The sequence below is a fragment of the Mesorhizobium sp. M0618 genome (assembly GCF_040320765.1).
Classification (GTDB): domain Bacteria; phylum Pseudomonadota; class Alphaproteobacteria; order Rhizobiales; family Rhizobiaceae; genus Mesorhizobium.
The window spans coordinates 111,426-167,405 of the sequence record NZ_JAMYQH010000010.1; the positions used below are offsets into that span (position 1 = coordinate 111,426).

The 55,980-nt window shown below is 63.0% G+C and carries 53 protein-coding genes and 1 tRNA gene (2 of these 54 running past the window's edge); 22 read left to right on the forward strand and 32 right to left on the reverse strand.

The window, feature by feature from the left end:
- On the forward strand, positions 1-102 hold the 3' end of the coding sequence (gene hpt / locus NKJ04_RS13365; RefSeq protein ID WP_292455534.1) for a hypoxanthine phosphoribosyltransferase. Its footprint begins 441 nt before the window's first position; the window shows 102 of its 543 coding nt (coding positions 442-543); the start codon falls outside the window, past its left edge; its stop codon occupies positions 100-102.
- 74 nt (positions 103-176) lie between these two features.
- Positions 177-548 (forward strand): response regulator, encoded by a 372-nt coding sequence (locus NKJ04_RS13370; protein ID WP_352675515.1) that lies wholly within the window; start codon positions 177-179, stop codon positions 546-548.
- On the opposite strand, the gene NKJ04_RS13375 is transcribed toward NKJ04_RS13370, so the two are convergent.
- Positions 549-1,496 carry a DMT family transporter gene (locus NKJ04_RS13375; RefSeq protein WP_352675632.1) on the reverse strand — a complete coding sequence of 316 codons (948 nt, stop codon included), beginning with the start codon at positions 1,494-1,496 and terminating at the stop codon, positions 549-551. It lies immediately after the preceding gene.
- 221 nt (positions 1,497-1,717) lie between these two features.
- Here NKJ04_RS13375 and NKJ04_RS13380 point away from each other — a divergent pair, with 221 nt between their 5' ends.
- On the forward strand, positions 1,718-2,599 hold the full coding sequence (locus tag NKJ04_RS13380; RefSeq protein ID WP_023811107.1) for a LysR family transcriptional regulator: 882 nt from the start codon (positions 1,718-1,720) through the stop codon (positions 2,597-2,599).
- On the opposite strand, the gene NKJ04_RS13385 is transcribed toward NKJ04_RS13380, so the two are convergent.
- The 6 genes from NKJ04_RS13385 to argH form a co-directional block, all read right to left on the reverse strand.
- On the reverse strand, positions 2,578-2,949 hold the full coding sequence (locus NKJ04_RS13385) for a glyoxalase superfamily protein (protein ID WP_023811108.1): 372 nt from the start codon (positions 2,947-2,949) through the stop codon (positions 2,578-2,580). The two genes, NKJ04_RS13380 and NKJ04_RS13385, sit on opposite strands and share 22 nt — an antisense overlap.
- 112 nt (positions 2,950-3,061) lie before the next feature.
- A complete protein-coding gene (locus NKJ04_RS13390; RefSeq protein WP_352675518.1) occupies positions 3,062-5,650 on the reverse strand; it encodes a TIGR02302 family protein in 2,589 nt (862 codons plus the stop codon).
- Between the two features lie 235 nt (positions 5,651-5,885).
- Positions 5,886-6,827 carry a threonine/serine dehydratase gene (locus NKJ04_RS13395; protein WP_128304651.1) on the reverse strand — a complete coding sequence of 314 codons (942 nt, stop codon included), beginning with the start codon at positions 6,825-6,827 and terminating at the stop codon, positions 5,886-5,888.
- A 39-nt stretch (positions 6,828-6,866) separates the two neighbouring features.
- On the reverse strand, positions 6,867-8,135 hold the full coding sequence (gene lysA, locus NKJ04_RS13400; RefSeq protein ID WP_128304650.1) for a diaminopimelate decarboxylase: 1,269 nt from the start codon (positions 8,133-8,135) through the stop codon (positions 6,867-6,869).
- A 64-nt stretch (positions 8,136-8,199) separates the two neighbouring features.
- Entirely contained in the window at positions 8,200-8,406 is a 207-nt protein-coding gene (gene lptM / locus NKJ04_RS13405) for an LPS translocon maturation chaperone LptM (RefSeq protein WP_023811112.1), read from the reverse strand.
- A gap of 118 nt (positions 8,407-8,524) precedes the next feature.
- Entirely contained in the window at positions 8,525-9,925 is a 1,401-nt protein-coding gene (gene argH / locus NKJ04_RS13410; RefSeq protein ID WP_352675522.1) for an argininosuccinate lyase, read from the reverse strand.
- A gap of 35 nt (positions 9,926-9,960) precedes the next feature.
- Here argH and tlpA point away from each other — a divergent pair, with 35 nt between their 5' ends.
- Positions 9,961-10,650, forward strand: a complete 690-nt coding sequence (tlpA, locus tag NKJ04_RS13415) for a thiol:disulfide interchange protein TlpA (protein WP_352675524.1) — start codon at positions 9,961-9,963, stop codon at positions 10,648-10,650.
- Here the strand turns inward: tlpA and NKJ04_RS13420 are convergent.
- Positions 10,647-13,079, reverse strand: a complete 2,433-nt coding sequence (locus NKJ04_RS13420; protein ID WP_352675527.1) for an EAL domain-containing protein — start codon at positions 13,077-13,079, stop codon at positions 10,647-10,649. The two genes, tlpA and NKJ04_RS13420, sit on opposite strands and share 4 nt — an antisense overlap.
- A 359-nt stretch (positions 13,080-13,438) precedes the next feature.
- Here NKJ04_RS13420 and ugpB point away from each other — a divergent pair, with 359 nt between their 5' ends.
- From ugpB to NKJ04_RS13440, 4 genes are all read left to right on the forward strand, one after another.
- On the forward strand, positions 13,439-14,749 hold the full coding sequence (ugpB, locus tag NKJ04_RS13425) for a sn-glycerol-3-phosphate ABC transporter substrate-binding protein UgpB (RefSeq protein ID WP_023811116.1): 1,311 nt from the start codon (positions 13,439-13,441) through the stop codon (positions 14,747-14,749).
- Between the two features lie 195 nt (positions 14,750-14,944).
- Complete coding sequence (ugpA, locus tag NKJ04_RS13430) at positions 14,945-15,829, forward strand: sn-glycerol-3-phosphate ABC transporter permease UgpA (RefSeq protein WP_023811118.1); 885 nt, start codon at positions 14,945-14,947, stop codon at positions 15,827-15,829.
- Between the two features lie 9 nt (positions 15,830-15,838).
- Positions 15,839-16,687, forward strand: a complete 849-nt coding sequence (gene ugpE, locus NKJ04_RS13435; protein WP_352675530.1) for a sn-glycerol-3-phosphate ABC transporter permease UgpE — start codon at positions 15,839-15,841, stop codon at positions 16,685-16,687.
- Positions 16,688-16,694: 7 nt separating this feature from the next.
- Positions 16,695-17,762: a sn-glycerol-3-phosphate import ATP-binding protein UgpC gene (locus NKJ04_RS13440; RefSeq protein ID WP_023811120.1), complete on the forward strand. Its 1,068-nt coding sequence runs from the start codon at positions 16,695-16,697 to the stop codon at positions 17,760-17,762.
- Positions 17,763-17,775: 13 nt separating this feature from the next.
- Here the strand turns inward: NKJ04_RS13440 and NKJ04_RS13445 are convergent, their stop codons facing one another.
- The 5 genes from NKJ04_RS13445 to NKJ04_RS13465 form a co-directional block, all read right to left on the reverse strand.
- A complete protein-coding gene (locus NKJ04_RS13445; RefSeq protein ID WP_023811121.1) occupies positions 17,776-18,858 on the reverse strand; it encodes an ABC transporter ATP-binding protein in 1,083 nt (360 codons plus the stop codon).
- Positions 18,855-20,435 carry an ABC transporter permease gene (locus NKJ04_RS13450; RefSeq protein ID WP_352675635.1) on the reverse strand — a complete coding sequence of 527 codons (1,581 nt, stop codon included), beginning with the start codon at positions 20,433-20,435 and terminating at the stop codon, positions 18,855-18,857. The genes NKJ04_RS13445 and NKJ04_RS13450 overlap by 4 nt, the downstream gene beginning before the upstream one ends.
- A 174-nt stretch (positions 20,436-20,609) precedes the next feature.
- Positions 20,610-21,617 carry an iron ABC transporter substrate-binding protein gene (locus tag NKJ04_RS13455; protein WP_352675533.1) on the reverse strand — a complete coding sequence of 336 codons (1,008 nt, stop codon included), beginning with the start codon at positions 21,615-21,617 and terminating at the stop codon, positions 20,610-20,612.
- A gap of 158 nt (positions 21,618-21,775) precedes the next feature.
- Positions 21,776-23,002: a cytochrome P450 gene (locus NKJ04_RS13460; RefSeq protein WP_128304641.1), complete on the reverse strand. Its 1,227-nt coding sequence runs from the start codon at positions 23,000-23,002 to the stop codon at positions 21,776-21,778.
- Positions 23,003-23,229: 227 nt separating this feature from the next.
- On the reverse strand, positions 23,230-23,772 hold the full coding sequence (locus NKJ04_RS13465; RefSeq protein WP_352675536.1) for a GNAT family N-acetyltransferase: 543 nt from the start codon (positions 23,770-23,772) through the stop codon (positions 23,230-23,232).
- Between NKJ04_RS13465 and NKJ04_RS13470 the strand changes: the two genes are divergently transcribed.
- The 4 genes from NKJ04_RS13470 to NKJ04_RS13485 all read left to right on the forward strand — a co-directional run bounded on the left by NKJ04_RS13470 (position 23,743) and on the right by NKJ04_RS13485 (position 28,282).
- Positions 23,743-24,762: a hypothetical protein gene (locus tag NKJ04_RS13470; RefSeq protein WP_352675539.1), complete on the forward strand. Its 1,020-nt coding sequence runs from the start codon at positions 23,743-23,745 to the stop codon at positions 24,760-24,762. The two genes, NKJ04_RS13465 and NKJ04_RS13470, sit on opposite strands and share 30 nt — an antisense overlap.
- A gap of 156 nt (positions 24,763-24,918) precedes the next feature.
- Complete coding sequence (locus NKJ04_RS13475) at positions 24,919-25,470, forward strand: sigma-70 family RNA polymerase sigma factor (RefSeq protein WP_127379999.1); 552 nt, start codon at positions 24,919-24,921, stop codon at positions 25,468-25,470.
- Position 25,471: 1 nt separating this feature from the next.
- Positions 25,472-26,110 carry an NrsF family protein gene (locus NKJ04_RS13480; protein WP_352554418.1) on the forward strand — a complete coding sequence of 213 codons (639 nt, stop codon included), beginning with the start codon at positions 25,472-25,474 and terminating at the stop codon, positions 26,108-26,110.
- A gap of 210 nt (positions 26,111-26,320) precedes the next feature.
- The gene (locus NKJ04_RS13485; RefSeq protein ID WP_352675542.1) at positions 26,321-28,282 is read left to right on the forward strand and encodes a PAS domain S-box protein; all 1,962 of its coding nucleotides are present in this window, start codon (positions 26,321-26,323) and stop codon (positions 28,280-28,282) included.
- 52 nt (positions 28,283-28,334) lie between these two features.
- On the opposite strand, the gene NKJ04_RS13490 is transcribed toward NKJ04_RS13485, so the two are convergent.
- From NKJ04_RS13490 to NKJ04_RS13520, 7 genes are all read right to left on the reverse strand, one after another.
- Positions 28,335-29,213 carry a 3-hydroxybutyryl-CoA dehydrogenase gene (locus NKJ04_RS13490; RefSeq protein WP_013529423.1) on the reverse strand — a complete coding sequence of 293 codons (879 nt, stop codon included), beginning with the start codon at positions 29,211-29,213 and terminating at the stop codon, positions 28,335-28,337.
- Positions 29,214-29,445: 232 nt separating this feature from the next.
- Positions 29,446-30,375 (reverse strand): electron transfer flavoprotein subunit alpha/FixB family protein, encoded by a 930-nt coding sequence (locus NKJ04_RS13495; RefSeq protein WP_127271197.1) that lies wholly within the window; start codon positions 30,373-30,375, stop codon positions 29,446-29,448.
- 155 nt (positions 30,376-30,530) lie between these two features.
- The gene (locus NKJ04_RS13500) at positions 30,531-31,280 is read right to left on the reverse strand and encodes an electron transfer flavoprotein subunit beta/FixA family protein (RefSeq protein WP_013529425.1); all 750 of its coding nucleotides are present in this window, start codon (positions 31,278-31,280) and stop codon (positions 30,531-30,533) included.
- A gap of 211 nt (positions 31,281-31,491) precedes the next feature.
- Positions 31,492-32,292, reverse strand: a complete 801-nt coding sequence (locus NKJ04_RS13505) for a rhomboid family intramembrane serine protease (protein WP_352675545.1) — start codon at positions 32,290-32,292, stop codon at positions 31,492-31,494.
- Between the two features lie 29 nt (positions 32,293-32,321).
- Positions 32,322-32,903 (reverse strand): cob(I)yrinic acid a,c-diamide adenosyltransferase, encoded by a 582-nt coding sequence (locus tag NKJ04_RS13510; protein ID WP_128304573.1) that lies wholly within the window; start codon positions 32,901-32,903, stop codon positions 32,322-32,324.
- A gap of 25 nt (positions 32,904-32,928) precedes the next feature.
- On the reverse strand, positions 32,929-33,120 hold the full coding sequence (locus tag NKJ04_RS13515) for a twin transmembrane helix small protein (RefSeq protein WP_013529428.1): 192 nt from the start codon (positions 33,118-33,120) through the stop codon (positions 32,929-32,931).
- 24 nt (positions 33,121-33,144) lie between these two features.
- On the reverse strand, positions 33,145-34,011 hold the full coding sequence (locus NKJ04_RS13520) for an SDR family oxidoreductase (protein WP_352675550.1): 867 nt from the start codon (positions 34,009-34,011) through the stop codon (positions 33,145-33,147).
- 55 nt (positions 34,012-34,066) lie between these two features.
- Between NKJ04_RS13520 and NKJ04_RS13525 the strand changes: the two genes are divergently transcribed.
- The gene (locus NKJ04_RS13525; RefSeq protein ID WP_013529430.1) at positions 34,067-34,918 is read left to right on the forward strand and encodes a YihY/virulence factor BrkB family protein; all 852 of its coding nucleotides are present in this window, start codon (positions 34,067-34,069) and stop codon (positions 34,916-34,918) included.
- Between the two features lie 157 nt (positions 34,919-35,075).
- Here the strand turns inward: NKJ04_RS13525 and NKJ04_RS13530 are convergent, their stop codons facing one another.
- Both NKJ04_RS13530 and gluQRS read right to left on the reverse strand, forming a co-directional pair.
- On the reverse strand, positions 35,076-35,972 hold the full coding sequence (locus tag NKJ04_RS13530; RefSeq protein WP_352675553.1) for a DMT family transporter: 897 nt from the start codon (positions 35,970-35,972) through the stop codon (positions 35,076-35,078).
- Positions 35,973-36,121: 149 nt separating this feature from the next.
- Positions 36,122-36,997 (reverse strand): tRNA glutamyl-Q(34) synthetase GluQRS, encoded by an 876-nt coding sequence (gluQRS, locus tag NKJ04_RS13535; protein ID WP_023811136.1) that lies wholly within the window; start codon positions 36,995-36,997, stop codon positions 36,122-36,124.
- A gap of 73 nt (positions 36,998-37,070) precedes the next feature.
- On the opposite strand from gluQRS, the gene NKJ04_RS13540 reads away from it, so the two are divergent.
- Both NKJ04_RS13540 and NKJ04_RS13545 read left to right on the forward strand, forming a co-directional pair.
- Entirely contained in the window at positions 37,071-37,712 is a 642-nt protein-coding gene (locus NKJ04_RS13540) for a DNA-3-methyladenine glycosylase family protein (protein WP_023811137.1), read from the forward strand.
- Between the two features lie 128 nt (positions 37,713-37,840).
- Positions 37,841-38,398, forward strand: coding sequence for an HNH endonuclease (locus NKJ04_RS13545; protein ID WP_006328497.1), 558 nt, complete (start codon positions 37,841-37,843; stop codon positions 38,396-38,398).
- Between the two features lie 162 nt (positions 38,399-38,560).
- Here the strand turns inward: NKJ04_RS13545 and NKJ04_RS13550 are convergent, their stop codons facing one another.
- Positions 38,561-39,079 carry a disulfide bond formation protein B gene (locus NKJ04_RS13550; RefSeq protein ID WP_352675556.1) on the reverse strand — a complete coding sequence of 173 codons (519 nt, stop codon included), beginning with the start codon at positions 39,077-39,079 and terminating at the stop codon, positions 38,561-38,563.
- Between the two features lie 34 nt (positions 39,080-39,113).
- Positions 39,114-39,701, reverse strand: coding sequence for a YqaA family protein (locus tag NKJ04_RS13555; RefSeq protein ID WP_023811139.1), 588 nt, complete (start codon positions 39,699-39,701; stop codon positions 39,114-39,116).
- Between the two features lie 276 nt (positions 39,702-39,977).
- Here NKJ04_RS13555 and NKJ04_RS13560 point away from each other — a divergent pair.
- A tRNA-Leu gene (locus tag NKJ04_RS13560) sits at positions 39,978-40,062 on the forward strand.
- Between the two features lie 41 nt (positions 40,063-40,103).
- Here NKJ04_RS13560 and NKJ04_RS13565 read toward each other — a convergent pair.
- The 5 genes from NKJ04_RS13565 to secA all read right to left on the reverse strand — a co-directional run bounded on the left by NKJ04_RS13565 (position 40,104) and on the right by secA (position 48,642).
- Entirely contained in the window at positions 40,104-41,228 is a 1,125-nt protein-coding gene (locus NKJ04_RS13565) for a coiled-coil domain-containing protein (protein ID WP_352675558.1), read from the reverse strand.
- A gap of 377 nt (positions 41,229-41,605) precedes the next feature.
- Positions 41,606-42,886: a GNAT family N-acetyltransferase gene (locus NKJ04_RS13570; RefSeq protein WP_352675561.1), complete on the reverse strand. Its 1,281-nt coding sequence runs from the start codon at positions 42,884-42,886 to the stop codon at positions 41,606-41,608.
- On the reverse strand, positions 42,886-44,286 hold the full coding sequence (locus tag NKJ04_RS13575) for a lipopolysaccharide biosynthesis protein (protein WP_352675564.1): 1,401 nt from the start codon (positions 44,284-44,286) through the stop codon (positions 42,886-42,888). The genes NKJ04_RS13570 and NKJ04_RS13575 overlap by 1 nt, the downstream gene beginning before the upstream one ends.
- Positions 44,287-44,979: 693 nt before the next feature.
- A complete protein-coding gene (locus tag NKJ04_RS13580) occupies positions 44,980-45,204 on the reverse strand; it encodes a hypothetical protein (protein ID WP_352675567.1) in 225 nt (74 codons plus the stop codon).
- Positions 45,205-45,909: 705 nt separating this feature from the next.
- Entirely contained in the window at positions 45,910-48,642 is a 2,733-nt protein-coding gene (secA, locus tag NKJ04_RS13585) for a preprotein translocase subunit SecA (RefSeq protein WP_352675570.1), read from the reverse strand.
- Between the two features lie 268 nt (positions 48,643-48,910).
- Between secA and NKJ04_RS13590 the strand changes: the two genes are divergently transcribed.
- Positions 48,911-49,828 (forward strand): peptidylprolyl isomerase, encoded by a 918-nt coding sequence (locus NKJ04_RS13590; RefSeq protein WP_352675572.1) that lies wholly within the window; start codon positions 48,911-48,913, stop codon positions 49,826-49,828.
- A gap of 68 nt (positions 49,829-49,896) precedes the next feature.
- Here the strand turns inward: NKJ04_RS13590 and NKJ04_RS13595 are convergent, their stop codons facing one another.
- Both NKJ04_RS13595 and NKJ04_RS13600 read right to left on the reverse strand, forming a co-directional pair.
- Positions 49,897-50,496, reverse strand: coding sequence for a TetR/AcrR family transcriptional regulator (locus tag NKJ04_RS13595; RefSeq protein WP_352675575.1), 600 nt, complete (start codon positions 50,494-50,496; stop codon positions 49,897-49,899).
- A 304-nt stretch (positions 50,497-50,800) separates the two neighbouring features.
- The gene (locus NKJ04_RS13600; protein ID WP_352675578.1) at positions 50,801-52,030 is read right to left on the reverse strand and encodes a caspase family protein; all 1,230 of its coding nucleotides are present in this window, start codon (positions 52,028-52,030) and stop codon (positions 50,801-50,803) included.
- A 169-nt stretch (positions 52,031-52,199) separates the two neighbouring features.
- Here NKJ04_RS13600 and argJ point away from each other — a divergent pair, with 169 nt between their 5' ends.
- The 5 genes from argJ to NKJ04_RS13625 all read left to right on the forward strand — a co-directional run bounded on the left by argJ (position 52,200) and on the right by NKJ04_RS13625 (position 55,376).
- Complete coding sequence (gene argJ / locus NKJ04_RS13605) at positions 52,200-53,441, forward strand: bifunctional glutamate N-acetyltransferase/amino-acid acetyltransferase ArgJ (protein WP_352613265.1); 1,242 nt, start codon at positions 52,200-52,202, stop codon at positions 53,439-53,441.
- 29 nt (positions 53,442-53,470) lie between these two features.
- A complete protein-coding gene (locus NKJ04_RS13610; protein WP_352675580.1) occupies positions 53,471-54,223 on the forward strand; it encodes a GNAT family N-acetyltransferase in 753 nt (250 codons plus the stop codon).
- Complete coding sequence (locus tag NKJ04_RS13615; protein ID WP_023811151.1) at positions 54,216-54,638, forward strand: (deoxy)nucleoside triphosphate pyrophosphohydrolase; 423 nt, start codon at positions 54,216-54,218, stop codon at positions 54,636-54,638. The genes NKJ04_RS13610 and NKJ04_RS13615 overlap by 8 nt, the downstream gene beginning before the upstream one ends.
- Positions 54,639-54,766: 128 nt before the next feature.
- A complete protein-coding gene (locus NKJ04_RS13620) occupies positions 54,767-55,081 on the forward strand; it encodes a hypothetical protein (protein ID WP_352675583.1) in 315 nt (104 codons plus the stop codon).
- A 109-nt stretch (positions 55,082-55,190) separates the two neighbouring features.
- Positions 55,191-55,376 carry a Flp family type IVb pilin gene (locus tag NKJ04_RS13625; RefSeq protein ID WP_128304558.1) on the forward strand — a complete coding sequence of 62 codons (186 nt, stop codon included), beginning with the start codon at positions 55,191-55,193 and terminating at the stop codon, positions 55,374-55,376.
- A gap of 28 nt (positions 55,377-55,404) precedes the next feature.
- On the opposite strand, the gene NKJ04_RS13630 is transcribed toward NKJ04_RS13625, so the two are convergent.
- Positions 55,405-55,980 carry the 3' portion of a methyltransferase domain-containing protein gene (locus tag NKJ04_RS13630; RefSeq protein ID WP_352675585.1) on the reverse strand. It continues 300 nt past the right edge of the window, so only the last 576 of its 876 coding nucleotides appear in the window; its start codon lies beyond the right edge, outside the window — the gene reads right to left on this strand; its stop codon occupies positions 55,405-55,407.

The window sequence follows — 55,980 nt, forward strand, 5'->3', positions numbered from 1 at the left end:
GGCTTCGACTGCCCCGACTATTTCGTCGTCGGCTACGGCATGGACGTTGCGCACGCTTTTCGCGAGTTACCGTTTGTCGGTGTCGTCAAAGGGGATATCTGAGCGGCAACAAAAAGGTTTGCTGACGCTGCGCGCTTTCAGGAAAAGTCAACTTTTCGCGGCCAAATATGCCGGCCATGGCAAAGCTTCTGATCGTCGAGGACGATGAGTCCGTCCGCACCCTGGCCGCCCGCGCGCTTGAACGCGCCGGGCACACAATCGATATCGCGGCGGACGGCGCGCAGGGGCTTGCGCTGATCCAGGCGGCGCGTGGCGGCTACGATCTGGTCGTCTCCGATATCCGCATGCCGGAGATGGACGGCATCGAGATGGCGATCGCGGCGGCAGCATTGTTTCCGGCGATGAAGATCGTGCTGATGACCGGCTATGCCGACCAGCGCGAGCGCGCCGAGGAGTTGAACGGCATCATCCTCGATGTCGTGCAGAAGCCCTTCACGCTGGCCGAAATCCGCTCGCGCGTCGAACGGGCGCTGATCTGCTTCGCCTGATCAGGCTGGATCGGTGGCAGCGAGCACGGGTGGGGGGCTTTTACGCCGTTCGGTGTTGAGCGCCAGCAGGCCGGCGCCGATGATCAAGGCGGCACCGATTACGGTCGTCGACCGCGGCACCTCGGCGAAGAACAGGAAACCCCACAGCGGCGACCACAGGATGCCGGTGTATTCGAAAGTGGCAACGCGGTTGGCCTGCGCCATCCGGTAGGCCTGCGACAGCAGGATCATGCCGGCGGAGGCGACGAAACCGCAGGCCGCCATCTTGAGAAAATCGGGCAGCGTCGGCCACAGCCAGGGCCGTACCAGGAATTCCAGGCTCGGGTGGACGGCGTGGGTGATGCCGGCCAGGTGAAATGCCCCGGCAACCACGGCGGCGCCGACCAGATAGGCGCCGTTCTGATAGAAGGCCATGACGGTGGACGATTCAGTATCGCCGATCTTGCGGGCCATCAGCTGCGAAAAACCATAGAGCGCCGCCGAGCCCAGCGACAGCAGCGCTGCCCAGTCGAACAGCCCTGCGCCGGGACGCAGCATCACGAGGACGCCGAACAAGCCGATCAGCACGGTTGCCAGTGTCTGCCAGGAGACGCGCTCGCCAAGGTACGGCCCGGCCAGCACCATGATGAACAGCGGCGCCATGAAATAGAGCGCCACCGCATCGGCAAGCGGCAAGGCGGCGATGGCCAGGTAGTACATCGTATAGGAGGTGAACTGGATGAAGGCGCGCACCGTCAGCATGCCGAATCGCTTCGACAGGATCGCCTGCAGGCCGACATCGGCATGGACCAGAACGATCAGGATCGGCAGGGCGACGATCGAGCGGATCGCCATCACCTCGGTCACAGGATAACCGCTCGACACGGCTTTGACGAGCGGATCCTGCAGCGAAAAGATCAGCACGCCGAGGCACAGGCTCAGGATGCCGCCCACCATCCGATTCTGCATCTGCATCCAGGCTCCTGCGCGTACGGTCCGAAGCTGTCGCTTGCGGGTAAAAAGAACCCGCCACCGTTTCGGGCAGCGGGCACGAGTGAGGACTCTTGATTGGTCCGCGGCTGATTTCGCAGCCGCATATCCAATGGGTGAGGCCACTATCGTCCGCCGTTTGACATGTTGCAAACGAATTGGAATGATGCCAGCAATCAAATTCTCTTATGGCGGGTTTCATGCGGCCGACCCTCGACAGCGACCTCCTGCGCACCTTCGTGGCGATTGCCGAGACCGGCAATTTCACCAAGGCGGCGGAGCAGGCCGGCCGCACCCAATCCGCGGTGTCGATGCAGATGAAGAAGCTCGAAGAGCTGATCGGCGCCAGCCTGTTCGAGCGCGGTTCGCGCGGCGTCGCGTTGACGCGGCGCGGCGGCGAACTCATCGTCAACGCCCGCCGCATTGTCTCGCTGCTCGACGAGACGTCGGCATCGATGGCGGCAGCGCCGCTTGGCGGTCCGGTTCGCATCGGCATTCCGGAGGAATATGGCCACGCCATCCTGTCGCGCGCTCTCGGCGCTTTTTCGAAGCGTCATACGCAGGTCGAGGTCACCGTGCGCTATGCCCATTCCGGGGCGCAGATGGCGGCGCTCGCTGCCGGCGAGCTCGATCTGTGCGTGGTGTTCGAATGGCAGGATCCTGCCGGCGGCGAAGTGCTTATGCAGGACCCGACCGTGTGGGTGACGTCGACCCTGCACCATATGCATGAGGAACAGCCGGTGCCGATCGCGCTCTACAACCGGGCCGGCTGGTGCAAGGACTTTGCCATCAAATCACTGGAGCAGCGCGATCTTGCCTATCGTGTCGCCTATACCAGCGACACCACCGGCGGCCTCAAGCTCGCCGTCACCTCCGGACTGGCGATCGCGCCGATTTCGCGCAGCAACATTCCGGACGGCTGTCGTGAACTGACCACGGCAGACGGATTCGGCGCCATCGATTCCTCGAACGTGGTGATGCACCGCAACCCGAATGCGTCAGGCGAGGCGATCGACGGCATGCAGGATGCTATCCGCGAAGCCTTCGTCAACAGGCTCAGTCAGCCGGCGGCATCCTCGTAGAAATGCAGCCTGTTGCCGAACGGATCGGCGACCGATATCTCGCGGGTCTTCCAAGGCGTCTCTTCCACGCCTGGCCGGGCGAAGCGGTAGTTTTTGCCGATCAGTTCGCCATGAAGAGCCGTGATGTCCTCGACCTCGATGCGCAGGGCGATGCCGGGTGCACCGTCGCCATGATGTTCGCTGAGATGCAGAACGCAGCCGTCGCGGCCGACCGCCATGTAAAGCGGCGCGTCGTCCGCGAAGCGATGTTCCCACTGCACCTCGAAGCCGAGGAAGCCGACATAGAATTCACGCGCCTTGGCAATGTCGAAGATGCGCAGGATGGGTGTGACGGCGCCAAGTCTGGGCATGGTGGTGCAACCGTGCGAGAGGATTTTTCAGGTGGGACGGACGCGGGCGGCAATCCTATGTTTTTTCGCAATTCCGGACGGAAAACCGCTTCACACTTTTCCTGGAATTGCTCTATTTCAGCTCGAGCAGCCGTTCCAGATAGCTGCGTTCGATATCAGGGCTGAGCGCATTGCCGAGCCGCTTGCGGATCGCTTCCAGTATCTGGCGGGCACGCTGCACGTCGATCTCGTCGGGCACCTTCACCGAATCGCCGAAGTCGGGACCCGTGCTGGCGCGTGGCCGGCCGAGCGGATCACGATCGGCGTTCTGCTGGCGGCCGCCTTCCTCGCCGCCGCCCTGGTCGCCTTGCATGGCCTGCATCTGCTTCATCATGTCCTTGGCGCCCTTGCGCAGCGCTTCCAGCGCCCGGCCCTGATGACCGACGGCCGCATCGCCTTCGCCCTCGCCGAGTGCCTGTTCGGCATTGCCCATGGACTTGCCGGCCTCGCCAAATCCTTCATTGGGCTCCATACCCATGCCTTCGAGGCCCTTCTTCAGCTGCTCGAGGTCGCTTTGCAACTGGCCCTGGCCCTGCTGCAGCTGTTTCAGCGCATCGGCGAATTCCTGGGGCGTCATCGGCTTTTGCCGGCCGAGCGGATCGCGGTCTTCGCCGACGCCGGGTCTGTCCTCATCCTGGCCGCCTTCGCCGAGCTGCTCGTCACGGTTCTGCCCGCGCTGGCGCTCGCCGCGCTGCATCTGATCCATGCGGAAGGTGTCGTTCATCATCTCCTGCTGACGTCGCAGGATCTCGCCCAGCTTGTCCATCTGTTGGCGCATCTCGCTGTCCTGCTGGCCGCCTTGCTGCTGACGGCCGGCTTGCAGATTGTTCATCATGTCCTGCAGTTGCGACAGCAGTTGCTGGGCCTTGTCGCGATCACCGGACTTGGCCAGGTTTTCGATCTGGTCCATCATGCGATCGATGTCGCTCTGGCGCAGTTCCTGGCCGTTCTGCTGCATCTGCGGGGCGTTGGGATTCTGCTTGGCGCGCTCCGCGAATTCCTGCAGGAACTGGTTCATCGCCTCGCGCAGTTCCTTCATCGCCTTTTCGATTTCAGCGTCGCTTGCGCCATTCTTGATGGCGTCCTGCAGCGCCTGTTGCGCCTGGCGCAGCCGCTTTTCGGCGGCCGAAAGATTGCCTTCCTCGATGCCGAGCGCGATTTCCCAGAGATAGGAGACCTCGCTGCGCAATTGATCGTCGCTCTCGGCCATCTTCAGCCGGGTGCGGGCACTCATGATGGCGAGGTAGTGGGACATATTGTCGAACGTGTCTTCCGGCCGCAGCGTGATGGCGTCCATCAGGTCGAGCACGCGCGGCTTGGCGTTGGCGTCGAGCGCCAGCAGGCGGCGCTGTTCGATCACGGCGCGTGCCAGCGGATTGGCGAAAGGCCGCTCCGGCATCAGCAGCGTCTTGGTTTGGCTCAATGCGGTGTGCCCGGCATCGTCGGTGGCGACTAGCGTCAGCTTGATGCTGCTGCCGGCCCAGACATGCTCGGTCAGGTCCTTGGAGGTCCTGGCGGCGTTCGACTTGCCGCCGCGGCGCGGCAGCGTCAGCGGCATTTCAGGTGCACCGTACAGCGGACGCGCATTCGGCGCCTGCGGATCGGCGAGCGCGAACACCGCCTTGGCGGTGGCGGCGCCATAGTCGTCGTCGATTTGGTAGTTTAGCTCGAAGGCGCCGTTGGCGGCGCGCTTGGGCTCGCCGACGAAGCGGATCTGCGGCGGCTTGTCCGATACGACCGCGAAGGCCCAGCGGCCGAGCTGGTCCTCGCCCGACGTCAGCGTCAGCGTGCCGTCGCCGGTCAGCTTGCTGGTGAACTGGCGCACCTTGGACGGCGGCGCCGGGCTTGCAGCCGGCTTGGCGGCGGCCTGCGGCGCAGCGGGGTCGATGACGCGGGCGTTGCCATTCTTGTCGGCATAGCCGAGCGTTTCCTCACCCGAGCCGCCCGTCACGCGCAGCGAAACGTCACTGCCTTCGGGAACCGTAAAGGTCGGGATCGCCTGGTTTGCATCGGCGGTCAGGAAGATCGGCGGCTTGCCGGTATAGGCCGGTGGCGTCACCCATGCATCGATGCGCGGAGGCACGATATCGCGCGTCCCATGGGCATTGAAGCCGTCGCTGATCCTGCCGCCCGTCGGTCCGAAGGAGAAGGCGAAGGCGGTAACGAGCAAAAGGGCCGCCACCGCGCGCAGCCCCCAGGGGTCGCGCTCCGGCACGCGCGTGCGCGGCAGGTCGGCGCCAAGGTTGTCGAGCTTTCCGGCCATGCGCTTCTGGTGTTCACGCCACAACGCCTGCGAGAAGCTGCTTTCCCTGCCGCTGGGCCGGTCGGTCTGCACCAGCACCGGGCTGTGCAACAATTGATTGGCGGCCTCGATGCGGCGGTCGATTTCGCCGGCGCCCGGCAGGCGGAAGAAGCGCAGCGGATAGAGCGCGGCCAGTGCCGCTATGGCAAAAGCAGCGACGAGGCCGATGCGCGCCATATCCGGCAGCCGGGAGAACAGCCCGAGCCAGGAGATGCTGAGGAACAGGCTGGCGACGATGACGAGCGGAAGCAGCAACGGCCAGCCGCGCTCGACCATCATCGAGACCCGCGTCGCCAGCCGGCTCACGGCCAGCCGCCCGGCGAGGCCGCGATTGCTGCTGAAGGTGGGTCGTTGCGTCATCGGCCCTTCCTTGAGCCTATCCCGGAAACCGGGATGCGGCCCTATCCCTATGAGCATGATCTGTTCCGAAAGGGATTTCACTTTTCGGGATCATGCTGTGGAGCGGGCAGGATAGCCCGACGCCTCACGACTCAAAGAATACCAGCAAACACGGCAAAGGCGAGGCAGTTCGGAAAAACGTGAAGTGGCCGTTATCGTTCCATCCTGCATACCCTTCAGAAGTTGGTGGGCCCCTTTAGAAGGTAGCGGGGTCTGCATTCGCCCCGCAGACCAGTACGGCGACCCGTTCGCCCGCCGCCGGCGCATAGCGGCCGGACAGGACCGCGGCAAAGGCGGCCGCACCTCCCGGCTCGGAGATGATGCGAGCCCGGTTCCACAGCGCCTTCTGCGCGGCGATGATGTCGTCGTCACTGACCAGGATCGAGCGTTCGACAAAGGCCTCGGCGATCGGGAACATCATTTCGCCGACGCGCTTTGGCGCCAGCGAATCGGCGGCGATGCCCTCGGCCGGTGCGTCGACGGGGTGTCCGGCCTCGAAGGCGCGATGCAGCGTCGGCGCTCCTTCCGGCTCGACGGCGATGATGCGGATGCGGCCGGCAAACCAGGCAGCGATGCCGCCGATCAGGCCGCCGCCGCCGACAGCGACCAGCAGCGTGTCGATCTTAGGCAAATCGCTCTCGATTTCGAGCCCGAGCGTGCCTTGGCCGACGAGCGTTTCCTCCTGGTTGAAGGCATGAATCTGCAAGGCGCCGGTTTTCTCGGCGAAACGTTCGCTGGCCGCCAACGCCTCGGCATAGCGGGCGCCGCCGACGATCAGCTCGGCGCCGTAGCTGCGGATCCGTTCCAGCTTGGCCGCCGGGCTCACCTCGGGAACGAAGATGGTCGCCTTATGGCCCAGCCGCATGGCGGCATAGGCGACGGCCGCGCCATGGTTGCCGCCCGATGCCGCGACGACACCGGCGTCGGGAACCGGCCGCTCCAGGAGATTGGTGAAAGCGCCGCGCGCCTTGAACGAGCCGGAATGCTGCAGGCATTCGAGCTTCAGGTCGACGGCCAGCGGCGGCCGGTCGAAGTCGGCCATGTCGACGCGCAGCACTGGCGTGAGCCTGATATAGGGGCGGATGCGCGGTTCCATTGCGGCAATGCGCTCGCGTGTGACGGTGATGCCGTTCGTCATGATTGCTCCCTGTGACGGGTAGGTGTGTTTCCGGCGCTTCTATGCAAGCCAGTCGGGCATGGAATCCAGCCCGATCAGGTCGTCATAGGTCAGGCGTGGGCGCACGACGTGGAACCGGTCGCCGTCGACCAGCACTTCCGGAACCAGCAGACGCGTGTTGTAGGTGCCGGCCTGTACCGCGCCATAGGCGCCGGCGGTGGAGACGGCAATCAGGTCGCCGGCCTTCAGCCTGGGCAGATCGCGGTCCAGGCCGATATAGTCGCCGGTCTCGCAGACCGGGCCGACCACGTCGACCATCATGCGCGGCGTGTCGGCCGGCGGCTGCACGACCGGACGGATGTCGTGGAAGGCGTCGTAGAGCGTCGGCCGGATGAGATCGTTCATTGCGGCGTCGACGACGAGGAAGTTCTTGGCGTCGCCTTCCTTCACGAAGATCACTTCCGAGACGAGGATGCCGGCATTGCCTGATATCAGCCGGCCAGGCTCGAACATCACCTTTAGCCCGAGCTTGGTGACATGCTTCCTGACGATCTGGGCATAGGCGTCGGGCAGCGGCGGCGGGTTGTTGTCGATGCGGTAGGGAATGCCGAGCCCGCCGCCGACATCGATATGCTCGATGGCATGGCCGTCCGCCCGTAGCGCGCCGACGAGATCGACAAGCAGGGCGAAGGCATCGTCGAAGGGCTGCAGCTCGGTGATCTGGCTGCCGATATGGGTATCGATGCCGGTGATCCTGATGCCGGGAAGCTTTGCCGCGCGGGCATAAACCTGCCGCGCCCGCTGCCACGGGATGCCGAACTTGTTCTCGGCCTTGCCGGTGGAGATCTTCTTGTGGGTCTTGGCGTCGACGTCGGGATTGATGCGCAGCGAGATCGGCGCCACCTTGCCAAGGGCAGTGGCCCGCGCCGACAACAGCTCGAGTTCAGGCTCGGACTCGACGTTGAAGCAAAGGATGCCGGCGGCAAGGGCAAAGTCCATTTCGCGCGCGGTCTTGCCGACGCCCGAAAACAGGATCTTGCCGGCCGGAATGCCGGCGGCCAGCGCCCGGCGCAATTCACCTTCCGAAACCACGTCGGCGCCGGCGCCGAGCTTGGCCAGCGTCCGCAGGACGGCCTGGTTGGAATTGGCCTTCATGGCGTAGCAGACCAGCGCGTCGAGCCCGGCAAAGGACTGGGCAAACACCCGGTAGTGCCTGGTCAGGGTGGCCGTCGAATAGCAGTAGAATGGCGTGCCGATCTGTGCGGCGATATCTGGTATCGCCACGTCCTCCGCATGGAGCACGCCGTCGCGGTAGTCGAAATGGTTCACGAGAGTGGTTCCGGAAAGTTGGGGCTCGATGAGATCGGGTTGGAAGGCCCCGCTCTCGTCGGCTCTAGATCAGCGGGTCGAGGATGAATTTCTTGTCCTTGACCGGTTTTTCCGGCTCCGGCGGCACGGGCTGGTGGGCCTTCGAGGCATCCTTGCGCGCCTGCACGGCCGCCTCATAGGGCGTGTCGAGAGCGCCCCTCCTGCCGCAGGCCGAAACGGCCGCGATCGCAACCAGCAGCGTCAGCGTCACCAAAATCCTGCTTCCGGTCATCGATCCATCCGTCCGAAACGTTTGTCAGCCGCCGCTTTTAGCCGAGTTCTCGGCGCATTGCACCCCGAGATATTGCTCGTCGAAATATCCGGGATATTACTGCTCGCAATATCCGGCATTACGCCTTCGCCAGCCGCTTTTTCCAGGCGCGGATCTGCTTCCTCACTTCCGACGGCGCGGTGCCGCCGAAACTGATGCGGCTCTTGACCGAGTTCTGCACCGCCAGCACCGAAAATATGTCGGCCGTGATGCCGGAATTGATCGACTGCAAATCCTCCAGTGAAAGCCTCTCCAGCCCCACCTTCTTGTCTTCGGCCAGCGCCACCGCCCGGCCGGTGACATGATGCGCCTCGCGGAACGGCAGGCCGAGCGTGCGTACCAGCCAGTCGGCAAGGTCGGTTGCTGTGGCGTGGCCGGAGCCGGCGGCCTTCTTCATCGCAACAGCGTTGACCGTCATGTCCGAGACCATGCCGGTCATCGCCGCCAGCATCAGGTCGAGCGTCTCGGCGGCGTCGAACACCGATTCCTTGTCTTCCTGCATATCCTTGCCATAGGTCAAAGGCATGCCCTTCATCACCGTTAGCAGGCCGACCAGATGACCGGTGACGCGGCCCGTCTTGCCGCGCACCAGTTCGGCGGCATCGGGGTTCTTCTTCTGCGGCATGATCGAGGAGCCGGTGGAAAACGAGTCCGACAGCCTGACGAAGCCGAACTGCGGCGTCGACCAGATGATGATCTCTTCGGCCAGCCGTGACAGATGCGTGGCGCAGATCGCGGCAAGAGCGAGGAACTCAAGCGCGAAATCGCGATCCGAGACGCTGTCGAGCGAATTGCGCATCGGCTCCCGGAAGCCGAGCGCCTTGGCGGTCCGGTGACGGTCGATCGGGAAGCTGGTGCCGGCGAGGGCCGCGGCACCGAGCGGGCTTTCGTCCATCCGCTCGATCGCATCGCGCACACGCGACAGGTCGCGCGAAAACATCTCGACATAGGCCATGCAGTGATGGCCGAAGGTCACCGGTTGTGCCGCCTGCATATGGGTAAAGCCCGGCATCACGGTCGCGGCATGCTCCTCGGCCCGCTCCAGCAGCGCCTCGATCAGCCCTTTCAACGCCTCGGCGACGCGAAAGCACTCATCCTTGACCCACAGCCTCAAATCGACTGCGACTTGATCATTGCGCGAGCGGGCGGTGTGCAGCCGGCCGGCCGCCGGGCCGATCAGATCGGCGAGGCGCGCCTCGATGTTCATGTGGATGTCTTCGAGCCGTGTCGAAAACTCGAAGCTGCCGGCCTCGATCTCTTTCAGGATCGTGTTCAGCCCGTCAGCAATTTTTTCTTGGTCGGCCGCCGAAATAATGCCCGTTTGCGCCAGCATCTCGCTGTGGGCGATCGAGCCTTTGATGTCCTGCGCATAGAGTTTGCGGTCGAAGGAGATAGACGCGTTGATCGCTTCCATGATCGCGGCCGGACCCGAGGCAAAACGTCCGCCCCACATCTGGTTGCTGGTTTTCTTGTCGCTCATGGCTATAACCCGTGCTTCGGAGCAGTTTTGAAAAAATGGCAGACGGTAGTAGATTCTTCCCGACCCCGCGCCTGATCCTCGCCGCCTTGGTGGCGGGCGCGCTGGCGGGCGCGGTCGCGGTATATGTCAGCGAGAGCCGGTCTGGCAACAATGCACCGGCACAAGCTGCCGTGGGTGAGAGCAAGGACGATGTCGCCTGCGCGGCCAAGAGCGACCGCGCCAAGAAAGTCGCGGCGTCGGCCACCGGTGAGGTTGCGGCACTTTTGCCGGCCGATCCGCCACAATCCCTGAAGAGCCTTGCCTTCAATGGCCCGGACGGCAAGCCGATGACGCTTGCCGATCATGCCGGCAAGACGGTGCTGCTCAATCTGTGGGCGACATGGTGCGCGCCGTGCCGTGCCGAAATGCCGGCGCTCGATGCGCTGCAGAAGGAAAAAGGCAGCGACGCCTTTGAAGTGGTCGCCGTCAATGTCGATGCCGGCGACGATGTGAAGCCGAAGAAGTTCCTCAGCGATACCGGCGTCGCGACGCTCGATTATTACCGGGATTCGACGATGGCGCTGTTCAACGACCTCAAGAAGCGCGGCCTGGCGTTAGGCCTTCCCGTTACCATGCTGATCGACGGCGAAGGCTGCCTGATCGCCCATATGAACGGCCCGGCCGAATGGTCGGGGCCGGACGCCAGGCGGCTGATCGAGACGGCACTCAAGCCCGAGAGTTTTTAAGCCCTATTGAGGACAGGCGCGGGTGCGAAGGCCAGAACGCTTCTGTCGCGCAAGGTGGCGGGTTTGCTGCCGACAGCGGGTGCGACGACACCGGTCAGCTCGCCGAATTCCTCGATGAGAGCTGGCCTGCCGATGTAATAGCCCTGGCCGATCTCGCAGGCTTCGGCGTCCAGGAATTTCAGTTCGCCGAGCGTCTCGACACCTTCCGCCAGAACCGGCAGGCCGAGACCGCGTCCAAGTCCCAGGACGGCGCGCACGATCGCCGCGACCTGGCCGTTCTTGTCGACGGACTTGATGAAGGAGCCATCGATCTTGATCTTGTCGAAGGGGAAGGCGCGAAGGTTGGAGAGCGAGGAATAGCCTGTTCCAAAATCGTCCATGGCGACGCGCACGCCCAGCGCCTTGACCTGCCGCAAGGTGGCCAGTGCCCGCGGCATGTCCTTAACAAGCGCCGTCTCGGTGATCTCAAGCTCGAGCCTGCCGGGCGCCAGGCCGGAATTCAGCAAGGTTTCGTGGACCTTGCGGCTGAAATTCGTGTTGTGGAGCTGCACCGCCGAAACGTTGACGGCCACCGTCAGCGGATTTCCCCAGCGGGCGGCTTCCTCGCAGGCAGCCGTCAGCACCCATTCGCCAATCTGGCCAATGGCTCCGCTGTCTTCGGCCACCGGGATGAATATGCTCGGCGACACGTCGCCGCGCGTCGGATGCCGCCAGCGGACCAGCGCTTCGAAGCCGACCATCTTTCCGCTGCTGATCTCTTTCTGCGGCTGGTAGACGAGGTAGAACTCCTGGCGTGCGACCGCCTGGCGCAGCTCGTGCTCCATCACGCGCTTGTCGCGGGCCTCGGCCCCCATCGAAGCTTCGAAATAACGGTAGGTGTCCTTGCCTTCGGTCTTGGCCCGGTAGAGTGCCGTATCGGCGTGGCTTATCAGGCTGGCCTGGTTCTCGGCATCCGATGGATACAGCGCTATGCCGATGCTGGCCGACACAAGGCCGCCGCCGACAGAAAGCCGGTTTTCCTCGCGCATGGCGGTCAGCACCGCGTCGGCGATACGGCCCGCCTCCAACGGGTCGGTCAGGTTCGGCGCGATGATGGCGAATTCGTCGCCGCCCAGCCGCGCCACCATCTGTCCTTGGCGAAGAATGCCGGTAACGCAATGCGCAACCTTCTGCAGCATGGCGTCGCCCGCGCCGTGCCCATACAGGTCGTTGACCTCCTTGAACCGGTCGAGATCGAGCAGCAGAAGCGCAAGCTGGCCGCCTTTCCTGGTGCGGCCCATCGCAGCAATTTCCGTCTCCAGCCGGCCGGAAAAGCTGCGGCGATTGGCCAGTCCGGTCAATGGATCGAAATGGGCAAGCCGCAGGATCTCCTGTTCCGCCTTCTTGCGCTCGCGAATGTCGCGGACCGCGACCACGTTGTGCGGCTTGCCACAGTAGTCGATGCTCCTGGCGATCAGCTCGACAGGAATGCTCGTGCCATCGCGGCCGCTCAATTCGGCCTCCTGCGGCTGTTCGCCGAAGCCCGACATATCGGATCCGAAGAGATCGCCAAGCTGCATTCCGTTCAGCGTCGCTGTTGCGATGCCCGTCAGTGTCGCCATGCTGTCATTGGCACTGATGATGCGGTTGCCGTCGCAGACGATCAGCCCCTCCACGGCGGCATTGGCCAGGCCGTGCATGCGGTCGACCTCGAGCTTCTGGCGACGGAAGCGCAGATCGATCCACAGCGCCGATGCCGACAGGACCAGGATCACCAATGTGGCGGCGGCGGCCGCGAAAGCCTGCGAGGTCGGCTCGATCGTGTATTCGGATATGACGATCGAGGGATCGGGGAAGATCGAGACGGCACCCATTCCGATGAAATGCAAGGTACAGATCGCCAGTGTCAGCAGCACCGCGCCGGCGGATGTCGCCTTCAGGGAGGGGCGGCGCTGCACGACACGCAGCGCCAGCGCCGCGAGCGTTACGCCGGCCAGAAGGGAAACGGCGACAAGCAACAGGTTCCACTCGATGCGGCCCTGAACCTCGAACGCCGCCATACCAATGTAGTGCATGGCCGCGATACCGCCGCCCAGCACGGCGCCGCCGACGAGATGATAATCGAACTCATTCCGCAAGGTGGCGATCCACATGCCGGCTGCCGTCAGAGTGACCGAAGCAGCGAGCGAAAGCACGGAGAGTGCGGGATCGTAAGCACTGGGTATGCCCGGTGTGAATGCGAGCATGGCGATGAAGTGCGTTGCCCAGATGCCGAAGCCGGTCGAAGTGGCCGCGATCATCAGCCAGGCAAGCCGGTTCCGATCGGTGGAGCGGCTTATGTGATGAAGCAGGTTGACGGCAGAGAAACAGGAAATTCCGCAGATCAGCGCGGCAAGTGCGACCAGTCTCAGATCGTGTTCGTTGACGATACAATTGTAGACCGTCAGCATTTATTTCACCTGATCTTTGGAAATAAACAGGGCAGCAGGATTGAGTAGCGCGTTGCCGTTGAGGGATCGATAAAGTCGCCTGCAACCTTGGCGTGTCTCTTCGGGTTGCGGCGGCTGCAATCAGGGCTGACACGCCGAAGCCAGCTTGGCAGTTCCGATGGTAGTTCCTGGCGCGCTTGTCGTCGCGCTAAGCCGGCTAACCGTGTGGCTTTCCATGTCTCCAAGCGGAGGCGAGGGTGGCGTGAGGTAAAGGGTGAAGTTCGTCGATCTGCAACAAAACCGTTGTCTGATTGTCACGAGCGACACATATTGCCTTTGCGGGAGTGCCCCTTTCGCCAATGACAAACGGGAGATGAAACATGAAGTCCTTCGGCTTCGCGGCCGGTGTTGCCGCCACCTTTATGCTGCTTTCCTCAACCTCCGCTTTTGCTGTCACGCAGATCAGTTGGTGGCACGCCATGACTGGCGCCAATGCCGAAGTTGTCGACAAGATCTCCAAAGATTTCAATGCCAGCCAGAGCGACTATGAACTCGTTCCGGTGTTCAAAGGCACGTATCCCGAGACGCTGAATGCCGGCATCGCCGCCTACCGCGCGGGCCAGGCGCCCGATATCATGCAGGTGTTCGATGTCGGCACCGGCGTGATGATGGCAGCCGAAGGCGCAATCAAGCCGGCAGCCGATGTGTTGACCAGCGCTGGAATGACCTTCGACAAGAGCCAGTATCTGCCAGGCATAGTCGGCTATTATTCGAAGCCGGACGGCACCATGCTCTCCTTCCCCTACAACTCCTCCTCGCCGATCCTTTATTACAACAAGGATATCTTCAAGAAGGCTGGTCTCGACGTCGACAGCCCACCCAAGACCTGGAATGAGGTGTGGGAAGACGCCAAGAAGATCAAGGCGAGCGGCGCAGCCGCCTGCGGCTACACCTCGACCTGGCTGACCTGGATCCATCTGGAGAATTTCGCGGCCTGGAATGACGTGTCATGGGCCACCCAGCAGAACGGTCTGGCCGGCGGCGATGTCGAGCTCAAGATCAATGCGCCGATTTTCGTCAACCATTTCCAGGCGCTCGCGGACCTTGCCAAGGACGGCACCTTCAAATATGGCGGCCGCACCTCCGAAGCCAAGCAGATCTTCCTCGCTGGCGAATGCGGGATCATGACCGAATCCTCCGGCGGCCTTGGCGATATCGTCAAGTCCGGCATGAATTACGGCATCGGCCAATTGCCCTATGACAGCGACGCCAAGGGCGCGCCGCAGAACACGACGCCGGGTGGCGCCAGCCTGTGGGTTTTCGCTGATAAATCCGACGAGGAATACAAGGGCGTCGCGGCCTTCTTCGCCTACCTGTCGAAGACCGAGGTGCAAGAATACCTGCACCAGAAGTCGGGTTATCTGCCGGTGACGCTGGCGGCTTATGAAGCGACCAAGAAGTCCGGTTTCTATGACAAGAACGTCGGTCGCGAGACCCCGATCCTGCAGATGACGGGTAAGGCACCGACCGACAATTCCAAGGGCGTACGTCTGCCGAACCTGCCGCAGGTGCGCGATATCCAGAACGAGGAGTTCGAGAAGATGCTCGCCGGCCAGCAAACCGCCCAGCAGGCGCTCGACAATGCGGTTACGCGTGGCAACGCCGCGATCAAGGAAGCGCTGGGGAATTAGAGCGAGCGCAGGTCCTTTGCTCTACGGCGCGCCCATCTGTCCTGCCAGGCATCTCCCCTCGGCGAGGGGAGTTTTGCCGTCCCTTGCGATTTCGCCAATGGTCGATGATGCCAACGCCGAAACGCTCTTCAAAGCCATCTTGGCGAAGAGGGGTGCCGCATCGTGCCGCCCGCCTCATCACCTCGGAGTGGCTCAGTGACCCCTCGCGTCGTGTTTCCCAACAAGATCCTTCCCTACCTGCTGGTGGCGCCGCAACTGGCCATCACGCTCGTTTTTTTCTACTGGCCGGCCGGTCAGGCGTTCTACCAATCCATGCTCAGGCAGGACCCGTTCGGACTGAGGACCAAGTTCGTCTGGTTCGCCAATTTCAGGAAAGTGCTTGCCGATCCGGCCTACCTGAACTCGATCAAGGTCACGGTGGTGTTTTCCCTTGCGACCGCTATCGTCGCCATGTGCGTGGCGCTCCTGCTCGCGGTCATGGCAGAGAAGGTGGTGCGCGGCAAAGGTCTCTACCGCACGCTCTTGATCTGGCCCTACGCGGTGGCGCCGGCGATCGCCGGTATGTTGTGGCTGTTCCTCTTCAACCCGTCGATCGGGTCGCTGGCCTACATGCTGAGGAGTTTCGGCATCGCCTGGGATCCACTGCTCAACGGCACCCACGCCATGATCCTGCTGGTGTCCGCCGCTGCCTGGAAGCAGATCAGCTACAATTTCCTGTTCTTCGTCGCCGGCCTGCAGGCGGTGCCGAAAGCCTTGATCGAGGCGGCGGCCATGGACGGCGCCGGCGAGACCAAGCGATTCTGGACCATCGTCTTCCCGCTGCTTGCGCCGACGACCTTCTTCCTGCTGGTCGTCAACACCGTCTATGCCCTGTTCGACACGTTCGGCATCGTCCATGCCGTCACCGGAGGCGGTCCGGGCAAGACGACTGAGACGCTGGTCTACAAGGTATACAATGACGGCTTCGTCAATCTGATCCTCGGTGACTCGGCGGCGCAGTCGGTCATCCTGATGGTCATCGTCATCTCGCTCACGGCCATCCAGTTCCGCTATGTGGAACGCAAAGTCCATTACGGCTGAGGGCGAGCGATGATCGGCCAGTCACCGCTCCGCACCGTCATCGCCCACGCCGTGCTGATCCTCGGCATACTGATCGTCGCCTTCCCGATCTACTACACATTCGTTGCCTCGACGCAGACGCTGCAAACGATCCTCAGGCCGCCATTGCCGCTCCTGCCCGGCGATCAGTTCTGGAACAATTACGCCGAAGCGCTGTTCGGCGGTGTCGGTCGCATCGGCGGCGTCAGCGTCGGTCGATTGCTGCTCAACACCACGGTCATGGCGCTCGGCATCGCGGTGGGGAAGATTTTCATCTCGATCCTGTCGGCTTATGCGATCGTGTTCTTCCGTTTTCCGCTGCGCATGGTCTTCTTCTGGCTGATCTTCATCACCCTGATGCTTCCCGTCGAGGTGCGCATCCTGCCGACCTACAAGGTGATGGTCGATCTCGGCATGATCGACACCTATGCCGGCTTGATCATCCCGCTGATCGCCTCGGCCACCGCCACATTGCTGTTTCGACAGTTTTTCATGACCATTCCAGGTGAGCTGGTGGAGGCGGCGCGTGTCGACGGTGCGGGGCCGTGGCGCTTCTTCTTCGATATCCTGTTGCCGTTGTCGCGGACAAATATCGCGGCGCTGTTCGTCATCCTCTTCATTTATGGCTGGACGCAGTATCTATGGCCGTTGCTCGTCACCAACAGCAGCAACATGAACACGATCGTCATCGCGCTCAGAAAGATGGTCTCCTTCGCCGATGCCGATACGCAATGGAACCTGGTCATGGTCACAGCGATGCTGGCCATCGTGCCGCCGATCCTGGTCGTGGTGCTGATGCAACGCTGGTTCGTTCGCGGCCTGGTCGATTCCGAAAAGTGAGAAGCTGATGGCGACCGTCGATCTGAAGGATGTGAAGAAGGTCTACCCCAGCGGTTTCGAGGCCGTGAAGGGCGTTTCAATCGCAGTTCCCGACAAGGAGCTTTGCGTGCTGGTCGGCCCATCGGGCTGCGGCAAGTCCACGCTGCTCAGAATGATCGCCGGGCTCGAAACCATCTCCTCGGGAACAGTTGCGATCGATGGCAAGATCGTAAACTCAGTCGGTCCGACCGAGCGTGACATCGCCATGGTGTTCCAGAACTATGCGCTCTATCCGCATATGAAAGTCTACGACAATATGGCCTATGGGCTGCGCAACCGCGGCACGCCGAAGGACGAGATCGACAGCCGGGTTCGCGCGACGGCGAAAATACTGGAACTTTCGGCGCTGCTCGACCGCCGCCCGCGGGAGCTTTCCGGCGGCCAGCGCCAGCGTGTCGCCATGGGTCGTGCCATTGTGCGCAACCCGAGGGTTTTCCTGTTCGACGAGCCGCTCTCCAATCTCGATGCCAAATTGCGTGGCCAGATGCGGGTCGAGATAAAGAACCTGCAACGCTCGCTTGGCGTCACGTCGGTCTATGTCACGCATGACCAGCTCGAGGCGATGACGTTGGCCGACATTCTCGTCGTCATGAATGCCGGACTGGTCGAGCAAATGGGGGCGCCGCTCGACGTCTACGAAAGACCGGCCTCGACCTTCGTCGCTTCCTTCATCGGCGCGCCGCCGATGAATCTCCTGGCACTGACCGAAGGCGCCTCGGGCGCGGTGCTCGCAGACGGCACGGCGATCGCTTTCGCGCCTCGGGAGGCAAGAGCTGCGACCCTCGGTTTTCGGCCCGAGGATGCCGACGTCACCTTCAATGCGGAGGCGCCGTCCGGCGCGCTCGTCCTGCCGGCGCTGGTCGAGGCAGTCGAACCGGTAGGCGCCGAAAGTTTCCTTCACTGTGCGGCAGGCGGCAACCGCATCGTCGTGCGTGTCGCGGGTCGCGCCACCGCCACGGTTGGCAACCAATTGCGCGTGGTTGCCAAGGCAGAAAAGCTGCACTGGTTCGATCAGGCAGGAAAGCGCGTCGGTTAACCGCATACGGCGTTCAGGCGAAGACATGCGCCTTTCCCGATACGGTCAGTCGGACGATCTCGCCGACCGCCGGCGCGTCCATGCCCGGTTTGCGCAGGACCAGCGGCGTGTTGCCGATCGCTGCCGCATCGGGCGGATCGGCATTGTTCAAGAGCCGCACCGCGACCGTGCACATCGAGCCGGCGAATTCCGATTCCGTCACTTCGCCGAACAGCATGTCCGAGGTGCCGGACATGCCCTCGCGCGACGTTCTCTTCAGCGCGATCTGCTCCGGGCGAAGCATGATGCGGGCGATATCGCGGCTGTCATTGGTGTCGACCGCGATGCGGCCGAGCGGCGAGTTGGCGAAGCCATTCGATATCTTGGCCGGCAGGATGATGGCGTCGCCCAGGAATTCGGCGATCATCCTGTCCTTCGGCTTGAGATAGAGCTCGCGCGGCGTGCCGATTTGCGAGAACTTGCCGTCGCGCATCACCGCGACCTGGCTGGCAAAGGACAGCGCCTCGGCCTGGTCGTGCGTCACCAGGATGGTGGTGATGCCGGCGGCCTCCAGCAGCTCGGCCACCGCCTTGCGCATTGAGGCGCGCAGGCCGGTATCGAGCGCCGAGAACGGCTCGTCGAGCAGCATCAGCCGAGGCTTCATCGCCATGGCGCGGGCCAGTGCCACACGCTGCTGCTGGCCGCCGGAAAGCTCGTGCGGGCGACGTTTGAGGATCGCCTTGTCGAGCCCGACTATATAGGCGAGCTCGACGATGCGCTCAGCGCGCTTGTCCTCGCCGCGGCCCATGCCGAAACCGATATTGTCGCCAATGGTCAGATGCGGAAACAGGGCACCATCCTGCGCCACCACGCCGATGCCTCGCCGATATGCCGGCACCGCAGCGCCGCCATTGGCCAATATCGTACCGTCGAGCGTGATGTGCCCCTGGTCCGGCGCCTCGAAGCCGGCAATCAGCCGCAGCAGGGTCGTCTTGCCGCAGCCGGAAGGACCGACAATCGCCGTGCGGCTGCCGCTGGCGACGTTCATGTCGACGCCGGCAAGGGCCGACACCGGGCCGTACTGCTTGTGCAGGCCGCTGATTTCGAGAAAGCTCATCGTCCGGCCATCCGTTTCGACTGGACATAGAGCAGCCAGGTCAAGGGCAGCGACATCGCCACCATGATGAAGGCGTAAGGTGCCGCGGAGGCATAATCAATCTCACCGCTATAGGACCAGAACGCCATCGCCAGCGTGCGGGTACCGTTGGGCGCCAGCATTTGGGTGGCGGTCAGTTCGTTCATGATGCCGAGCGCCACCAGCGCCATGCCGGCCGCGGCACCAGGCGCCGATAGGCGGATCGTCGTCGACCACAACGCCTGCAGCGGCGGCCGGCCGAGGCTGGAAGCGGCGCGTTCGAGTTCGACCGGCGCCTGCGCGATCGACGCCCGCAGGCTGACCAGCGCGCGCGGCAGGAACATCAGCGCATAGGCCACCAGGATCGTGAACAGGGTCTGGTAGAGCGGCAGCGCGATGCGCACCGTGATGGTGACCAGCGCCAGTGCAATGACAACCCCCGGCAACGAGCCGACAATGTAGTTGCAGCCCTCCAGCATGCGCTGCAATGGCCCCGGGGCGCGGATCGAGATCCAGGCCATCGGCATGGCGGCGACCGTGGCCAGCAAGGCGCCGGCGAGCGCCAGGAACAGCGTCTGGCCAAGCGCCAGGCCGATCTCGTTCAGGCGCCAGACAGCGGCGCCGCCGGCGGCAAGCCAGCCACCGATGGTGACGAACGGCACGCCGAGCGCCAAAAGCGTGGTGACGACAAGCAAGAGCAGGCTAGGGATGGTGGCGCGTCCGAGGCTCGTGCGTTGCTGATGGCGCGCCGCACCTGAGCCGACGCGGGCATAGCGCTCCTCACCGCGCACCAGCACTTCGAGGCCGAGCAGCACGAAGCAGCAACTGACCAGCACGCCGGCCAGCATGTTGGCGGCCGGTCCGTTGAAGGTCGACTGGAACTGGTCGACGATCGCCGTGGTGAAGGTGTCGAAGCGGATGAAGACATAGAGGCCGTACTCGGCCAGCAGATGCAGGCCGACCAGCAGCGAGCCGCCGCAGATGGCGAGCCGCAATTGCGGCAGCACGACCCGCCAGAACACGCGCCGGGGCCCAAGGCCGAGTGCGGCGGCGGCGTCCTCGAGGGCGGGATCGAGACGGCGCAATGCCGCCGACACCGGCAGATACAGGAACGGGAAATAGGCGATCACGGAAACCAGCACGCCGGCCCACAGGCCGTGCAGTCCCGGCACCATGGTGATCCAGGCATAGCTGTGCACGAAAGCCGGGATGGCGAGCGGCGCCACGCATAGCCAGGCCCAGAGCCGGGCGCCCGGCAGGTCGCTGCGTTCGGTCAGCCAGGCCAGCGCAACCGACAGCACGATGGTGATCGGCACGGAGAGCGCGACCAGCAGGACAGTGTTGACCAGAAGCTCGCCGACACGCGGCCGGAAGACCAGCGCCGAGACGGTTTCCCAGCCGGTCTGCACCGCGATCCAGATGATGAAGGCGAGCGGCACCAGCGCCAGCAGCGCAACGAAGATGGCGGCGAGGACCAGCCAAAGCGGTGCGCGTCGCCGGGCCCTTCGGCCTGTGCCCGAAGGCAGGCCCGAACGCGCGAGATCGACCGCGGACTGCATCAGGTCAGACGCCGTGCCGCTGCCGTCCAGCGGCAGCAATTGAAGGACCGCGATCACGGTCGGGAACACAGCGTGTCGTCATCGACGAATGCCATCTCGAAAAACAAAATCACTCCCGCGGAAGGCGAATTCCCGCGGGAGCGTGGTCGGGTGTCCTTTTAGGACGAATGGCAACTAAAGCAAGCCGGCTGCCGTCATCAGGTCGGTGACCTTCTTGGAGTTCAGCGTCGTGGCGTCGACCTTTGGTGCCTGCAGATCGACGAGCGGCACCAGCTTCGGGTTGGACTCCGCACCCTTGCCGACCGCGTATTCGAAGGAATCGCCGGTCTTCAGCACGTCCTGGCCGCCCTTGCCTGTCAGCCATTTCAGGAAGGCCTGGGCTTCCTTCGGATGCTTGCTCGAGGCCAGCACACCGCCGCCGGAGATCGAGACGAACGCGCCCGGATCCTGGTTCTTGAAATAGTGCAGCTCGACATTCCCGCTGTTTTCGCCGGTCTTGGCCTGATCGCCGAAGTAGTAATAGTGATAGATGACGCCGCCTTCGATCTCGCCGGCATTGACCGCCTTCATCACCGTGCTGTTGCCCTTATAGGCGGTGAAGTTGGTTTTCATCGCCTTCAGCCAGTCGGCGGTAGCGGCTTCGCCCTTGAGCTGGAGCAGGGCACTGACGATGGCCTGGAAATCGGCGCCTGACGGGGAGGCGGCCCAACGGCCCTTCCAGCTCGGATCGGCGAGGTCGAGCATCGACTTGGGCAACTGGTCGGCGGTCAGCTTGGTCTTGTTATAGGCAAAGACCGTGCTGCGCGCTGCGACGCCGACCCATTTGCCGCTGGCCGGCTGATAGTCCTGGGGAACCTGTGCCAACGTGTCGGCGTCGACCGGCGCGAACAGGCCGGCCGTCTCGACCAGCACCATGGCCGGCGAGTTTTCCGTCAGGAACACGTCGGCCGGCGAAGCAGTGCCCTCAGCGACGATCTGGTTGGAGAAGTCGCTGTCGCCGCCATTGCGCACGGTGACCTTGATGCCGGTCTCCTTGGTGAAGCCTTCGGCCCACGCCTTGGTCAGGCTTTCGTGCTGGGCGTTGTAGACAATGATGCCATCATCTTCCGCCATCGACGGGCTGGCGATCAGCATGATTGCCAGCGCGGTGGCGCCGGCGAGAGTGGAAAGAGCGTATTTCATGTCATTGTCCTAAAGTTCGGTTGGCACCGGCTCACCTACCGATACCTGACAGCCTTAGTCAACATTGGTGATCTGCTTCAATCGGCCGCTGAAGCACAAACGCTTGATGTCGGGCTCACAATTCCAAGTGATGAAGTGACGCGAATGGCGTGCCGAATTCAACCCGATGTTTGATCGGCCGACCGGATGAATGGGGCGGCTTGCAAACCGTGGAAAAGCACCGAATGCCGCCTGACGACCCTGGGAAGATCCAAGCACCAGCCTTTGGCCTGCGTGAACAAGGCCTCCAGCAGTACAGCCATTTCTAACCGGGCGACGTGTTGACCCAGACAGGCATGCAGTCCGGTGCCAAAGGCAAGGGCCGACGAAATGCCGGAACCCAAATCCAACCGGTCGCCCGCCGGAAAAACAGAAATGTCTCGATTGGCGCTCGCCAGCACGGGTACAACGGCCTGCCCGGCTTTTATGGTTGCGCCACCAAACTGCAAATCTTCCGCGGCGATACGCGCTCCGGCATAGTGAACCGGAGCGCAAAAACGGAGCAGCTCTTCGGCTGCTGAAAACCAACTGACTTTCCCATCTGCAAGCAGCGAAAGCTGTTCAGGGAAGCGTGCAAGCGCGACCAGCGCATTGCCGAAGGTATCGACGACTGTCGCCTGCCCGGCAAAGAGCAGGAATACGATGTTTGCAATGGCATCGTCTTTCAGCCAGCGGCCAGCCTCGACTTCGGCAAGCATCTGAGCTGAAATACCGTTTGGGCGCACAGCACCGTGTTCTATCACGCTGGATACCCATGCCTCCAACCGGCGGCAGGCATCGTTTGCGTCTTCGTCTACGCCTCCGGCCCTTATTTCCAGGGCGTTGGCCATAAGCTGTGCGTCGGCGCCAATCCGCCAGGGATCGTCCATGTCGATACCAAGGATCTGTTCCAGGCCTGAAAACGATAGCGGCAGGCCTATATCACGAACCGCGTCGAACTCCGGTTTTTGTACAGCTGCCTGCGTAAGTTCCGACGCTTTGGCCGCAAGCCGGTCGAACAGCCCATTGCTGGAGGAAAAGCTTAGCGAACCAGCCAATGGGCGGCGCAGGCGCATGTGCCGCGGCGGGTCGGACAGCAGCATGGAACGGGTCAACAGGTCCAGGGCCGGATTGGCGCTGATCTTTTGCCTGACCTCCTGATAGGCGCCCGGCGGTGCCTGCAGCAACAGCGGGTGTTTCAAGGCCTGGGAAACAAGCGCATGGCTGAACACGTAGAAGGCTTCACCGACCTCGGGATAAGGAGGTTTGCCCCAACTGGCGCCTCCTGAACTCCGACGACGGGCGAATTCGGGAAACGCATCGCTGCCATGGGCAATGGGGTCAAATAGATCAGCTTGATCTGTCATCGGGCAAGATCGACAGCAAAGATAACGCGAAATCCGCCGGAACTCATGTCTTCAGGTAGAAAATCGGACGCGAGATGTAGAAATTCGCACCGGAGAACACGGTTATAGAACCGCAGTAGCGGATCCCTCGTTATTGATTCCACCGAAGGCATGACACCGGTCCGGTGCCAATCGTCGATGGTCCGACGAAATTCCGGATCCGGCCGAACCTTGTCGGGCAACTCGTCCTATGCTCCCGCGTAGGACGGGCAACGTCCGTCGCCGACCAACCAACGCGCACCGACCTGCCGGCCATAGTCAGACATTTGCGACAACAGGCGGCGTGCCATGTCGGTGCCGCGGAATTCGGGTCGCACACCAAGATTGTAAACGTAGAGTGACCGTGCAGGTTGGCTCCTGACAAGCGAAGAGTAGGCGGAGAAGGTCTTGGGGAACCTTCCCGTATCGTGCGGATCTTGGCTGGTTTCCACGAAGCAGATCGCGCCTGCAACAAGGTTCTCAACCATGGCCAGGATCATTGTATGCCCGAGCGAAAGCCGGTGGTGAATTGTTTTTTCGCTGGCACCGAGTCGTCCCCAGGCTGCGGCCTCCATCGCGGCCATGCCCGGAACGTCGTCTGCCACAAGTTGTTGAAATACGATCATCTTCATCGTCGAAAGGCCGCTCGTAATTGCGATATCGAATCGATAATTTTCTGATACCAGCTGTTGATGGGTGCATGAGTAGGGGCGGGTTGTCTCATGATCTTCTATGTTTGCCATCGCTTGCATGCCTATACCCTGGCAAGCCTGCTACTCTATTTTCGAACTGATTTGCAGGATTCTGTGCGCTTTGTCCCCTATGACGAACGGGCGCATCTGCTTGAGATTTCCAGAGGCACCGTTCTTTGGACGGATTTGGACCGACTGAGCGAAGCAGAGATTGAAGCATGCTCCAATCTCAGCCAGCGAATGAAGTCGCAGCAGCCTGATCTGTTTCAACTCAACCATCCGCGAAAAAGCCTTCAGCGTTTCGATCTATTGCGTATGCTGTTCGCGGACGGCATCAATGATTTCAATGTATACAGACCCGAAATTCTGCCGGCGGGAATGCGTTTTCCTGTCTTTCTGCGTGACGAGACGGGCGCCGCTTATAAAGTGCCGCCGCTGTTGCAATCGCCGGCGGAACTCGGCGAGGCGCTCTCGAACCTGGGTACGATGAATTTTGTTCGCCCCATGGTGGTGGAGTTTGGAGCAAAGGCTGGTGCCGATGGCAGCTACCGAAAATACTCGGCATATCGGATCGGCGAGCGCAGTTATGCGCAACACTGCTTCGCCAGCAAGGAGTGGTTCATAAAGGTACAGGGAGGCGGTATGTCGGGGCAACATCGGGTCGAGCATACCGCCTTTGTGCGCGACAATCCGCATGCGGTAGAGCTGATGCCGATTTTCGAGAAGGCGGGGATCTCATATGGCAGGATCGACTACACCATTGTCGATGGTCGCATCCAGATTTTCGAGATCAACACCAATCCCACTGTATTGAACGACCCTCCCACACCCTTCGACAGATATGATTCGTTGCCTTACGCCAACATGCATGCAGATGCCTTGGCACAGCTGCCATATGCTAACGATCCCCTATCCACTCCGGATATCGATGAGACACATCTCCAGATCTTGGGCCGCCTGAGAAACAAGTACCGTCGCAGACGAATGAAGCTGACCGTTCGAAAGGGCTTCAGGTCTTTCCGGGATGCCATGTTCGGCGCCAAGCCTTGAGTTCAAGAACAAGAGCGCGGGGCAATATCGCACTGGCGATCGGCGCGCAGTGTGCAGCAAACTTTCGTGATTTGCCGGCAGTTTGGCTTGGACATTATTTCGCCGGCCACGTAACAAATCAGCGCCGAGACGCGAAATTCGGGGGAGTGAACTCTTGTGAGCGGCAAGGACGAGGCCGAACTTTCCCGGCTGATGCGGGCCGCCATCGCGGGAGATGAAAGGGCTTACGCCGACTTTCTGCACCGGATTGCCGCGCTGGTTCGCGGTTTTGCCAGGCGCAAGATCGTGCAGGGCGGGGTCGATCCCGAGGATGTCGTGCAGGAAACCTTGCTGGCCATTCATGTAAAACGACATACTTGGCGCCAGGATGCGCCGGTGTTGCCGTGGATCTACGCGATCGCCCGCTTCAAGCTGATCGATGCGTTCCGGCGGCGCGGACGGCGCATCGAGATCGATGTCGACGATATCGCCGAGACGTTCGCCGAGCCGGAAACCGAGACCGTCAGCGAGCGAGACATCAACCGGGCATTGGACAGCCTGTCGCCGGCACAGCGCTCCGTGGTCTCGGCCGTGTCGGTGGAAGGGCGGTCCATCGGTGAGACGGCGGCGAAGTTCGGCATCAGCGAGACGGCGGTGCGTGTGTCGCTGCATCGCGGACTTGCCGCGATAGCCAAGCGATTCGGGCAGGGGCGGTTCGGGCGGGAATGACATGAGGACGGACGATCTCATCAGGGCGCTGGACGCCGATGCAAGCAGCAAGGCGATGCCGCTGCAATCGGCCTGGTGGCTGGCCGCCGGTGCGGGGGCGGTGATCGCGGCCATCGTTTTCCTGCTGACCATCGGCCCGCGCCCAGACTTCATGGCGGCCGCGCACACGATGCGCTTCCTCTCCAAATTCGTCTTCACCATCGTGCTTGCCGTCAGCGCCTTCGCCCTGATCCGCGCCTTGTCGACACCGGGTGCCTCGACGGGCCGGGCAATGGCCTGGATGGCCGCGGCGCCCGTGCTGGTAGCCGTGGCGGTGCTTCTGGAGCTTTTCATGATGCCGGAGGCGCTGTGGGGTACACGGATGGTCGGCAACAACATGATGCTCTGCATGGGCTTCATCCCGCTGATCGGTATTGGCCCGCTTGCCATCTTCCTGTGGATGCTGCGCTATGGCGCGCCGACACGGCCGGTGCTTGCCGGTGCGGTGGCGGGCCTGCTCGCCGGCGGGCTGGCGGCAACCTTCTATGCCGCGCACTGCTTCGACGACTCGCCGCTTTTCGTCGCCCCCTGGTACACGATAGCCATTGCAGCGCTCGCATTGCTCGGTGCGCTCGGCGGACGGTTTTTCATACGCTGGTAGCGTTTCGTAACGATCGCGGACCCGTGCACCGATCCTTAATCATGCCGGCAATTGTTTGCCGGTTAGCGACCACGCCGGCATGCCGGACGCAACCTTTCCTTAAAATCGATCCGCCAAGGTTGATGCGAGAACATGCGTTTGCGCACGGGGGTGGCACGTATCGTGATGTGGCGAGGATTGACCAGCCGAGAATCTCTTGGGCATGCAGGGTTGGCGTTGCTCGTCGCCGGCCTGGGCGTGCTGGCGACCTCGATCCTGCTTTCGCGCCTGGACCTCGGCACCGAAGCGCTGAAGCTCTGCCTGCAGATCGCGGTGGCGCTGGCGGTGGGCGCGCTGTTCCTCGCCGCCCTGTCCATACGCAGGATCAGCAGGCATCGCCAGCAGATCGCCGAGAGCGAGCTGCGCTTCCGCCGCGCCATGGAGGATTCGGCGATCGGCATCGTGGTTGTCGGTCTCGACGGTCGCATCCGCCAGACCAATCCGGCCTTCGCCGCCATGCTTGGCTACACAAGCGAAGAGATCGAGGCGCTGACTTTCTTCCAGATCACGCATCCCGACGATCTGCAGATCGGGCGGGAGACGATGGACGATCTGAAGGCGGGCACGGTCAATTCCTTCCACTTCGAGAAGCGCTATCTCAGGAAGGACGGAACGCCCGTTTGGGCCCATCTCTCCGGTTCGGTCATTCGCGATGAGACCGGCGGCCGCCCGCTCTATCTCGTCTCGCAAATCGAGAACATCGACGCTCGCAAGCAGGCCGAGGCGCGCATTGCCGAGGCGGAAACGCGTTGGAATTTCGCCCTGGCCGGCGCCGGCCAAGGGGTCTGGGACCTCGACATGCGCAAGGGCGGCACGACCTATTCCTCGACCTGGGTCAAGATGCTGGGCTATGCGGATGGTGAGCTCGATGGCGACACCGACCGCTGGCTGACGATGATCCATCCCGACGATCGCGAGACTGTCGCCGAAGCGGATCGCGCTCATCTCGAGGGCAAGACACCGTTCTTTGAGGCCGAGTTCAGGATGCGCCACAAGGATGGCCACTGGATGTGGATACTCGACCGCGGCAAGGCTATCGAACGCGACGAGGATGGACGGCTGATCAGGGCCATTGGCAGCCTGACCGACATCACCCGTCGCAAGGAGGCCGAAGAGCGCCTCACTGTGTCGGCGGCAATGCTTGCCGATGAAAAGGAGCGGCTGAGGGTGACGCTGCAATCGATCGGCGATGCCGTCATCTGCACCGATGCCGCAAACCGCGTCACCTTCATGAACCCGGTCGCCGAAAAGCTGACCGGGATTGCCGGCGGCGAGGCTCTCGGCAAGATGCTTGGCCATGTCTACTGGGCGGTCGACGAGGAGACGGGGCACAGGATCGGCGTCACCCGGCCCGCGATTGGCGTTCATGCGCCCGCCGACCAGAACAGCCGCGCCGTCCTGATCCGGCGCGACGACACGCGCTGCAGCATCCGCCAGGTCGTGTCGCCGATCATCAACGAACGGAACGAATTCTGCGGGCTGGTCATCGTCTTCCAGGACTTTTCCGATGCGCGCGCGCTGCAGCGCCAACTGGCGCACGCCGCGGCACACGACGCGCTGACCGGCCTTGCCAATCGCTCCAGCTTCATCCGCGCCATGGAGGAACTGGTCGGTCAGGCCCGCAAGGACGGCACCGCCGACACGAGGAAGTCGACCGGCGACACGACAGAGTCGGTCGGAGCCAGCGGACATCAGTTCATGTTCATCGATCTCGACCACTTCAAACTGGTCAACGACACGGGCGGCCACGCGGCGGGAGACGCGCTGCTGAAGCGGGTTGCCGTGGCGATTCGCGGCGTGCTTGGTCCAGACGATATCGTCGCTCGCCTCGGCGGCGACGAATTCGCGGTCATTCTGAAATCGGGTTCAGCAGCCGGCGCCAAGATCGCGGCGCGCTCCATCATCGATGCGATCGGCGGCCTGGATTTCACCTGGGACGGCCGTCCTCACGTGATCGGCGCCAGCATCGGATTGGCTGCGATCAATGCCAATTGCGGCGAGGTCGACGAGATCATCGCGAGAGCCGATGCGGCCTGCTATGCGGCCAAGGCGGCCGGCCGTGGCTGTGTCTCCGTGGCGCCCGACGCACGGATCGTGGATGGCCGGACAGAGCCGCTGGCCGCGGCCTCCTGATCGAGCCTGTCACCGCCGAAAGGCTTGCCCCTGATTTGCGCCGACGATGCGCTCAGCGCGTCGGAACGGGATGCTCGCCGCGATAATCGTAAAAACCGCGCCCGGTTTTGCGGCCGAGCCAGCCGGCCTCGACATATTTCACCAGCAGCGGGCAAGGACGGTACTTCGAGTCCGACAGGCCGTCATGCAGCACCTGCATGATCGACAGGCAGGTATCGAGCCCGATGAAATCGGCCAGCTGCAGCGGCCCCATCGGATGGTTGGCGCCGAGCCGCATGGCGGTGTCGATGGCGTCGACCGAGCCGACACCCTCATAGAGGGTGTAGATCGCCTCGTTGATCATCGGCAGCAGGATGCGGTTGACGATGAAGGCCGGAAAATCCTCCGAGACCGTAATCGTCTTGTCGAGTTGCTTCACATAGGTCTTTGCCGCCTCGAAGGTCTGGTCCTCGGTGGCGATGCCGCGCACCAGTTCGACCAGCTTCATCAGCGGCACCGGGTTCATGAAATGTATGCCGATGAACCGCTCCGGCCGGTCGGTCTGCGCGGCAAGCCGCGTGATCGAGATCGACGAGGTGTTGGTCGCCAGGATGGCTTCGGGATTGAGCTGCGGACAGAGCTGGGCGTAGATCTTGCGCTTGACCGTCTCGTCCTCGGTCGCCGCTTCGATCACCAGATCCGCGCCGGCAAGATCGGCCATCGCGGGCGCGGCCGAAATGCGGCCCATCGCGTCGTTGCGCACCTTCTCGTCGAGCTTGCCGGACCCCACCTGGCGGGCCATGTTGCCGCTGATTGTGGCGATGCCTTTCTCGATGCGGTCGGGCGAAATATCATAGATCAGCACCTTGTAGCCCGAAAGCGCGGAGACATGGGCGATGCCGCCGCCCATCTGGCCCGCGCCGATGATGCCGATCGTCTCGATCTTGCTCATTACACCGATCCCGTCCTGAGCCCTTCCGCTTGAACTGCGAAAGCGCTCCACCTTTTTATTTTACCGCAATTCCCTAGGGAAAGCGCTACGCGCTTTTCCCGGGAAAACCGCTGCGCACTTTTGCTGGATTGCTTTTCGCCTTTGCGGCCTGCTTTTTGTGCGGTGCAAACTAAAAGGGCGGGGCGACTTCGTCTACCCCACCCTCACCATTTAATACCTTTGGCAGAAAGCGTCAAAGCGCCTTTTGCAGCTCCGGCAGAATGACGAAGAGATCGCCGACGAGGCCGTAGTCGGCAACCTGGAAAATCGGCGCCTCCTCGTCCTTGTTGATGGCGACGATGACCTTCGAATCCTTCATGCCGGCGAGATGCTGGATGGCGCCGGAGATGCCGACCGCGATGTAAAGATCGGGGGCAACCACCTTGCCGGTCTGGCCGACCTGCCAGTCGTTCGGCGCATAGCCGGCATCGACCGCGGCGCGGGAGGCGCCGACGGCTGCACCGAGCTTGTCGGCGACCGGCAGGATGACCTCCTGGAACTTCTCCGCCGAACCCAGCGCACGACCACCCGAGATGATGATCTTGGCCGAGGTCAGCTCCGGACGGTCGGTCTCGGAAAGCTTGTTCTCGACGAAGGTGGACAGGCCGGGATTGGCCGCGGCCTTGACGGTCTCGACCGCCGCCGAGCCGCCCTCGGGCGCTGCCTGGAACGAGGCTGTGCGAACCGTGATCACCTTCTTGGCGTCGCTCGACTGCACCGTCTGGATGGCATTGCCGGCATAGATCGGCCGCTTGAAGGTGTCGGGAGATACGACTTCGATGATCTCGGACACCTGCGCGACATCGAGGAGCGCAGCCACGCGCGGCGCGACATTCTTGCCCGACGATGTCGCCGGCGCGATGATGGTATCGTAGGCGCCCGCCAGCGACACAATGAGCGCTGCCGTCGGTTCGGCCAAGCGCTCGGCAAGCTCGTCGGCTTCGGCCAGCAGCACCTTGCTCACGCCCTTCAGCTTGGCGGCAGCGTCGGCTGCCGGCTTGGCGCCCTTGCCGGCAACCAGCACATGCACGTCCGAGCCGATCTGCAGCGCCGCCGACAGCGCCTTGGCGGTCTGGTCGGAGAGGGTGGCGTTGTCGTGTTCTGCAATCAGAAGAATAGCCATTGATGATATCCTGACTTTCGTTTCGCGGCTCCCTGAAATCCGGTCAGGCCGAGTCGAAAACGGTTGGTTTCGAGAACCGGAGCGGAGCGTACTTCAGTACGTCGCCTCGGCAAGCGGAGAAGCCAGCCGTTTGCAGGCCGGCCTCATCGGATTTCCTACAACACGCCGGCTTCGTTCTTGAGCTTGTCGACCAGCTCAGCGACGCTCTTGACCTTGACGCCTGCCTTGCGGCCGCTCGGCTCCTCGGTCTTGATGACCTTCAGCCGCGGCTTGACGTCGGCGCCATAGTCGGCAGGGCTCTTCTCGTCGAGCTGCTTCTTCTTGGCCTTCATGATGTTGGGCAGCGAGGCATAGCGCGGCTGGTTGAGGCGAAGGTCGGCAGTCACGATCACCGGCATCTTCAGCTCCACCGTCTGCAGGCCGCCATCGACTTCGCGCGTCACCTTGGCCTTGTCGCCGTCGAGCACGATCTTGGAGGCGAAGGTGCCCTGCGCCCAGCCCAGCAGTGCCGCCAGCATCTGGCCGGTCTGGTTGGAATCGTCGTCGATAGCCTGCTTGCCGAGGATGACGAGGCCGGGCTGCTCAGCGTCGACGACACCCTTCAGCACCTTGGCGACGCCGAGCGGCTCGGTCTGTTCGTCGGTCTTGACCAGGATGGCGCGGTCGGCGCCCATGGCGAGCGCGGTGCGCAGTGTTTCCTGCGCCTGCTGCGGGCCGATCGAGACGACGATGATTTCTTCGGCCTTGCCGGCTTCCTTCAGCCGGATTGCTTCTTCCACCGCGATTTCGTCAAACGGGTTCATCGCCATCTTGACGTTGGCGAGCTCCACCGCCGAACCATCAGCCTTCACGCGAACCTTGACGTTCGCATCCACAACCCGCTTCACGGGTACAAGGATCTTCATTTGCCTGTCACCTCTTCACGCTAGTTGGGCGCTATAACAGCCTGCGCCCTTTCTGAGTTGTCGAAAGCCGACATTCCTGACTGAATTTTGGCCGGATGGAATTCTGGCCGGATGGAAATTCTGGTCTTTGCCCGCCTTAGGTTGCGGCGGTGACGTTTCCGTAGTTGCGGCAACCCTGCACGTCAATACGCTGCAAGCCGCTCAAATCGGTTCAGTCCAAACTGGAAGCGTTTCCTCGTCCCCAGCGCGGTGTCGCGGCGGGCGGGTCGGGGATCAGCGGTTCCGTGGCAACCGGCGGTTGGTCGGGAGCGGTGGGCGCGACGTCCTCGTCGGCGCCGGCAAACAGCGGCACGCCGCGGCTGCGCAGGACGAGCACCAGAACGGCGCCGGCAATGATGCCGCCGATATGGCAGGCCCACGAAATCTGATCCTCGCCGCCGGCGGCAAACATCACCACCTGGAACAGCACCCACAAGATGAGCGGGATGAAGGCCGGAATCCGCAGCGGGATGCGGGCAAAGGCCAGCAACCAGACCTTCACCCTGGGATAAAGGATCAGATAGGCGACCACCACGCCGGCGATGGCGCCGGAGGCACCGATCAGCGGCACTTGCGAATCCCAGGCGACGAGGCCCTGGAAAGCGGCGCCGGCGATCGCGCACAACAGGTAGAAGATGAGGTACCGGATGTGGCCGAGTGCATCCTCGACATTGTCGCCGAACACCCACAGGAACAGCATGTTGCCGCCAAGATGGAAGATGTCTGCATGCAGGAAGGAATAGGTGAGATAGCTCAGGCTTTCGGGGATGACGATGAAACGGGGATCGAGCTCGGCGGTGTCATGGACGACCGAGGGGATGAAGCCGAGACCAAGCACGGCGGCATTGGAGAAACTCTCGCCGCCGAGCGCGGTGGCAAGGTAGACCAGGGCATTGACCACGATCAGCCCGATGGTCACATATTGCAGCCTGATGTGCCGCAGCCTGTTGGTGTCGTAAAGCGGGATGAACATTGCCCCAGGCCCTCTTCCGCTTTCGACAATCAGCGGTTCTTGCCGGGAACCCATAGCACGTCGGCGTTTCCGTTGTCATTGACCGCCCGGGCGGCGACAAACAGGAAATCCGAGACGCGGTTGATGTATTTCAGACCGTCGCGGTTGACGTGCTCGTTCGGGTCCTGGGCAAGGGCTACGATCAGCCTTTCGGCCCGCCGCGCCACGGTGCGGGCAAGGTGAAGTGCCGCCGCTGCCGGCGTGCCGCCATTGAGCACGAAGGATTTGAGCGGCTGAAGCTCCTTGTTGAGAAGGTCGATGTCCTTTTCGACCCGGTCGGTCTGCACGGCGACGATGCGAAGCGGCTCATAGCCGAGCGGCTTGCCGTCGTCGGGCACGGCGAGATCGGCGCCGAGATCGAACAGATCGTTCTGGATGCGGGAAAGCATGTCATCGATCGCGGGATGGGTCGCGGCCGTGTGGACCCGGGCGATGCCGATGCAGGCATTGGCCTCGTCGATCGTGCCGTAAGCGTCTACCCGAAGGTCGGATTTCAGCCGCCTTTCGCCGGTGCCGAGACCCGTGGTGCCATCATCGCCGGTGCGGGTGTAGATCTTGTTGAGCTTGACCATTTCGCCTCCCCGGCTGCCGATATCCTCACTTGCGGGTGAAATACACCGCAAGCAGAATCAGCACCAGCGCCACGGCCTGCAGCATGACGCGTGCCTGCATCAGCTTGTTCGACGTGACGCCGGAACCACCGCGCATCATGTTGATGAGGCCACGAACAAGCACGACCGCAACGGCGACCATGACCAGAATGGCGAGAATGTTGAAGACGGTTGCCATTGTTGCGTTCCAGTTGTTTGGCGTTCAGGCGCGTTTGGCCATCAGGCGGTAGAGCATCGATGCCGGCAGGATGCGTTTGAGCACCGCACCGATCCTGGCCGGCACTGTTACCACATAGTGCGGGCGCGGGGGCCGCGACAGAAGTGCATGGCGCAGCGCCGCATGAACGACTTCCGGCCCTGGCTTCAAGGCCGATTGGCTGCCGCCGGCCCGCAACCGCTCGAGTTGCGCCGCATAGTCCACGCGGTGCACGGAATTTTCGTGGTCGATGTTGCTGAGAAACCAAATGAGGCCATTGCTGGCGATCTTCGACTTCACCGGCCCCGGCTCGATCAGCGAAACGTGGACGCCGCTGCCGGCCAGTTCCTGGCGCTGGCAGAGCATCAAGGCCTCCAGTGCGTGCTTCGATGCCGAATAGGCGCCGCGAAAGCGCACCGGCACCAAGCCAAGAATCGACGAGCAGTGGACGATGCGGCCGTGACCCTGGCGGCGCATCACCGGCACCAGCCGGCGGGTCAAATCATGCCAGCCGAAGAAATTCGCCTCGAACTGCTGCTTGAGCGCCGCAACGGGCAGATCCTCGACGGCGCCCGGCTGCGCATAGGCGCCGTTGTTGAACAGGGCGTCGAGCCGGCCGCCGGTGCGGTCGAGCACCGCCGCCACCAGCGAGGCGATGGAGTCCGGCTCGCAATAATCGAGATAGAAGGCCTCGATGCCGTCGGCTTCGAGCGCGGCGATGTCCTGCGGCTTGCGCGCCGTTGCGAACACCCGCCAGCCTTCCGCCTTTAACGCGCGGGCGCAGTACGCGCCTATTCCCGAAGACGCACCGGTGATGATAATCGAGCGCACCTTCTGCGCCGGACTGTTCGTGGTTTCGCCAAGGGTTGCCATTTGCCGCAATCCCTTCCCATATTCCCGGCGTGGAGACAATTGGAGGGCGCGGTTCTTGTTGCGGAAGATCGTAGCCCTCAAGCGGGTTCTCTACGACGCGCTTGGCCATTTCAACACCGATGACGGCTGGGCCATGGCCAGCCATCTGGCGATCACCTCGCTGATGGCGCTGTTCCCGTTCCTGATCTTCGCGACGACGCTGGCGAGCTTCCTGGGCGCGCAGGCGTTCTCCGACACGGCCGTGCATCTGGTCTTCGACACCTGGCCCGAACAGATCGCCAAGCCGATCGCGCGCGAAGTGCTCAATGTGCTGACCGTCCGGCGCACCGACCTTTTGACCTATGGTGTGGTGCTTGCTGCCTATTTTGCGTCGAACGGCATCGAGGCGCTGCGCACGTCGCTCAACCGCGCCTACCGCGTTTCGGAAACGCGCGGCATCATCTACCGCCGGGTGCAGAGCATCATCTTCGTTCTCATCGCCACGGCCGGTTTCCTGGCGATCAGCGTGCTCCTGGTGTTCGCGCCGCTGCTGGCGCGGCTCGCCGAAGCCCATATCGACTGGATCAAGCCCTATATGGGCACCATCACGCTGTGGCGTTACGTCATCGCTTCGGCGGTCATCGTCGGCGGATTGTTTGCCGTGCATTTCTGGCTGCCGGCGGGCAAGCGCCGCTTCGTCTCGCTGGTGCCGGGCATCGTCTTCACGCTGGCGGCATGGCTTATCGGCTCGACCATCTTCGCCACCTATCTCGACCACTTCTCGTCCTATGTGACGACCTATGCCGGCCTGGCCTCGATCATGATCGCCGTGGTCTTCCTCTACATGGTGTCGGCGATCTTCATCCTCGGCGGCGAGCTCAATGCCGCGATCAGCCGCTATCTGGAGGCACGTGCGCGGGTGGGATGACAGGTCGAATTGGGGAACTGGAATGGGAGAATTGAGGAATGGGAGAATTGAAGAATTGAAGAATTGACGTAGCACCCAGCGCCAGATGGCCCCCATCTGCCTCAATGCCTCAATGCCTCAATGCCTCAATGCCTCAATGCCTCAATGCCTCAATTCCTCAATTCCTCAATTCCACAGTTCTTCCCTTGGTCTGCCGCGCCGTTGCCAGGCCGACGCCGAATGTCGTGATGGCCATGCCGGCGATCTGCAGCGCGTTGAGCTGTTCGTCGAAGAGTGCCCAGGCGATGACCGCCGTCACCGCCGGCACCAGGTAGAACAGCGACGCCACTTTCGACATCTCGCCGTCGCGGATCATCACCATCAGCAGGAAGATGGCGCCCAGCGACAGCACCAGCACCAGCCAGGCCATGGCGAAGATCAGCTCGCCATTGATGATGATCGTGTGGGTTTCGAAAGCGAGCGAGGCGAGGAGCATCAGCGAACCGCCGCCGACATATTGCCACATGGTCGCCGCGACCAGGTCGCCGCCGGAGGCGAAGCGCTTCTGCCAGATGGTGCCGGCGCTCATGCCGAGTACCGAGACCAGCGAGGCGGTCAATGTCGCAACTGTTACGCCGCCGCCCAGCGCGCCGAGCTTCGGCCACAGCACGATGACGATGCCGATGAGGCCGATACCAAGGCCAAGCCAGTGGCGCGGCAGGATCGCCTCGCCGAGAAACTTGCCGGCAAGCACCGCCGTGATCAGCGGCTGCAGGCCGACGATGAGGGCCGAAAATCCGGCCGGCATGCCCCTGTGGATGGCCCAGAAGACGGCGCCGAGATAGACGCCATGCATCAGGATGCCGGCGCCGGTGGCATGCAGCGCCTCCTCGCGGGTGGCTCTTTTCGAGCCCAGCACAAGCATCAGGACGGCCAGCAGGATGGCGGCGATGACGAAACGCGCGGCGAGGAATGTGAACGGTTCCGCCCACGGCATGGCGTAGCGCGCGCCGATAAAGCCGGTCGCCCACAGGACGACGAAGGTGGCGGGGATGAACCGCTTGATGCTGTGCATGTTCCGGAGACCGCCGTGTTGGGGGGAGTTGACCGTGGCGCTGCTCTAATGCGCTTCAACCCGACGCGCAAAGCGAAACCATTGATCCATGCATCATCGGAATTCAACGGCCGGCGCATTTGGCAGGTGGTTTGTCTGATCTCGCCGGCTCAAAGCCCGACTATCCGCCGGATGCCGTCAGGTGATGCGCCGGCATGGCGCAAGGCGGCAAGGCTGGTGTCGCCGAGGCTTTTGGACAGCTTTCGTCCGTCTGGCCCCAGGATGAGACGATGATGGAAATAGGCCGGTTGCGGCAGTCCGAGGAGTTGCTGCAGCAGGCGCTGCACGCCAGTGGCGGAAAACAGATCCTGGCCGCGCACGACGTGGCTGACGTCTTGCAGCGCATCGTCCATGACGACGGCGAGGTGGTAACTGGTCGGAATGTCTCGGCGCGCCAAGATCACGTCGCCCCAGTCCCGCGGGCGGGCTTCGACGGAGCGCGTCGCGGAAAGCGTCTCGTCAGAATACTCCGTCCATGAAAGGTCCTTGCCGACACGCGCCATGGCGGCATCGACATCCAGCCGCCAGGCGAAGGGTGCATTCTCGGCGATCCGCCGCTGCCGTTCCTTCAGCGGCAGCGCCTTGTCGGTGGCGGGGTAGAGCGGCACGCCATCGGGATCGCGCGGCCAGTCGCGCCCACGCTTTTCGCTGTCGGTGATGAAGGCGCGGATCTCGCCACGGCTCATGAAGGCGGGGTAGACGAGTTCGTCCGCGATCAACCGCTCGAGCACCGCCTGGTATTCGGCGAAATGCTCGGACTGGCGGCGCACCGGCTCTTCCCAGCCAAGCCCCAGCCATTTCAGGTCGGCAAGCACGCCTGCCTCGAATAGCGGCGTGCAGCGCGTCGTGTCGATATCCTCGATGCGCAGCAGCAGGCGGCCGTGCGCCTGTGCCGCCAGCTTCTGGTTGAGCAGCGCCGAATAGGCGTGGCCGAGATGCAGGTCGCCGTTGGGGCTGGGCGCGAAGCGGAATGTCAGGAGTGTCATCTCTCAGGCGGCAATCATGTTTTGCGGCGCTTCGCCAATTGCTACCCTGTCGACGGTCGAGGAACAAGAAAGCATGCGCCGTATCGTGACATCAGACGACATTGCCCGGGGGCTCGATGCGCTTTGCGTGATCGACCCGCGCCTGGAAAAGGTGCGCGGCATGGCCGGCGAGGTGCCGCTGCGGCTGTCCGAGCCCGGGTTTCGAAGCCTGGCGTCGATCGTCGTCTCGCAGCAAGTGTCCCGCGCCAGTGCCGATGCGATCTTCGGCCGGCTGACCAAACTCGTCGATCCGCTGACGCCGCAAGCGATCCTGGCCGCCGGCGAGGACATGTTTCGCGAGGCCGGCCTGTCGCGGCCCAAGCAGCGCGGCCTGATCGCAATTGCCCAGGCGGTGGCCGACGGCCTCGACCTTCATCACCTCTGTTCGCTCGATGCCCAGGAGGCGATCACGACGATGACGGCGGTGTCCGGCATCGGCCCGTGGACGGCGGAAGTGTATCTCTTATTCGCCGCCGGGCATCCCGACATCTTCCCCGCGCGCGACGTCGCGCTGCAGAGCGCGGTCGGCCACGCGCTCGGCATCGAGCCGCGTCCGCCGGAGAAAACCCTGATCGCACTGGCCGAATCATGGAGCCCGTGGCGAGGTGTCGCATCGCGGCTTTTCTGGTCCTATTATCGTGAAACCAGAGGGCGGGACGCCGCGCCGCCGGCCTGAATCCGCAAAAAATCATAAAAATCACGCATTTTTGGCGCTTAGGCCACGCGACAATCCGCTTCACATCCCTGTCATGTCGGGCTTACAGTATCCGCGCCGTTCGGGTCTAGAACCAAGGAGGTGAACACGTGACGGTTGCCGTATCTCCGGATGGGCTTCCAGCACTGGTGCTGAATGCGGATTACCGTCCGCTCAGCTATTACCCCTTGTCGCTCTGGTCGTGGCAGGATGCCATCAAGGCGGTGTTCCTCGACCGGGTGAACATCGTCGCGGAATACGAGCATGCCGTCTCCTCGCCGACCTTCTCGATGAAGCTGCCGAGCGTGGTCAGCCTGAAGGCCTATGTGAAGCCCTCCAGGCACCCGGCCTTCACCCGCTTCAACGTCTTCCTGCGCGACCGCTTCCAGTGCCAGTATTGCGGCACGCCGGAGGACCTGACCTTCGATCACGTCATTCCCCGCCACCGTGGCGGCGCGACGACATGGGAGAATGTCGTTGCCGCCTGTTCGCCCTGCAACCTCAGGAAGGGCGGCATGATGCCGGCGCATGCCAAGATGTGGCCGCTGCAGAAGCCTTTCCAGCCGACGGTGCACGATCTGCACAACAATGGCCGCCTGTTCCCGCCCAACCATCTGCATGAGAGCTGGATGGATTATCTGTACTGGGATGTCGAACTCGAACCCTGAGATCGTTCGAGAATTCGGGAGGCTGGCCGTCTGGAGCGATTGTCTGCGCTTCCGATGCTCACGGACCAAATGTCCGCTCCGCTTCGGTTCTCGAGAATCACTCCATACGACTCAGCCTGCCGAATTCTTTGAACGATCTCGCGTCGGCGCCATCGCGCCAAATCAGTCGCGGGTGAGGGCGCCGCGGAAGGCGACGGCGGCGAGGACCAGGCTGGCGATGGCGTTCCAGCCGGCCAGGGACAGGCCGAGGATGCGCAATGCGGCTTTGTCGCAGGACGGCGGCACGAATTTGTCGAGCGCGTCGAGCACGCCCTTGCCGCCGGTGTCGACCGGCCCGGCGCCTGCGGTACAATCGGTCGGGCCGGCCCACCACTGCCATTCGACGCCGGAGTGGTAGACGCCGAGATAGAGGCCGTAGAGCATCAGGATGCCGCCGACGGCCAGCAGGCCGCGCGTTAGCCATGCCGGTGCGTGCAGCATCGACGCAATCACCGCCAGCACCATCAGCGGCACGCCGATATAGTAGGGCGTGCGCTGTTCGAGGCAGAGGTGGCAGGGGATGTAGCCGCCGAGATACTGGAAGCCGAGCGCCGAGCCGACGGTGGCGGCCATGGCGACGGCGAGGAACAAGGCGGTTAGCGTGCGCTGGCGTCCGGTGTCGGCATTCATGGTCGCTGTCATTTCAATCGGTCCGTCCGGCTCGCAATGGTTCTGTTCAGAACGCGTATTTGACCAGGATATAGAGCAAAATCAGGGCAGCCGCGCCGGCGCCGGCGATGAGGCCGAGGCGCTTCTCGATGAATTCGCGGATCGGTTCGCCATAATGGCGCAGCAGCCAGGCGAGCAGCAGGAAACGGCCACCGCGGGCCACGATCGCCAGCACCACGAACAACAGCAAATTGACGCCGATGACGCCGGACAGGATCGTCACCACCTTGATCGGCGGCAGGTGGGCAGCGCCCGATGTGATCAGCATCAGGACGATGAAGCCGACGCCTGCCCCCGCGCGCAGCGCTTCGAACTCGTCGTACTTGCCGTAGAATTCGAGGATCGGCCTCGCCACCGCGTCATAGGCGTAGTGGCCGATGAACCAGCCGGCGATGCCGCCCAGCACCGAGGCGACGGTGGCGATCAGCGCATAGCGGTAGGCGCGATCCGGCCGCGACAGCGCCATCGGCAGATAGAGCACGTCGGCCGGCACCAGGAACACCGAGCTCTCGACGAAGGCGATGAAGGCCAGCCACCATTCGGCGGATTTGCGGGCCGCCAGCGACAAGGTCCAGTCGTAAAGTCCGCGAAGCATCGGCACTCCTAATGCGTGTCGTTCAATTGCGCAGGCAGGTTGGGGTGTAACGGCATGCACAGAACAAAGACCCAGAGCACGCCATCCGTCCCCGCAGACGTGCCGCGCTTTGATGCGCCGCCTGTCTAGAAAGATTTTCCGCGCTGCACAATGGCAGCCCCGTCACGAAATCGAAAGGCGCAGATTGGTCGCATCTTGAGGGCACCGGAGAATTGGCCAGTTGACGAACAGCCCTCCAACCGTATAGTCCCGCGCCATCCAGGCCGCCCGGCCTGAGCCCCTATGGCGGAATTGGTAGACGCGCTCGACTCAAAATCGAGTTCCGCAAGGAGTGCTGGTTCGATTCCGGCTAGGGGCACCAACCTTCACTCTTCGAGCTTTGGGTGGCAAATCCCAACGCGATCAAGACGCCTTACGCGTCGCGGTGGGATCGCCGTCATTGGCCGCGCCAAGCTCGCCAGCCGCCAGCAATTCGTCGAATGTCCGTTCGAGATCGGCATTGTCACCCGCTGCCGGTCCGCTGGGCGGATCCTGGCGTCTCAGCGTTTCCAGCCTGTGGTGAAGCTGGCGGTTCTCATCGCGGCAACGGGCATGCGCGAGTTCGTCGGTCATGTCGCGCAAGCGGAGATCGGCGAGTTGAACCTTCACCGCGCCATAGTCTCGGCGCGCCGCGTCGCGCTCCTGGCGCAACGTCGCAATCTCGGTTTCCGAGGTTTGGCGCCGATGCTCGGCCACGTCCTCGGCGCGCTGCCCCACGCTCGGCGTTGCGCGGACCACGCTTTGATCGGCGGCGCTGCGCTGGAGCGAGCGCAACCTCTTTTCAAGTTCGGCGGCCCGTACCTGAGCGGTGGCGGCGCAATCGCCGAGAACGCCGCGCTGATGCTCCACCATGGACAGCCGCACCTGCAGGTCCTGCTGCACCAGCATCTGCGCAGACAGTTTGCCGGTCAGTCTTTCGTTGTGGAGCTGGTAATCCGCGACCTTGGAACGAAGCAGCATGGCGGCCTGTTGCAAGCTGGCGAGCCGCGATGCGACGTCCTCACGCGCCTGCTCGGCGGCTTGCCTGGCGATGATCTCGTCGCGAAGTTGCCCCGACACGCGCGCCAGGTTCCGGCCCAGACGCTCGACCTCGACATTCGCTTCGAGGAACCGCGTTGCGCGCTGGCCGGCATGCCTGTCCGCTTGCGCAATGGTCTGCCGTGCCTTGTTGAGTTGGACCTCCAGGTCGGCGATCGTCTTGCTCGCGATCGATAGCTCGCGCGATTTTCGCCCAAGCTCTTTCGAGGTGCGATCCTGCAAGCGCTGCAGCTTCGCCACCTCTTCCTGCAATTCCCATTTGTCGGTATCGGGAGCGTCGGCATCGTGCTCAACCAACGACCACGCCAAGTCGTCATCGGCACGTGGATCCAGCCTATCGTTGGACAAGAGCGAGGAGCCGCGCATGGCGCGGGCCTGGCTCGAGCCCGTCCGGGCCGAAGTCGAGCCGAGGGAGGCGGCCAGCGTGTCTGACTGGACCAATCCGGTCACGGGCTCCTCTTCGAAGAGAGGCAAAGCTTGATGCGTTGCGGCTCGAATGCTTCGAATCAGTTCTTCGAAGTCTTCGTCGGCCCTTCGGACAACGGCGCTGTCCTCCGCACTGATGTGCCGGGCGCCGTTGGCCTCATGATTCAGCGACATTTCTCTCTCATCGCTACCGAATCACTAGATTATCGTGAATTAAGAACAAGAACGCGAGTAGATCTTATCGGCTTTCACCGGAAATTTCTGCGAGAAATATCGTTTTTTTTAAGCAGAGATCAATATTCGCGTTTGCCTGCTGGCAACCGAAGTAAATTCCCGGTCACCCACCCCTCAAATATTGCAGCGAAGATGTGCCATTCTCCAGAACCGCACCCTGCCTTTTCTCACCGCCGCCCCAGCAAGCTCTTCATCCGGTTGCGCAGCAGGCGGGCCATGTTGCGGGTTTCGCGGTAGAGGTGCAGTTGCGAGGCGGCCTGGCGAGTGAGGCGGTCGGCGTCCGGCGCCAGGCCGATCACCAGGGTGCCCATCGGCTTGCGCTCGGCCCATAGCCGGCTCATCACAGGATGGTCGGGCACCGCGCAGGAATCGGTCATCATGATGTTGGGATCGTCGAGATGCTGCCTGGTCACCTCGATCATGAGCAGCGTGCCGGGCGAATAGCTGGCCAGCGTCTCGTCATAGGCGGTCTTCCAGGTGTAGGCGATGCCGGCTTCGACGAAGACGATCAGGCAGGCGATGGTGCGGCCGTCGAGCGTCAGCGAGTGGATGCGGCACATGTCCTGTTCGGCCAGCCGGTGCACGGCTTCGCGGGCGAAGGCGGCGCGGAAGCGGTCGATCGCCATGGCGGTGCGTTCGCGGCCTTTCCAGCCGGCCGCTTCCAGCGACAGGAAGCCTTCGATGGCATGGCGGATGTCTTCGGGGCCGCGCGCCACGACATGCTCAAGCTTGCCAAGGTCGCCAAGGCGCCGCTTCAGGCGGCGGAACTCGCGATAATGGTGCGAGCGCAGCGAGGCCTTCAGATAATCGTCTCCATCGAGCTCGCTCTCCAGCGCCGGGCGCTGGCTCTGGCCGGTGGTGACCAGCGTCAGGCCGCGCGCCTCGGCCACGGTGGCAAGCAGGCTCGCCACCGGGCCATCGAGCCGGATGTCGGGCAGGACGAACACTTTCGGCAGCTTGAGATGCGGGCGCGACAGCATCGCGAAGAAGTCCTCGACGACGCCGACCGGGTCGTCGCGGTCGACCAGCGGCGTGCCGAGCGGACCGAACGGGCTCGACCATGTGCGCATGACCGGCACGCCGAGCGGCACCACCGGCCGTTCCACCGAGAACGGCACCAGAAGGCGCAGCCGGTTGCGGTATTCGTCGCCGTCGCGGATGACCGCCAGCCGCACCTCGCGATCCTCCAGCCGCGGCATGGCGGGCGCCAGGAAGCGCGGGTTGAAGAACACGTTGGACTCGACCGTGCGGGCGCAGAGATAATCCAGCTCCTCGACCAGGTCGAAACCTGCCGATGCCGGGTAGATGGCGAGCTTGCGCTCGGGCCGGTTGTTGGCGAGGATCTCGATATGGGCGGGGTCGGCATCGCGGGTCAGCCCGGCGAGCCCCGACACCATGGCGCCGGCGGGGCCGCCGCTGGTTTCCTCAAGCAACGGGATGGCAGCCATCACGCGGCTCCTTTCGCAGGCACGAAGATGAGCATGGCGATGCCGAGCTTGCGCCACACCGTGAAGGAGAGCGCGCCGGCTTCGAAGATCATGGCAAAGGCGGTGGCCATTGCCGCGCCCCACAGGCCGAACATCGGGATGAGCACCACATTGAGGGCGATGTTGAAGGCCAGCGTCATGGCATAGACAGCGGCGCAGATGTTCTGGTTGCCGCTCATCGTCAGCAGGCTTTCGCAGGGGCCGACGGCGGCCCGCGCCACGACGCCGAAGACGAGCAGAAACAGCAGCGGATAGCCTGATGTGAATTCAGGGCCGAACAGCACCAGCATCGGCTCGCCGAGCGCCAGCACCAGCAGCGCCATCAAGAGCGATGGCCAGAACGTCCACGACACCGTCTCGCGGGCGAAGGCGGCAAGCCTCTGCGGGTCGCCATGGGTGAACTGGGCGTAGCGCTGGGCAACGCCGGCCTTGACGGCGAAGTAGACGAAATGCACCAGCGCCAGCGTCTTCACGGTGGCGAAATAAACGGCGACGTCGTTGGGGTCCATATAGGCGCCGACCATCAGCACATCGGCATTGGTCAGCAGGAAGAAGAAGCTTTCGACCAGGAAGATCGGCAGCGAGACGATGAACCATTGCGCGAAATGCACCTTCATCGGCCCTGCCGGGATCTGCCTTTCCATGCGCTGGGTGACACCGACGAGTTGTCCCAGCGTGGTGGCGTAGGTGGCGGCGATCGAGGCGAAGATGGCGGTCCTGGCATCGGGTGCGTAGCCCACGAACAGCATCACCGCCATGAACAGCAGGATCAGCACGGGCCGCACCAGATAGGTCGGCGACAGGGCAAACAACGCCCAGCTGTTGGCGCGTGCCAGGCCCGACAAAAGGTCGGACATGGCGATCATCGGCAGGCAGATGACGCCGAGGATGAACGGTATCACATAGTAATTCTCGATCCAGGGTGCCGCCAGCCAGACGCCGAGCGCGCCGAGCCCGGCAATCAGCGTGGAGGCGATCAGCACGAACAGACGGCTGGCCAGTACGATGCCGCGCAGTTCATCCATCAAGCCGCGCTCGCGATATTCGGGAATGTAGCGGATGACGGAGGTGTGGAAGCCCAGGCAGGCGAGGTTGCCGACGATGACCATCGTCACCCAGACAAGGACGAAGATGCCATATTCGAACGAGCCCATCCAGCGTGCCATCAGCACCTGGCTGACGAAGGCGATGACGGCGCTGACGATGCGGACCGAGAAGGCGATGACCGACATGCGGCTCGCCTCGCCGCGCTCGTCGGCGGTGAACAGCACGGCATCGATGCGGCCAAGCAACGGCCCCATGCGCAGCGCCCAACGCTGCGGCAAGAACCGCCCGGCAGTCGTGGCCGCGGAAAAGCGCACCCCGATTTCTCTCCGTTTTCCGCTTCTTTTCAGGGTTCTGTGTAGCGGAAACACATTAAGAAACGGTTGGGTGGGGAGCTTCCTTCGCCCCGTTACTATACGGGGAGGAGGTGCCGGCAGGCGGATGAGGGCGGCGCAGGAAGGCGGACGTGCAGAAGATCGCTCACGCGCCGAAGCTCACCAATGAGCAGATAAAGAACCTAGTGCGGCGGAAGCGTGAGGCAGACTAGGTATTGGCGTCTACGCCGCAAAAAGCCCCCGGCGAATTAGGGATAGGCGCATTTGGTCAACTTCCATCTCGCCTAAGCGGCCTATGAGTAAGCCCGTCTCCTGCACGTACTCAGGCGGGACGAAGTACTCTTCGCACCAAATCAGATTTTTCCGATTGCCGGTATCCAAGGCGAAGCGTGTCGGCTTGTGCAAACCGCAACGCTTAACGGCCTCCCAATCACGTATAACAAGATCAATCTGGCACTGATCTTCGGTATACTCGCCAGTTCCATAGGAAACGTCCACGGCACCGTAGAGCGTTCCTGTTTCGGGGTTCTCGTAGGTAGCAGTTGAGCGAACCAAAGTTGGTCGCGCGATCGGTCCCGGCTTCCCGCGTGAATAGGGAAACTTGCACCAAACGATATCGCCCGGTTCCGGCAGTGTATCTATGTCGAGAAATGTCCACCCCATAGGGTGGACGTATCACAGTCCGCGCTTTTCAGAAACTACTCTGCTGCGACGAAGCAAAGCTTCCATTTCTTTGTCGGACTCATTTAGCTGCTCATCGGTCAGAGAGCTGTAATCGGCATGGTATTTGCCAACCATATGACGAGAGGGCTGATCTTCGCGCACAATGGAGCCGCGCGGTGATTCGGCCTTGGCGGACCAGGTGAACACTCCAACAATGCGCTCCATTAAGGCTGCCATCTAGTTCTCCCCACAGGACTTTTTACGTATAGGCTCTGGTGGTTAACGTGCCATTACGCGGCGTCTAACCTAACCCTGCGACTGTCCCTTGGTTCCATTATTGGCATGAAAGATGGGGTTGCGCTAGGCAAAGATAGGTCAATAGCCCTGACTTAGCAAGTGCAGCATAGGATGAGGTGCCGGGCTTGTAAGCGATTATAGCTCCGCTGTTCCCTAGGGGGGGTAGTAGCGCCCCGCCGCTTAGTTACCCTCAAAGGTAGCCGACCTCTCAGGCCCTGTAGCCATCTCCTCCGGCTGGCTAGCGCCTAGCGTTTCGGTGGGCCTTGGTAGAGGTACCGGATTGGGAAAGCTATGATAACGCACGAAATTACAATCAATAGAGACCAATAGAGGTATGGGTCTTGGATCTGATCAAGGTCAAGCCAGCCGCCGCCGTGCCTTGGGATAGTGGCTTTCCCGGTCCATAGCCAGAAGCCAACGAACCCGCCCCCAACAAGCACCTGTGCGATCAAAAGACCCTTGAGGACCGCGTCCGCAGTTTTACTTCTTTCGGCCATGGGTGCCCCATGTAAGCGGCTCAAGCGTACCCACGGAGCATGGCTTGTCAAATATCCGCAGGCGAGGTCGGCCAATCCAATCAGCGCCGCTCTCGTCCGCCCTTCGGGCACCTTCTCCCCGTGAACGGGGAGAAGGAAAAGCGCGTCCTTACGCGAACGCCCCATGGCAGTGCTTATACTTCTTCCCCGAACCACACGGGCAGGCCTCGTTGCGGCCGACCTTGCCCCAAGTCGCCTGGTTGTTGGGATCGCGGTCTTCGGGGGCGACGATGGCGGTTGTCCCCGGGCGGACCAGGAGGGCGGTCTCGCCGCCTTCGAAGTCGTTCTCGCCGGTTGTGCCGTCGATATGCGTGCCGAACATGTCGGGGGCTTCCGGAGGCGGCGCTTCGGCGGCCTGGCGGACCAGTTCGACGCGCATCAGCTGCGCGGTGACAGCCTGGCGCAGATTGCCCAGCATGGCCTGGAACAGCTCGAACGCCTCGCCCTTGTATTCCTGCAGCGGATCGCGCTGGGCGTAGCCGCGGAAGCCGACGACCGAACGCAGATGGTCGAGATTGACGATGTGCTCGCGCCACAGATGGTCGAGCGTCTGCAGCACCACCGAACGCTCGACATAGTTCATCACCTCGGGGCCAAAACGCTCGGCGCGCTCCTTGGCGGCGGCTTCGGCGGCCTGCCCGATGCGCTCGCGGATGTCGTCCTCGGCGATGCCCTCTTCCTTGGCCCAGTCCTCGACCGGCAGGTCGAGGTTCAGGAACTCGGCGATCTCGGCCTTCAGCCCGGCAACGTTCCACTGCTCGGCATAGGCGTTTTCGGGAATGGCCTTGGCGACGATCTCGTCGATGACGCCTTCGCGCATCTCGGCGATCGTTTCGGAGAGGCCCTCGCCGTCCATCAGCTCGATGCGCTGCTCGAACACCACCTTGCGCTGGTCGTTGGAGACGTCGTCATATTTCAGAAGGTTCTTGCGGATGTCGAAGTTGCGCGCCTCGACCTTCTTCTGCGCCTTCTCCAGCGCCTTGTTGATCCACGGATGGATGATCGCCTCGTCTTCCTTGAGGCCGAGCTTCTGCAGCATGCCGTCCATGCGCTCGGAGCCGAAGATGCGCATCAGATCGTCCTGCAGCGACAGGAAGAATTTCGAGCGGCCGGGGTCGCCCTGACGGCCGGAACGGCCGCGCAACTGGTTGTCGATGCGGCGCGATTCGTGGCGTTCGGTGGCCAGCACGTAGAGGCCGCCGGCGGCCAGCGCCTTTTCCTTCAGCCGCTCGATGTCGGCAATAATTTCCTTTTCCCGCGCCTCGCGCTCGGGTCCGGCCGGCATGTCGCCGAGTTCTTCCTCGATGCGCATCTCGGCATTGCCGCCGAGCTTGATGTCGGTGCCGCGGCCGGCCATGTTGGTGGCGATGGTGATGGCGCCGGGCTTGCCGGCCTGGGCGACGATCGCCGCCTCGCGCTCGTGATGGCGGGCGTTCAGCACTTCGAAATCGGTAAAACCTTCCTTGCGCAGGCGCTCGGCCAGCTGCTCGGACTTTTCGATGGAAGTGGTGCCGACCAGCGTCGGCTGGCCCTTGGCGCTGGCTTCGCGGATCTCCCTGACGATCGCCTTGTATTTCTCCTCGACCGTCCGGTAGACCTCGTCGTCCTCGTCGATGCGCACGACGGGCAGATTGGTCGGAATCTCGGTGACTTCGAGGCCGTAGATGTTGCCGAATTCCTCGGCCTCGGTCAGCGCCGTGCCGGTCATGCCGGACAGCTTCTTGTAGAGGCGGAAATAGTTCTGGAAGGTGACGGAGGCCAGCGTCTGGTTCTCCGGCTGGATCGCCACATGCTCCTTGGCTTCGAGCGCCTGGTGCAGGCCTTCCGAATAGCGGCGGCCCGGCATCATGCGGCCGGTGAACTCGTCGATGATGACGATCTCGCCATTGCGCACGATATAGTCCTTGTCCTTCTGGAACAGCCGGTGCGCCTTCAGCGCATTGTTGACGTGGTGGACGATGGCGACGTTCTCGACGTCGTAGAGCGACTCGCCCTTGAGCAGGCCGGCGTCGCGCAAAAGGTTCTCGAGCTTCTCGGTGCCTTCCTCGGTGAAGATCGAGGTCTTCTGCTTCTCGTCGATCTCATAATCCTGCGGCTGCAGCTGGATGATGAAGGTGTCGATGGTGTTGTACATTTCCGAACGGTCCTCGAGCGGACCGGAAATGATCAGCGGCGTGCGCGCCTCGTCGACCAGGATGGAATCGACTTCGTCGACGATCGCGTAATTGTGACCGCGCTGCACCATCTGGGCGCGCTCGTATTTCATGTTGTCGCGCAGATAGTCGAAGCCGAGCTCGTTGTTGGTGGCGTAGGTGACATCGGCGGCGTAGGCGGCGCTACGCTCCTCGTCGGAAAGGCCGTGGACGATGACGCCGACCGAGAGGCCGAGGAACTTGTAGACGCGGCCCATCCATTCGGAGTCGCGGGTGGCCAGATAGTCGTTGACGGTGACGACGTGGACGCCCTTGCCGGCGAGCGCGTTGAGGTAGACCGGCAGCGTCGCGACCAGGGTCTTGCCCTCGCCGGTGCGCATCTCGGCAATACCGCCATTGTGAAGCACCATGCCGCCGATCAGCTGGACATCGAAGGGGCGCATGCCGAGCACGCGGCGCGCTGCCTCGCGGGCGGTGGCGAAGGCCGGGATCAACAGGTCGTCGAGCGTGGCGCCATTGGCGATGTCCTGGCGGAATTTCGCGGTGCGGCCGACCAACTCCTCGTCGGAAAGCGCTCGCATCTCGTTTTCCATGGCGTTGATTGCCTCGACACGAGGCCGGGTCGATTTGACCCGACGGTCGTTGGAGGAACCGAAAACCTTACGGGCGAGACCGCCGAGACTGACCATCCAATGGTCCTTTCGATAGAATTCTCAATCTTGAGATGAGCGCCGGCCGGCCCCATCAATTCCACGTGAACACTGGCAAACACATTAGTGAACACTGGCAAACACAAAAAGCGCCCGGAAAACGGTTCTGGACGCAAAGTCGTTGGACAGATAAGAGGGGGCTCAACTGATGTCAACGCCGCGCCGGCCCTGCTGGCTGCGCCAAATTCCGCCACAATCTGGCCGATCTGGAAGCCACCCCTCTTTCAATCCCCACCGGAGTCACCCTATGTCCCTGTTGTTCCGCCGCGCGTCGCTCGCCAGCCTTGGCTTGGCCGTCGGCCTGTCGGCCCTTTCGCTCTCGCCGCTGATGGCGCAGCAAACCGCTCCCGCTCCGGCGGATGCAGCAGCGCCAGCCGCCGCACCGGTCGATCCGAATAAGGTTATCGCCACGGTCAACGGCCAGCCCCTGACCGAAGCAGATCTGGTGCTTGCCGAAGGGGAATTGTCGCAGCAGTTCGCGCAATTGCCGCCCGAGCAGCGCCGTGCCGCCGCCCTTTCGGCTGCCATCGAGATCCGCCTCATGGCCGCCGAGGCGGTCACCACAGGGCTCGACAAGGATCCCGACTTCCAGCGCCGCATGGCTTTCCTGCAGCAGCGCGCGCTGCATGGCGAGATGGTCGAGAAGGGCGTCGTCGACAAGGTCACCGACGCCGAGGTCCGCGCCCGTTACGACCAGGAAATCGCCAACACGCCGCCCACCAATGAGCTGCATGCCCGTCACATCCTCGTGAAGACCAAGGAAGAGGCCGAGGCCATCATCAAGCAGCTCGATGGCGGCGCCGACTTCCAGAAGCTCGCCAACGAGCACACCAGCGATCCCTCGGGCAAGACCAGCGGCGGCGATCTCGGCTGGTTCGGACCTGGCCAGATGGTGCCGGAGTTCGACAAGGCGGCCTCCGCGCTCGAGGTCGGCAAATACACCGAGCAGCCGGTGCAAACGCAGTTCGGCTGGCATGTCATCAAGCTCGAGGACAAGCGCACCAAGCAGCCGCCGGCCTTCGACGACGTCAAGGACCAGGCCAAGCAGGCGGTCATCCGCGACAAGTATTTCGCACTGGTCAAGTCGCTGCGCGCCGGCGCCAAGATCGAGATCCCCGACGCGAACCTGAAGAAGACGGTCGATACGCTGGAAAGCGCCAAGTAAGACTGATAGCTCCTTGAAAAAGGGCGCGGCAGCCAGGGGTTGCCGTGCCCTTTTTCATTGCCGTATTTTTAGGGGGCGGGCGCCGCTATGCCTCGCATCACGTAGTTGACCGCCTTGCCGATGGTCGCTTCGTCCTCGTCGAGGCGGTTGGTCAACAGATGTCTCCAGGCGAAGGAGGCGATGAGGTCTGCGACAACAGCTGAATCGATTTCGGCCGGGATTTCGCCCCTTGCCTTGGCGCGTTCGATGATCTGGCCGGTGTGGGAGCGTCGGCCCAGTGAGTAGTCGGCAAGGGCCGCGGCAGCGGTCTCGTCCGACTGTGCCTCGGCGATCAGCGACCGGAACACGCTTCCCGACGATGTCTCGCGCCAGTGGGCGAACAGGTTTTTGAGGAAGCCGACGAGATCCTCCTCCAGCCGCCCGGTATCGGGAACATCGACGCGCTTCTGGCGCTGGTAAACCTCAAGCAGCAATGCCGCCTTGCTCGGCCACCAGCGATAGATCGTGGGTTTGCCGGCGCGGGCCCGCCGCGCCACGGCCTCGATCGAGAAACCGGCATAACCGGCTTCGACCAGCACGGCCTCGGCGGCTTCGAGAATGGCATCGGCGCTGTCGGGGTTGCGCCGCGCACCGATTGATCTGCGCGCCGGATCGGCGTCCTCGGCCATCTCTGTCGTCCTCGCCAACACTATCGCCGGCAATATAGGCGACCCGACGCTCAAACGAAACGGCGCGTTTTCAAGCTTCAGGAACGGATGGTAGCGGCAGGGGTTAAGTTTATTCTCTGGAAGTCTACCGGCGTGTCGGTTGGCGTAGCTCCAAAGGCAAAAACCCGCCGGGCGGCGGGTCACTGGCGCAAATCAGCACCATGGGCAAAAATGTAGCATAGCTGCCCTCACCAAGTCAAGAAAAAATTCCTATCGTCATGAGACGCTGCCGGCTTAAATTGCCCGGCTGGCCGTGGGATCACGCCTACTGCATCGCCTGCGATGTCTCGGATTCGATACGCCAGCCGCCGCCGGCCTTGACCAGCCCAAGCGTGACGCGCGCCTTGCCGGTCAGGCGTGCCGCCGACTTGCCCTTTGGAAGATAGTCGTAGCGCATCGCAAAGACTGCCTCGGCGCGATCTTCGCCCTGTGGAGTGACCTCCAGGCTGCCGGCCTCCAGGCCAAGCGACCAGGAGGCCCATTGCGCGAACCAGTCGGTCTTCACTTTGACGATGGCGTCGGCGTCGTAGCGGGTTCCGAAGATGATGGCGGATGGGCCGTAGAGCCGTTTGACGGTCTCGCTCATCGCCTTGGTGTCCGGCGTCAGATAGTCCTGGCGCAGGAATTTCTCGATCGATCCCTTGTCTTCGCCGACAGAGCGTTCAAGTGCGGCGACTTCCGTCGAAGGCGCCGGCGCCGCGGCCGGCCTTTGTGGCTCTGCGGGTTGTCCGTCCGAGACGAATTCGAAGCGTTCGAGCAGCGATCCCTGCTCCCAGGGGCGCTGGGTTTCGCGGGTTTGCGAAACCACGTCGCGGCGCACCGCGATCATCATGTCGTTGATGCTCTGGCCGGGCTCGGCGATGTGGCGCAGCAGGGCGGCGGCGAAGGGCGAGTTGCGTCCGCTGCCGTCCATGGCGACAGCGCCAGGTGCCGTCGAGAAGGCGATGAACGAGCCGCGCGTCGAATCGAATTGCGCCAGCCCGGCCAGCGCCTTCGCCGAGCGCGTGGTGGCGGTGCGGCTGAGACTGCGGGCAAATGGATTGTTGCGGCAGGCATCGAGAAACACCAGGCTGACCTTGGTCTGCTGTTCCATGATGTCGAGGACTTCGTCGATCGGCACGGCCTCGAGCTGCAGCTTGACCGGTACGTCCAGCCTGGCGTCGACCGGCACGATGTAGTTGCGCCCGTCGACCTGCAGGCCGTGGCCGGCATAATAGAAAAGCCCGACGCCGGCGCCCTGGAGCGCATCGGAAAACGCGCCGATGCTGCGTTCGAGTTCACGCTTGCCGAGATCATTGCCCTCGATGACCTCGAAGCCGATCGAGCGCAGCTTGTCGGCGATGTCGAGGGCGTCGTTCACAGGATTGGCCAGCGTGCCGGCTTCGGCGTAAGTGCCGTTGCCGATGACAAGCGCTACCCGCCGTTGCGGCTGCGCATCCGCGCTCAGCAGCAAAAGTCCCAGAAATGCCCATGCAAGGATCGCAAGCCTGCCCATGGGGCAGATCATAACGCCATCGGCCCCGGCGACGCCATCGGATTTGAAATGCAGGCCTAACCACGAGCGGGTTCGAGCTCCCGGGCAAGAGCGACGAAAACGCCTTGCGCCCGCGCGGTCTATCGGGCAAACCGGCCTTCCCCTGCGATTTTTCCCGCCCGAGGCCTCCATGTCCACGACGATTTCGCCGCTCGCGCCGAAGAAATACCCCAAAATGCCGGAAATCGAAGGGGTGCGCATCGCCACCGCCGAGGCAGGGATAAAGTACAAAAACCGCACCGATCTTTTGACCATGGTCTTCGATGAAGGCACCGCGATCGCCGGCGTGTTCACGAAATCGAAATGCCCTTCGGCGCCGGTCGACTTCTGCCGGCAGAATCTCGGCGCGGGCAAGGCCCGGGTGCTGGTCGTCAATTCCGGCAACGCCAACGCCTTCACCGGCAAGAGAGGCCGCGAGTCGACCGCGCTGACCGGCGAGGCGGCCGCGAAGGCGGCCGGCTGCACGGCAGCGGAGGTTTTCCTGGCCTCGACCGGCGTCATCGGCGAGCCGCTCGATACCAGCAAATTCAGCCATCTGCTCGCGGGACTGGTCAGCAACGGCAAGCCTGAGCTGTGGACCGAAGCGGCAAAGGCGATCATGACCACGGATACCTATCCGAAACTGGCGACCGCGACCGTCAAGCTCGGCGATACCGACGTCACCATCAACGGCATCTCCAAGGGCGCCGGCATGATCGCGCCCGACATGGCAACGATGCTCTCCTTCATCGCCACCGACGCGCCGATCGCCGCCCCTGTTCTGCAGGACCTGTTGTCGCGCGGCACGGCCAAGACCTTCAACGCGGTCACCGTCGACAGCGACACCTCGACCAGCGATACGCTGCTGATCTTCGCCACCGGCAAGGCTGCCAAGCGTGGCGCGCCAGAGATAACCGACCCCAAGGATGCCCGTCTCGGCGCGTTCCGCCGGGCACTCGGCAAGGTGTTGAAATCGCTGGCGCTGCAAGTGGTGCGCGACGGCGAGGGCGCCCGCAAGCAGGTCGAAGTCACCGTCACCGGCGCCAAATCGGCGCGCTCGGCCAAGCGCATCGCGCTGTCGATCGCCAATTCGCCGCTGGTCAAGACGGCGGTCGCCGGCGAGGATGCCAATTGGGGCCGCGTCGTCATGGCCGTCGGCAAGGCCGGCGAGCCCGCCGATCGCGACCGGCTGTCGATCTGGTTCGGCGACAACAGGCTGGCGCATGAAGGCGAGCGCGATCCTGGCTATTCCGAGCAGGCGACGTCGGCCTATATGAAGCGCGACGACATCCGTATCCGCGCCGATATCGGCATCGGCCGCGGCAAGGCGACGGTGTGGACCTGCGATCTCACCAAGGAATATGTCGCCATCAATGGCGATTATCGGAGCTGACGGTTTTGAGCTCCAGGCATCCGGCAAGCATGCTCGCGATCGTACGCCGCTACGAGGCGGCCGGCTTTCGCGCCTGGCCGGCAGCCGCCGTCCACTATGACGGCACCTGGGTGGTGCGGCTGACCGCCGGCCATCCTGCCAAGCGGCTGAACTCGGTCAATCCGCTCGATCCCGGCGATATCATGCACATGGCCGACCGTATCGGCCGGGCCAGCCGCCGTTTCGATGCCTATGGAAGGCCGCTGACGTTCCGCATGTCGCCGCTGTCGGGTCCAGATCTCGCCAGCCATCTCGACCGCGAGGGCTGGAGCCGGTTCGACGAGTCGCTGGTCATGCGGCTGCCGCTGGCCGACGCGCAACTCGACGCCGCCATGGACCAGATTCCGCTGAAAGACATCAGCCGCTTCATCGGCGCGTTGCTCAAGGTCAGCGGTTCGGATGTTTCGCTGCGGCCCGGCCTGTCGGAGATCATCGGCGCCATCCAGCCCGAAGCCGGGCTGTTCGCGCTCGAAGATGGAGCCGAGGCGCTGGCGACGCTTATCTGCGTGCATGACGGCGATCTCGCCGGCCTGTTCGAGGTCGCCACCGACAAGTCGGCACGCAACAGGGGCCATGGCCGCAACCTGATCCTGTCGGCGCTCAAATGGGCGCGACTGCGGGGCGCGCGGGAAGCCTGGCTGCAGGTCGAGGCCAACAACGTGCCGGCGCTGGCGCTCTACCATTCGCTCGGCTTCGAGGAAGTCTATCGCTACCACTATCGCCGGCCCCCGGGTCATGAATGATGTCGTGACCGCCGGCAAACGCCTGCTGCTGGTCGCCGCCTGCGCGCTGGTCGATGCCGACGGCCGGGTGCTTTTGGCGCAACGGCCTCAGGGCAAGCAACTTGCCGGGTTGTGGGAATTTCCCGGCGGCAAGGTCGAGCCCGGCGAGACGCCCGAACAATGCATCATTCGCGAACTGCATGAGGAAATCGGCATCGAAACCGACATCCCGTGCCTGGCGCCGCTTACTTTCGCCAGTCATTCCTACGACGATTTCCACCTGCTGATGCCGCTGTTCGTCTGCCGCCGCTTTCGCGGCATAGCCCAGCCCAGGGAAGGGCAGACGCTGAAATGGGTGCGGCCGAAGCAGATGCGCGACTATCCGATGCCGCCGGCCGATGCGCCGCTGATCCCGTTCCTCATCGATCTTCTCTGAGGCTCGCGTTCGGTCGGTTCCTGGCCGAGGCGTGTATCAGCCAGCGTTAATGGAAGATTTATCTCGTCGTGAAAAATTGAGGCATGGCCGTTCGCGGCCGAGCCGTCGATTTGCCGGGGAGCGATAGCATGAGCCTAGACAGGGATTGGGACTCGATCCGGCCCGAGCGCGGCTTTCGCGCCGCCGATGCGGGCATGGGCATATTGCGCATCACGCTGCTGTTCGGTTCGGCCGCGGTGGCGCTGGCGCTGATCGCAACCCCTTTCCTCGACAGCCAGACACGCTCGCTCTCGGCCCGTGATGGTTTAGGCGGGCTCGACATGGCGGCCACAGGCTCGATCAGCCATCGCGAAACCTACACGCTGCGCCGCAGCGTGCTGCAGCCGCAGCCGAGCTCGGTCTGCATCATCAGGTCCAATGGCAGGAGCAGCGGCGACTGCTGACATGGTTAAGAGATTTTGGAAAGGCGGCAGCTTCATCGCCTGTTAAGCCTTTGCCGTTAACCTTTCTTAACAGGTCGGCTGTAAGGTCCCGGACAGAGGGGTTAAGGCCATGAAAGCAGTGCTGCTGCGTTTTCTGAACGACGAGACCGGCGCCACGGCCGTCGAATATAGCCTGATCGTCGCCGTGCTGTCACTGGCTATCGTCGGCGGCATCGGCCGGGTCTTCGACTCGCTCACCTGGCTGTTCAGCGACAATAACAGCAAGCTTGCGAACGCTTTCGCACCCACTCCCTGATCCGGCTTTTCCGCGCCTGCGGGCAGGATCATTGCCCGCCGGGCGTCTCCAGAATTGTTTTCAGCGAGACCTTGGCCGACCCTGGCTTCAGCGGTTTTTGCTGTGATGCGTCGGGCGCCCAGCCGGACATCCAGACAATCGAGAAGCTTGCCCTCACGCGCCCGTCGGGGTCGGAAAACCGCTCGGCGTAGATTTCCGCCGCACGGGCAAACAGCTTGCGCGAGCCCGGCCGCCGGCTGCGATCGGTGAGCGCATTGGTTTCGCCCATGGCCCGCAAATCGGCCATAAGGTTAAACAGGCTGGCATAGCGCACGGTCACCGTCTCGACGTCGGCGACCGGCAGAGCGAGACCGGCGCGCTGCAGCAGCGCACCGGCATCGCGCACGTCGGTGAACGGGGCGACACGCGGGCTGGCGCCGCCGTAAAGCTCGGTCTCGGCCGAAAGCAGGCTTTCGCGCAATTCGAAAAGCGTACCGGCGCCGGCAAAGGCGCCGAGGAAAAGCCCATCCGGCCGCAACGCACGGCGGATCTGGATCAGCATGCCGGGGATGTCGTTCATGGCCTGCAGCGACAGAAGCGACACCGCCAGATCGAGGCTTTCCGC

Excerpts from the sequence above, each read along its gene's own strand:
- lptM (WP_023811112.1), bottom strand. The coding sequence starts at position 8,406 with ATGACCGGAAGCAGGATTTTGGTGACGCTGACGCTGCTGGTTGCGATC.
- NKJ04_RS13550 (WP_352675556.1), bottom strand. The coding sequence starts at position 39,079 with ATGACAGCGACCATGAATGCCGACACCGGACGCCAGCGCACGCTAACC.
- NKJ04_RS13615 (WP_023811151.1), top strand. The coding sequence starts at position 54,216 with ATGAATGATGTCGTGACCGCCGGCAAACGCCTGCTGCTGGTCGCCGCC.
- NKJ04_RS13375 (WP_352675632.1), bottom strand. The coding sequence starts at position 1,496 with ATGCAGAATCGGATGGTGGGCGGCATCCTGAGCCTGTGCCTCGGCGTG.
- gluQRS (WP_023811136.1), bottom strand. The coding sequence starts at position 36,997 with ATGACACTCCTGACATTCCGCTTCGCGCCCAGCCCCAACGGCGACCTG.
- NKJ04_RS13520 (WP_352675550.1), bottom strand. The coding sequence starts at position 34,011 with ATGGCAACCCTTGGCGAAACCACGAACAGTCCGGCGCAGAAGGTGCGC.
- ugpB (WP_023811116.1), top strand. The coding sequence starts at position 13,439 with ATGAAGTCCTTCGGCTTCGCGGCCGGTGTTGCCGCCACCTTTATGCTG.
- NKJ04_RS13390 (WP_352675518.1), bottom strand. The coding sequence starts at position 5,650 with ATGACGCAACGACCCACCTTCAGCAGCAATCGCGGCCTCGCCGGGCGG.
- NKJ04_RS13380 (WP_023811107.1), top strand. The coding sequence starts at position 1,718 with ATGCGGCCGACCCTCGACAGCGACCTCCTGCGCACCTTCGTGGCGATT.
- argH (WP_352675522.1), bottom strand. The coding sequence starts at position 9,925 with ATGAGCGACAAGAAAACCAGCAACCAGATGTGGGGCGGACGTTTTGCC.
- NKJ04_RS13570 (WP_352675561.1), bottom strand. The coding sequence starts at position 42,886 with ATGGCTGCCATCCCGTTGCTTGAGGAAACCAGCGGCGGCCCCGCCGGC.
- NKJ04_RS13555 (WP_023811139.1), bottom strand. The coding sequence starts at position 39,701 with ATGCTTCGCGGACTTTACGACTGGACCTTGTCGCTGGCGGCCCGCAAA.
- NKJ04_RS13495 (WP_127271197.1), bottom strand. The coding sequence starts at position 30,375 with ATGGCTATTCTTCTGATTGCAGAACACGACAACGCCACCCTCTCCGAC.
- NKJ04_RS13625 (WP_128304558.1), top strand. The coding sequence starts at position 55,191 with ATGAAAGCAGTGCTGCTGCGTTTTCTGAACGACGAGACCGGCGCCACG.
- NKJ04_RS13480 (WP_352554418.1), top strand. The coding sequence starts at position 25,472 with ATGAGGACGGACGATCTCATCAGGGCGCTGGACGCCGATGCAAGCAGC.
- NKJ04_RS13370 (WP_352675515.1), top strand. The coding sequence starts at position 177 with ATGGCAAAGCTTCTGATCGTCGAGGACGATGAGTCCGTCCGCACCCTG.
- NKJ04_RS13490 (WP_013529423.1), bottom strand. The coding sequence starts at position 29,213 with ATGAGCAAGATCGAGACGATCGGCATCATCGGCGCGGGCCAGATGGGC.
- NKJ04_RS13455 (WP_352675533.1), bottom strand. The coding sequence starts at position 21,617 with ATGAAATACGCTCTTTCCACTCTCGCCGGCGCCACCGCGCTGGCAATC.
- NKJ04_RS13465 (WP_352675536.1), bottom strand. The coding sequence starts at position 23,772 with ATGCAAGCGATGGCAAACATAGAAGATCATGAGACAACCCGCCCCTAC.
- NKJ04_RS13470 (WP_352675539.1), top strand. The coding sequence starts at position 23,743 with ATGATCTTCTATGTTTGCCATCGCTTGCATGCCTATACCCTGGCAAGC.
- tlpA (WP_352675524.1), top strand. The coding sequence starts at position 9,961 with ATGGCAGACGGTAGTAGATTCTTCCCGACCCCGCGCCTGATCCTCGCC.
- NKJ04_RS13445 (WP_023811121.1), bottom strand. The coding sequence starts at position 18,858 with ATGAGCTTTCTCGAAATCAGCGGCCTGCACAAGCAGTACGGCCCGGTG.
- NKJ04_RS13420 (WP_352675527.1), bottom strand. The coding sequence starts at position 13,079 with ATGCTGACGGTCTACAATTGTATCGTCAACGAACACGATCTGAGACTG.
- NKJ04_RS13540 (WP_023811137.1), top strand. The coding sequence starts at position 37,071 with ATGCGCCGTATCGTGACATCAGACGACATTGCCCGGGGGCTCGATGCG.
- NKJ04_RS13610 (WP_352675580.1), top strand. The coding sequence starts at position 53,471 with ATGCTCGCGATCGTACGCCGCTACGAGGCGGCCGGCTTTCGCGCCTGG.
- NKJ04_RS13595 (WP_352675575.1), bottom strand. The coding sequence starts at position 50,496 with ATGGCCGAGGACGCCGATCCGGCGCGCAGATCAATCGGTGCGCGGCGC.
- NKJ04_RS13530 (WP_352675553.1), bottom strand. The coding sequence starts at position 35,972 with ATGCACAGCATCAAGCGGTTCATCCCCGCCACCTTCGTCGTCCTGTGG.
- NKJ04_RS13600 (WP_352675578.1), bottom strand. The coding sequence starts at position 52,030 with ATGGGCAGGCTTGCGATCCTTGCATGGGCATTTCTGGGACTTTTGCTG.
- ugpE (WP_352675530.1), top strand. The coding sequence starts at position 15,839 with ATGATCGGCCAGTCACCGCTCCGCACCGTCATCGCCCACGCCGTGCTG.
- NKJ04_RS13460 (WP_128304641.1), bottom strand. The coding sequence starts at position 23,002 with ATGACAGATCAAGCTGATCTATTTGACCCCATTGCCCATGGCAGCGAT.
- argJ (WP_352613265.1), top strand. The coding sequence starts at position 52,200 with ATGTCCACGACGATTTCGCCGCTCGCGCCGAAGAAATACCCCAAAATG.
- NKJ04_RS13395 (WP_128304651.1), bottom strand. The coding sequence starts at position 6,827 with ATGACGAACGGCATCACCGTCACACGCGAGCGCATTGCCGCAATGGAA.
- NKJ04_RS13580 (WP_352675567.1), bottom strand. The coding sequence starts at position 45,204 with ATGGCAGCCTTAATGGAGCGCATTGTTGGAGTGTTCACCTGGTCCGCC.
- NKJ04_RS13510 (WP_128304573.1), bottom strand. The coding sequence starts at position 32,903 with ATGGTCAAGCTCAACAAGATCTACACCCGCACCGGCGATGATGGCACC.
- NKJ04_RS13515 (WP_013529428.1), bottom strand. The coding sequence starts at position 33,120 with ATGGCAACCGTCTTCAACATTCTCGCCATTCTGGTCATGGTCGCCGTT.
- NKJ04_RS13385 (WP_023811108.1), bottom strand. The coding sequence starts at position 2,949 with ATGCCCAGACTTGGCGCCGTCACACCCATCCTGCGCATCTTCGACATT.
- secA (WP_352675570.1), bottom strand. The coding sequence starts at position 48,642 with ATGGTCAGTCTCGGCGGTCTCGCCCGTAAGGTTTTCGGTTCCTCCAAC.
- NKJ04_RS13440 (WP_023811120.1), top strand. The coding sequence starts at position 16,695 with ATGGCGACCGTCGATCTGAAGGATGTGAAGAAGGTCTACCCCAGCGGT.
- NKJ04_RS13620 (WP_352675583.1), top strand. The coding sequence starts at position 54,767 with ATGAGCCTAGACAGGGATTGGGACTCGATCCGGCCCGAGCGCGGCTTT.
- NKJ04_RS13505 (WP_352675545.1), bottom strand. The coding sequence starts at position 32,292 with ATGTTCATCCCGCTTTACGACACCAACAGGCTGCGGCACATCAGGCTG.
- NKJ04_RS13500 (WP_013529425.1), bottom strand. The coding sequence starts at position 31,280 with ATGAAGATCCTTGTACCCGTGAAGCGGGTTGTGGATGCGAACGTCAAG.
- NKJ04_RS13450 (WP_352675635.1), bottom strand. The coding sequence starts at position 20,435 with ATGCAGTCCGCGGTCGATCTCGCGCGTTCGGGCCTGCCTTCGGGCACA.
- NKJ04_RS13590 (WP_352675572.1), top strand. The coding sequence starts at position 48,911 with ATGTCCCTGTTGTTCCGCCGCGCGTCGCTCGCCAGCCTTGGCTTGGCC.